A 55,680-nucleotide genomic window follows, 5' to 3' on the forward strand; every position below is an offset into this window, starting at 1 on the left:
AGACGCATGTATCAAATCATCTGGAACCAGCCGATCGAACTCGACCTCGTGACGGGCGATGTCCGCACCGTCAAGGGCCCTTCTGACGCGCTTGCCTGCCTTGCCGACCATTGGCCGCGCCGCGGACCGAGCTACGTCGCCGCCCGCAGCGCCTGCCGCGCCGCCATCGACGGCCGTCGGACTGTCGAGGAAGCGCGATCGCTGTTTATTTCGGCCGCGCGAGAAGCTGAATTGAAAGCGCACTGAGAGGCGTTTTCCGCTTGCCTTGAGTGCCCTGCACTCACCCTTTGTCGTTGGCATGCGAAGAGCATGCGGGATAACGATTTGTTTGGCGCCTGACGCCGTTTCTGAGAAATGACACGTGGCGGCGCGACCGCGCCCCGGAACCGAGCCTGCGCATGGGATGAGGTGATTGCGGTTGCGTGCCGATTTGGCGCACCATCTTCAAAACGCACACAAATATCCCGGAAATGGCCCGATTTCTGTCGTGAAGCGTTCATTTCTCTCCGGTATATCATGAGGTGCCTCACAAAAACCAATTTCGAAGCGCCTCAGTCCCATTCAAGGGAAAAGCATAATGTCCCGGCAAAGGGACAACGAAAACGGGAGAGATATCATGACTGAACAGAATCTCTATCGCATCGTTGAAGTCACGGTAACACGCGGCGGTGACCGTCGCGATGTTGGCATCATGACCGTGCGCCAGGCCCTGGAACTGCAAGTCCCGAGCCTTGAATACAGCCATCCGGAGCTGAATTCTCGCTCCGACGGCCGGTTTCTCACACGCGACCAATTGCAAGCTTACGCCGGCTGCGCCTGAGATAAACCCTTGCAGCACCCGGAGAGGGTGCTAACGTCCGGCTGGGATTCTAAACAGCCGGACAATCATGCAAACAGTCATTCCACTTTCGCCACCCGTCCTGTTGCCGATCACCGGCAGCCTCGTGGGTTTTCCGGTGCGCCGGGTCTATTGCGTCGGTCGCAACTATGCGGCCCACGCGATCGAGATGGGGCACGACCCGGATCGCGAGCCGCCGTTCTTCTTCCAGAAAAACCCGGACAATCTGCTGGTGGCTGACAAAGCCTTCCCCTACCCGCAGCGCACGAGCGATGTGCACCATGAGGTCGAACTGGTTGTCGCCCTGAAAAGCGGTGGTGCCGACATCCCGGTCGAACAGGCGCTCGACTGCGTCTATGGCTATGGCGTCGGCATCGACTTTACCCGCCGCGACCTGCAGGCGGAGGCCAAGAAGGCCGGCAAGCCCTGGGCCGCGGCGAAGGCCTTCGAGCATTCTGCGCCGGTTTCGGAAATCGTACCGGTCGAGGCGATCGGCCACCCCGCCAACGGCAATATCTGGCTGAAGGTCAATGGCGAACTGCGCCAGCAGGGCGACCTCGACCAGATGATCTGGAAGATACCCGAGGTCATCTCGGAGCTTTCGCGGCTCTTCACGCTGGCGCCTGGCGACATCATCATGACCGGGACACCGTCGGGTGTCGGTCCTGTGGTGCGCGGCGACACGATAACCTGTGGGGTCGATGGCGTGGCCGCCCTCGCCGTCACCGTTCGCTAGGATCAGGGCGCTTCCGCAACCGTACTGGTCGGTGCGCGGAAGCGCTCGTTCGTTTCATGCCGTAACCACTTTGAGCATTTCCTGACGGAAAACCGCTACGCACTTTTCCTGGAAATGCTCCCGACCGCAAGGATCACGCGATGCCGCTCTATGCCCTTGGACCGCTGCGCCCGCAAACGCCTGCCCAGGGCAGCTACTGGGTGGCGCCGGATGCCAACATCATCGGCCAGGTGGAAATTGGCGAGGATGTCGGGATCTGGTTCGGCGCGACGCTACGCGCCGACAACGAGCCGATCCGACTCGGCGCCGGCACCAATATCCAGGAAAACACCGTGATCCATGTCGACCCTGGCTTTCCCGTGACGATCGGCGAAGGCTGCACCATCGGCCACGGCGCGATCATCCACGGCTGCACCATTGGCGACAATTCGTTGATCGGCATGGGCGCGACGGTGCTGAACGGCGCCAAGATCGGCCGCAACTGCCTGGTCGGCGCCAATGCGCTGGTCACCGAAGGCAAGGAGTTTCCGGACAATTCGCTGATCGTCGGATCACCGGCCAAGGCGATCCGCGTGCTGGACGATGAGACAGTCGAGGGGCTGAAGCGCTCGGCGAGCCACTACGTCAAGAACTGGCAACGCTACGCGATGCAGCTGACCAGGCTCGACTGAACGCTACGCTGGAAACAGCGATGCACGCGCCGTCAGGCGCAGCTCTGGCAATGGCCGCGGATCTCGATCGTGGTCTTTTCCGTCTTGAAGTTCTGCGCCCGCGTCAGTGCCGACAGCCGCTGCTCGATCGCGATGTCGTGGAACTCGGTTACCTGCCCGCATCCCTCGCAGATCGTGAACGCCGTTACGCCATGGTCGTGCTCATGCTCGTGCGGGCATGTGCAGGCAACAAAGGCATTGAGGCTTTCGAGCCGATGCACCAGGCCGTATTCGAGCAGCTTGTCGAGCGCGCGATAGACCTGCAGCGGCGCACGAAACCCCTGGTCGCGCAGCTTGTCGAGAATGGTATAGGCGCTCAAGGGGCCTTCGGAATGGCTGAGCGCATCCATCACCATTGTCTGGTTCTTGGTCAGTTGCGGGGTCGCCATCAATGATGCCCTCCAGGCGTGGAATGAGACGCTGTCTCCAACCGGCGCCGCCCGATCGGCAGCAGACTCAGTACGAAAAGCGCAAGTGCGGCAACGACGATAGACGGTCCCGAAGGCGTATCCCAGTGCAGCGAGCCGAAAAGTCCGCCGGTCACGGCAAGCGCGCCGATGACCGAGGCGAGAACAGCCATGATTTCAGGCGATGTCGCAAAGCGTCGTGCCGTCGCCGCCGGGATGATCAGCAGCGACGTGATCAGGAGGATGCCGACGATCTTCATGGCAATGGCGATCACCAATGCCATCAGTAGCATGAAGAACAGCCGCGCCCGCTCCGGCTTCATGCCTTCCGCTTCCGCAAGTTCCGGATTGACTGTGGAGGCCAGCAGCGGCCGCCAGAGATAGACGATGGCGAAGATCACCAGGATGCCGCCGCCCCAGATGATGTCGATGTCGGATTCCGACACCGCCAGGATGTCGCCGAAGAGAAAGCCGACGAGATCGATGCGCACCCAGGTCATGAAGGCGACGATAACGAGCCCGATCGACAGTGCCGAATGCGAGAGGATGCCGAGCAGCGCGTCGGTCGACAGCGCCCCGCGCCGCTGCAGGAAGAGCAACAGTATGGAGACGGCAGCCGCGACGATGAACACCGCCACCATCAGGTTGAGATCGAGGAGCAAGGACAAGGCCACACCCAGCAGCGCCGAATGCGCCATGGTGTCGCCGAAATAGGCCATGCGCCGCCAGATAACGAAGCAGCCGAGCGGGCCCGCCATGACGGCGATGCCGATGCCGGCGATCAGCGCCCGGACGAAGAAATCGTCAAGCATCGCGCTTCTCCTTCAATTCGAAGCCATGCAGGCGGCTATGGTGACCGCAGCCGCAATCGTCGCCATGGTCATGCACGTTGTCGTCCTCGTCGTGGTGATGGCCGTCGCCGGGATAACAGTGCTCGGTGATCGAACCATCCGCATGCAGCACGCGCCCGTCGGGCAGATGGGTGTGGTCGTGGTTGTGGCTATAAACCGCAAGCGTGCTGGCGGCACGGCGGCCGAAGAGCTTCTGGTATTCAGGACTCTGGCTGACGGCCTGCGGCGTGCCGGTGCAGCAGACATGGCCGTTGAGGCAGACGACCGTGTCGGTCTCGGCCATGACGATATGCAGGTCGTGCGAGATCAGGAGGATGCCGCAGCCGGTGCGGTTGCGGATCTGCTTGATCAGTTCATAGAGCGCAATCTCGCCGCTGAAATCGACCCCCTGCACCGGTTCGTCAAGCACCAGCAGGTCCGGCTTGCGGGCAATCGCGCGCGCGAGCAGCGCCCGCTGGAATTCGCCGCCTGACAGATGTTGCACCTCGGCCTTCGCCAGGTGCAGCACGCCGGTCGCCGACAGCGCCTCCTCGATTTCCCGGCCTTTCAGCGGCCCGGTCAAGGTCATCAGCCGCTCGACCGTCAAGGGCAGCGTCCAGTCGACGGAAAGCTTCTGCGGGACATAGCCCACCTTCAGACCCGGCTTGCGCTCGACGTAGCCTTCGTCGGCCTTCAGCACGCCGATCGCGGTCTTTGCCGTCGTCGACTTGCCGGAGCCATTGGGCCCGATCAAGGTGACGATCTCACCGGGGCTGATCGAAAACTCGACGCCGCGCACCAGCCAGCGGCCGTTGCGGCGAACACCGGCATTGTTCAACCGCACCAGCGGTGTCGTTTCTGGGGATCGGAAATTCAGCATCAAAAAAATTCCGGATTGGCGGTTGCCACTGGCTATCGCACACGTTATAGCATAACGCAATTGATGTAATAACATTACATTGAAACATCGACACGTTCAACCTGATGTGTGCGTGGTGTTTCAAGTGTCCGAACTGCGCCTGCCTCTGACAGAAAACTGAACAAGTTCAGGGACTTGCGTGACATTCAAGCCCGGAGAAACCGATGAAATCGTCTTCCGCCCTGCTGTTTGCCTCCACCATCCTGTTGTCGTCGCCCGTTGCGGCTGCGGGACCTAATGTGGTGGCTTCGATCAAGCCTGTCCACTCGCTCGTCGCATCGATCATGCAGGGCGTTGGTGAACCCGCGCTGATCGTCGAGGGTGCCGCCTCTCCCCACACCTACAACATGAAGCCATCGAACGCTGCGGCACTTCAGGCGGCCAAGGTGGTGTTCTGGGTCGGACCCGGCCTTGAGGCCTTTCTCGACAAGCCGCTCGATGCCTTGAGCGGCGGCGCCAAGGTGGTGGAACTCAGCGAGGTGCCCGGGCTTGAGAAGCTGAAATTCCGCGAAGGCGGCGCCTTCGAGGCACATGATCATGGCCATGAGGGCCACGAAGGCGAAGCCGGTCACGGCGAAGAAGGCCATAAACACACCGAGGGTGAGGCGGAACACGACCACGCCGCAGCGCCCGAAGCTGCTGCAGCCCATGATCACGACCACGCGCATGAGGGTCATGATCACGATCACGATGGTTTCGACATGCACCTGTGGCTCGACCCGCAGAACGCCAAGGCGATGGCGGCGGCGATCGAAAAGACCCTCGCCGAAGCCGATCCGGACAATGCGGCCACCTACAAGGCCAACCTCGACAAGCTCGGCGAGCGGCTAGACGCGCTCGACAAGTCCCTCGTTGAAACCGTCGCACCGGTGAAGGACAAGCCCTTCATCGTCTTCCATGATGCCTACCAGTATTTCGAGCACCGCTACCAGGTGCGGGTGGCCGGCTCGATCACCGTCAGCCCGGAGGTTCTGCCCGGTGCCGAGCGGCTGTCGCAGATCCATGCCAAGATCAAGGAACTCGGCGCGACCTGCGTTTTCGCCGAGCCGCAATTCGAGCCGAAGCTGATCAATGTGGTGATCGAGGGCACGCCGGCGAAATCCGGAACGCTAGACCCGGAAGCGGCCACGCTTGATGCCGGCCCGGATCTCTATTTCCAGCTGATGGAAGGCATCGGCACGTCGCTGAAGACCTGCCTCACGTCGGCAAGCTGAACCGTCCTCCCAAGGCGGCAAGCCCGTCTGTCAAGGCGGAGAAATCCGCCTTTGAGGCGGCAGGGGTGGGCGTCCGCGCCCGCCCTTTTCTTTCCTCAATTTACGTAATGGTATAACATATAGGAATTGATATGGAAAAGCTTCCTGTGACCGTGCTGTCCGGCTTTCTCGGCGCCGGCAAGACGACGTTGCTCAACCATGTGCTGACCAACCGCGACGGCTTGCGTGTTGCCGTGATCGTCAACGACATGAGCGAGATCAACATCGACGCCGCACTGATCCGCGAAGGCGGCGCCAACCTGTCGCGCACCGAGGAGCAACTGGTCGAAATGACCAATGGCTGCATCTGTTGCACGCTGCGCGACGATCTCCTGCGTGAGGTCCGCCAGCTCGCCGAACAGAACCGGTTCGACTACCTGCTGATCGAATCGAGCGGCATTTCGGAGCCCCTGCCCGTCGCCACAACCTTCGACTTTCGTGATGAGAACGGCGAGAGCCTTGCCGACGTCGCCCGCCTCGACACGATGGTGACCGTCGTCGACGCCGCCAATCTGCTGGCGGATTATTCCTCGCTCGATTTCCTCGCCGATCGTGGCGAGACCGCAGGCGAAGGCGATACCCGCACCCTGGTCGATCTGCTGGTGGAGCAGATCGAATTTGCCGATGTCGTCGTCCTCAATAAGATCGGCACGGCCACGCCTGAGCAGCGCGATGCCGCCCGCAAGATCATCGTCGGACTGAACCCGGACGCGCGGCTGGTCGAAGTGGATTTCGGCAAGGTGGAACTGCGCGACGTGCTCGGCACCGGCCGCTTCGACCTTGCCAGGGCCGAGCAGCACCCGCTCTGGTACAAGGAATTGCACGGCTTCAAGGATCATATCCCGGAAACCGAGGAATACGGTATCCGCTCCTTCGTCTACAAGGCGCGCCGTCCGTTCGATCCCACGCGCTTTCAGGCGTTTCTCGACCGCTCCTGGCCGGGCGTGGTGCGCGCCAAGGGCTTCTTCTGGCTGGCAACGCGGCCCTATCATGTCGGCGAGTTGAGCCAGGCTGGCGCGCTGGTCAGAACGTCGAAGATGGGCCTGTGGTGGGCAGCCGTGCCGAGGGAGCAATGGCCGCGCGACCCCGGCTTCCTCAGGGCTGTCGGCCCCTATATCGACCCCGTCTGGGGAGACCGTCGCCAGGAGATCGTCTTCATCGGCGCCGACCCGATGGACCAGGCCGCGCTGAGCGCCGAACTCGATGCGTGCCTCGTCAAAGACACCAGCTTTCAGCCGGACCGCTGGCGGGATCTGCCGGATCCCTTCGCAAGCTGGTCGCAGCGGGCGGCCTGATGCAGGCAACGGGACAGAGGCCGCGCCGGCTGCGCTTCACCTGCATGGGGCTCAATGCGGCCGGCAGGCCGGTGCCGATGTTCGATCCGTTCTTCGACGGGCGAGATGAGGTAGAGGAAGGTCCTGTGCCGGTGGGACCGCTGGAGCTTCTGCTGTTCGGAAAGCGGGAACGGACCGAGCCTGAAGATCTCCCGCCGATGCGTCGAACGACAACGTAGCCCCCGGGAGGAGGAGGAAGGGGTCGGCGTTTCGTCAGACAGGCATTTGGGGATCTGCCAAAAGTCGAAGGGGCAGCCCGAAGGCTGCCCCGATCGCTTGGCTTAACGCGTCGATGCCAGGCCGACGATGACGCCGGTCGCCAGGCTGATCAGCAGGAAGTCGTTGTCGACGCGCACCCACTGCTGGCCACGCGGCGGCTGGCGCAGCTTGTAGCGGCGGTAGTCACGCACCTGCGCCATATGGCGGCGCTCGGCCGGGCTCAGGCGATGGCCGCGGGACCAGCGTTCCCTCTTTTCGATGGTGACCCGCTTTTCGATGGTCACGTGCCTGTCACCACGGCGCTCCACGTTGCGGTCCATGTGGCGATCAACCTGATGGCGCTGGTAGCGGTCATGGTTCTGGGCGACTTCGAAGGAACCTGCCGGCTGCGCAAAGGCGGCGACCGGCGTGATCAGGAAGGAGCTGGCGACCAGGGCGGTCAGGAGACGTTTCATCGGGGTATTCCTTTCGTTATTTGCACCCCGAAAATAGGCCCGACTTCCTGAACCGAATATGAAACACTACATTACAAATACGTAATGATATTCTATGCTTATGAGCGTTTCCTTACAAACGTGCACTTCACTCGGACAAGCTGACGTAACGGAAACGATCGAAATCCGCCGGCAGTCCCGCGCCCGATGTGTCGAACGCGAACATGCCAGCGAAGGCCCCGGTGAAGGATCCGTGCTCGCCGCGGCCACCCTCGTCCGACACCACACCGGCATCGAGAACCGGGCCGATCGCCTGCCACTCCATCTCGCCGTCGGCGCGCCAGAAAAACTGCAGGTCATTGTCACGCACCTCCATGGCAAGCTCGATCGGTCCCGTCGGAACGGCGATGCCGCTTCCGATGGGAAACTGCAGCCGGCCATGCGGGAAGTCGCCCGGACAGGACAGGATCGTCAACGCCCGCCCGAGTGTCTCATGCCAGGTCAGGCCGAGCGCATGGAACTTGTGGCGGTTGTAGTAGTGCGCGAGCCCGGCCACCTGCTGGTAGGTCCCGGGCGCGAATTCGACGGTGGTTTCGGCGCGGAAGGAGTGATGCTCCTGCCGGCGGGCAACGAGCGCCTGCTCGAACCAGCTGCCGATGCTCTCGCGGCCAAAGAGCCGCAAATGCCCTGCCCGTCTTTCCAGCGAAAAGATCCGCTCGGGCAGCGGCGTTCGCAGCCATTGGAATTCGGACGGCAGCGCCGTTTCATCGAAATCGGTCTCGACCACACGCGGCGACGACGGGGCCCGGGCGCCGGCCGGGGCTGCCACTGTGATCTCGGGAACCGGCCCGCCGTTTTCCAGATAGAGCCAGCCATCGTCGCGCCAGACGCATTTCTGCAGCGCCGTCTCGCGGCCAAGCGTGCAGCGGCGCTGGGGCGGCAACGGTCGGCCGCAGAGATGCGTGTGATAGGCCTGCCCATCGGGCGTCTCGACATATTGCCCGTGCCCGGCGCGCTGCAGCGGCGCGTCGGGATGGTCCTTCGAGGTGATCAGGTAAGTATCCGGATGCATCTCGTAAGGACCGTCGATCGTGCGCGAACGCGCCATGGTCACGGCATGATCGTATCCGGTGCCGCCCTCCGCCGTCGTCAGATAGTACCAGCCATTGCGCTTGAAGAGATGCGGCCCCTCGACCAGACCCAGCGACGAGCCGGCAAAGATGTTCTTCACCGGCCCGGTAAGCCTGCGCTTTCGCTCGTCCCATTGCTGCAGCAGGATGCCGTCGAAGGCCGGATGTTTGGGCGAGCCGCCGAAGCTCTCGCTGCGGTGGTTCCACTGCATGTTCAGAAACCACTTGCGGCCGTCATCGTCATGGAACAGCGACGGGTCGAAGCCGGAGGAATTCACGTAAACCGGATCGGACCAGACCGCCTCGATCGCCTCCGCCGTGACGATGTAATTGTGCGCGTCCTTGAAGTTGCCGTCGAAGCGCTTGACGTCGGTATAGACGAGAAAGAACAGCCCATCGTCATAGGAAAGGCACGGCGCCCAGACGCCGCAGCTATCGGGATTGCCGCGCATGTCGAGCTGGCTTGCCCGCTCCAGCGGCCGGCGCACCAGCCGCCAATTTACCAGATCGCGCGAATGATGGATCTGGACACCCGGATACCACTCGAACGTGGACGTGGCGATGTAGTAGTCCTCGCCGACGCGGCAGATCGACGGATCCGGGTTGAAGCCGGGCAGGATCGGGTTGCGAATCAGGGCAGTCATACCGGGCACTTCCTCCGTTTATCGACCACATCCAGCCCCAAACCATCACGATTTTCAAGACTGCAACGTTGCAGTTAGCTATGCGACATAGGGCGACGCCCATGGGAATCCGGCAGTATCGTCATTCCCCGCCTTCAGATTTCCAAGTGGAACCCCCTGACGATACTGGGTCATGCCCTGTTGTGCCCAATGATTGGGCAATCGCCTGATAGCTCTATTCGACTTTAGTCTGGGGTGGCGGAACTAACAGGGAAAATCGAGCCTCGGACTTGAACGCGGGCTTGAAATCGGCACTCTGCCTGTGCTTGGCACAAAAACCAAAACAGCCACTGCGGGGAGGAAATCGATGAAAGCGTTACTCGGCTTCAGCCGACTCATAGACACGATTACCGAGTTCATCGGCAAATCGGTCTCCTGGCTCATTCTGGTTGCTGTGCTCGTCAGCGCCGGCAATGCCGTCATCCGGAAAATCTTCAACATGTCGTCGAACGCCTGGCTAGAGGCGCAGTGGTATCTGTTCGGTGCCGCCTTCATGTTTGCAGCCGCCTACACGCTGAGCCAGAACGAGCATATCCGCATCGACGTGGTCTACGGCCAGTTCTCGCGCCGCGTGCAGCACTGGATCGACCTGTTCGGCCATGTCTTCTTCCTGATGCCTTTCGTGCTCCTGGTGCTGTATTACCTCTTTCCCTATGTGAAGATGTCCTTCGTCTCGGGCGAAGTGTCGTCCAGTGCGGGCGGCCTGATCATCTGGCCGGCAAAGGCTATCTTGCTCTTCGGCTTCCTTTTGCTCGCCTTCCAGGGCGTGTCGGAAATCATCAAGAAGGTCGCGATCATGACCGGCAACATGGACGACCCGACACCTTACGTGCCGACCCATGCGCCGCTTGACGACGTCGTCGCCCCGGAGGCCCGTCCATGATCGAATTCATTGCTGAAAACCTGGCACCGATCATGTTCGTTTCGCTGATCGTGTTCCTGCTGCTGGGCTATCCTGTCGCCTTCTCGCTTGCCGCCAACGGTCTCCTGTTCTTCATCATCGGCGTGGAGCTCGCTCCCATGTCGGATTCGATCAACCTCTCATGGCCATTGCTCAACGCTTTGCCCGACCGGTTCTGGGGGGTGATGTCGAACGATACATTGCTCGCCATCCCCTTCTTTACCTTCATGGGGATCGTGCTCGAGAAATCGGGCATGGCGGAAGACCTGCTTGATACCATTGGCCAGCTCTTCGGCCCGATCCGCGGCGGTCTTGCCTATGCGGTCATCTTCGTCGGCGCGCTGCTTGCAGCCACCACCGGCGTGGTTGCCGCGTCCGTCATCGCGATGGGCCTGATCTCGCTGCCGATCATGCTGCGCTACGGCTATGACCGGAAGGTTGCCTCGGGCGTCATTGCCGCTTCCGGCACGCTCGCGCAGATCATTCCGCCGTCGTTGGTGCTGATCGTCCTTGCCGACCAGCTCGGCCGCTCGGTCGGTGACATGTATGCCGGCGCCCTCATTCCGGGCCTGGTTCTGACCGGCCTCTACATGGTCTACATCCTGATCATGACCTTCGTCCGGCGCGACTCGATGCCGGCACTGCCACTGGCAGCCCGCACCCTCGGCTCCGGCGTCACGTCGCTGATCATCGCCCTCCTCGTCGCCGGCGCCTTTGCCTATGCGGCGCACATCTATCTCTATCCGACCCATGGCGAAAACGCCGACATTCTCGGCGCAACCGTCGGCGTCGGCTTCATCTACGTCGTCGCACTGCTCGATCGCGGCCTGAAGTTTAACGCGATGTCGCGGCTTGCCCAGCAGGTCATCATCGTGCTGATCCCGCCGCTGGCGCTGATCTTCCTGGTGCTCGGCACCATCTTCCTCGGCATCGCCACGCCGACCGAAGGTGGCGCCATGGGTGCCGTCGGTGCCCTGATCATGGCCGCGGCCAAGGGGCGCCTCACCATGGACGTGGTGCGCGGCGCGTTGACGGCAACGACAAGGCTTTCGGCCTTCGTGCTGTTCATCCTGATCGGTGCCCGCGTATTCTCGCTGACCTTCTACGGGGTCAACGGGCACATCTGGGTCGAACATCTGCTGACGGCAATGCCGGGTGGCGAAACGGGCTTCCTGATCGCGGTCAACCTGCTCGTCTTCTTCCTGGCGTTCTTCCTCGACTTCTTCGAGCTTGCCTTCATCATCGTGCCGCTCCTGGCTCCGGCTGCCGACAAGCTCGGCATCGACCTGATCTGGTTCGGCGTGCTGCTCGGCATCAACATGCAGACCAGCTTCATGCATCCACCCTTCGGCTTCGCGCTCTTCTATCTGCGCTCGGTCGCGGCCAAGGTGCCCTATCTCGACAAGATCACCGGCAAGACGATCCAGCCGGTGACGACAGGCCAGATCTACTGGGGTGCAGTGCCCTTTGTCGGCATCCAGCTCTTGATGGTGGCGCTGACGATCATGTTCCCGCAGATGGTCATGCACTACAAGGGAACAGGGACTGTCGTCGATCCGAACACGATCAAGATCGAGGTGCCTGGTTTCGGCGCCGGCGGTGGCGGCCTCGGTCTTCCCGGCGGCCTGCAGCTTCCAGGCGGCAGCCCGCTCGACCAGAAGCCGGCCGACCAGGGCGGCGCCCAGCCGCAGACAGCACCATCGAACGACCTCAGCCAGCCGCCTTCGTTTGGCAGCCCAGGTGCTCAGCCGCAGACGGCACCGTCAAACGACCTCAGCCAGCCGCCGTCGTTCAAGTAGAACGGACTGGCAGATGGAAATACGAAGGGCGGCCCATCGGCCGCCCTTTTCATTTCGGCAAGGATGTATCCAGTCACTGGAAGCTTGCAGCAAGGCGTTTGCGCCGACCACCCCACCCTCATTCCTGTGCTCGTCACAGGAATCCAGTCAGCCCAAGTTATTGGGCTAAAACAGTCTTTTGACCCCACGGACGTGGGGTCGCTGGATCTCCGCCACAAGGGCGAAGATGAGGGGAAGAGGCATACGCCTCTCGCCAGGAGACCATCTTCCGGCCTTGACCTCAGCCAATGGGCAGGACGATTGCGGCATGCGGCGAGCGACCCCGCTCAGTCCAGTCGTTTTGCCGGATTGTCGCGGTACCAGTCGACGATCATGGGCATCATCTCCTCGAACGGCCCACCCACAAACACGTTGAGAAGCCCCATGCGCGCGGTGCTCTCGTTGCGGAAGTCGTGCAGGGTGCCGCGTGGGATGACGCAGATCGATCCCTTCTCCATCCGGTACCAGGTGTCGCCGACGAGGATGCTGGCCGTTCCCTCGATCACGTAGAAGATTTCGTCATTGTCGTCATGGCTGTGCGCGCCCGGCCCTTCGTGCCGCGCCTCCACCCACCATTCGGAAATTGAGAACCGGCCTTGCGTTTCCGGGCCGTCGGCTTTGAACACCGCCTGTATCGCGCCCATGTCGTAGCGCCGGCCGCCATCCGGTCCGTGCACGATCGATTGGCTTTCGCTCGGCATGACACCCTCCTCGTCAGGAATTGACGCCGCAACCCTACCACGAAATCAGGCGGCGATGCCGATCGTGAGAAGGAATGAAAAAGCCACCCGCAACCGAAGTTGCGGGTGGCCTCTGGCAATCGGGTGCAGGGGAAAGCTTAGAGCTTGCCGCCGCGCTGCTGGATCATCATGAAGGTATCGTAGTTGTATTCGGCGATCTGGGCATTCAGGTAGTATTCGCCGCGGAATGCCTTGATCGAGTCCCAGATCTTCTTGAAGGTCGGGTTCGTGGCTTCCATTTCGGCATAGACTTCGTTTGCCTTGTCGAAGCAGGCCGACAGGATTTCCGCGCTGAACGGGCTGAGCTTGGCGCCGGCGGCAACCAGGCGCTTGATCGCCGAAGGGTTCAGGTAGTCGTACTTCTGCAGCATGTTCGCGTCGGTTGCCTGGCAAGCGGTGCGAAGCAGCGACTGGTAGTTCTTCGGCAGGCCGTCGAAGGCCGCCTTGTTGAACATGGCGTGAACCGTCGGGCCACCTTCCCACCAGCCGGGATAGTAGTAGTAAGGCGCGACCTTGTAGAAGCCGAGCTTCTCGTCGTCATAGGGGCCGACCCATTCGGCAGCGTCGATGGTGCCCTTTTCGAGCGCGGGATAGATGTCGCCGCCGGCGATCTGCTGCGGCACGACGCCGAGCTTTTCGACCACCTTGCCGGCAAAGCCGCCGATGCGCATCTTCAGGCCTTGCATGTCGGCAACGGTCTTGATTTCCTTGCGGAACCAGCCGCCCATCTGCACGCCGGTGTTGCCGCCGGGGTAACCGACGAGGCCTTGGGTCGCCAGGAATTCGTTGAAGAGGTCAATGCCGCCGCCATGGTAGTGCCAGGCGTTCATGCCGCGCGCGTTGAGAGCGAAAGGAACGGCCGCGCCGAGCGCCCAGGTCGGGTCCTTGCCCCAGTAATAGTATGCGACCGTGTGGCAGGCTTCGACCGTACCGGCAGCAGCCGCGTCAGCCGCCTGCAGACCGGGCACGATTTCACCGGCTGCGAACACCTGGATCTGGAAATTGCCGTCAGTGGCTTCGGAGACGTATTTGGACAGGACTTCGCCGCCGCCATAAATCGTGTCCAGCGACTTGGGGAACGACGAGGCAAGGCGCCAGTTGATCTTGGGGTTTGCCTGCGCGATGGCCGGCGATGCGAGCGCAGATGCGCCGGCCGCGGCCAAGCCACCGAGGCTTGCGTTTTTAATGAATGAACGGCGATCCATGGTTCCTCCCTATTTCCGCCAAGGCAGAATCCGGCGCGACCTTAGCCGCGCCTCCGCCCAATGGAACCTCACCGCCCTTGCGGCACGTGCGAGGCCCCGCTCCTCCTCCTCAAGCGCATCGCGATCTCTGACGATCGCTCCCTGCGCTTTCCCTTTTTTATTGCTGCGCATGCCGTCATCACAAAACCGCTTCGCACTCTCGCGCGACATGCCTCAGAGCCATCCGTATCGCAACGCGAACCGGCGGCATCGACGCACCTTACACGCTCACTTATGCATGTCCAGCGGACGCTTTCCGGCGCATATTCGACTTTTGTCTAATGCGCCGGAAGGCAGCGTTCATTGCCCAAAATCGAGGCAAATCAATATTTTCGGCTAACTAGAGCTCCGCCGAAGTCGCCCAGAGATTGACGTCCGCTTCGCGGGCGTAAAGATCGATCTCGGCCAGTTCTTCCGCCGTGAACGTGTCGTTTTCGAGCGCCTTGACGCAATCGACGATCTGCTCGGAACGGCTGGCGCCGATCAGCGCCGAGGTGATGCGTCCGCCGCGCAGCACCCAGGCAAGCGCCATCTGCGCCAGCGTCTGCCCGCGCTTTTCGGCAATGCCGTTGAGCTTGCGGATGTTGTCGATGATCTCGGGCCGGATGAAGTCCTTCTTGAGGAAGTGGTTCTGTGCGGCACGGCTGTCCTGCGGAATGCCGCCGAGATACTTCGTTGTCAGCATGCCCTGGGCGAGCGGCGAAAAGACGATCGAGCCGATGCCGAGATCTTCCAACGTGTGCACGAGACCGTCATCCTCGATCCAGCGGTTGAGCATGGAATAGCTCGGCTGGTGGATCAGGCAGGGCGTACCAAGCTCCTTCAGGATCGCGGCCGCCTCGCGGGTGCGCTGCGAGTTGTAGGAGGAGATGCCGACGTAGAGCGCACGGCCCGAGCGCACAATGTGGTCGAGCGCGCCGCAGGTTTCTTCCAGCGGCGTGTCCGGATCGAAGCGGTGCGAATAGAAGATGTCGACATAGTCGAGACCCATGCGCTTCAGGCTCTGGTCGCAAGACGCGATCAGATACTTGCGGCTGCCCCACTCGCCATAGGGACCCGCCCACATGTCGTAGCCGGCCTTGGACGAGATGATCAGCTCGTCGCGCAGATGCGCGAAATCGGTGCGCATGATTTCGCCGAAGGCAGTTTCAGCCGAGCCCGGAGGCGGGCCATAATTGTTGGCGAGGTCGAAATGGGTGATGCCGAGGTCGAAGGCGGTGCGGCACATGTCGACCTTGCGATCGTGCGGGGTGTCGCCGCCGAAATTGTGCCAGAGCCCCAGCGAGATCGCCGGCAGCTTCAGGCCGGAGCGGCCGACGCGGTTGTACTTCATGGTGTCGTAGCGGTTTTCCGCCGGTAGCCAGGTCATCGCAATTCCTCCGCGATATCGATGGCGGCAAACACCCGCCATCCTGCAAACGAGAAGGGTTTCCGCGATTGCGGAAACCCCTGTTCAGCAACGTCTAGACTGGTCCGGTGCGGCTATGAAGCGGCAGCGGCACGATTTCCCGATATTTCTTCTTCCGTCTCGATCAGCAGCGCCTGCGCCTCCTCGATCCCAAGTGCGGCCGGCTGGGTGCAGGTGGTCGTCAGTTCGATGAACCGCCCTTCCTCGCCGGATTTCAGGATCGACACCATCACATCGACGCCGTGCAGCGCGCGCTCGAGCGAGCAGCGGGCATCACGCCCCTCGAGAATGGCGATCGCCATGTCGGCGAGACCGGCGGTGCGGTAGTTCGCCATCGGCCCCTGCGGATGCTCCTGGTTTTCGACCGCAAAGGGATGATCCCACATTTCGAGCGGCTGGATGTTCTTGTCGCGGCCGCTTGCTTCCACCTTGCCGCCGAAGAAATTGGGATCGGGCACGAAGATGGAGCCTTCCGTGCCGTAGAGTTCCATGTTGGCGTGGCGGTGCGACCAGACATCCCAGCTCGCCGACAGCGTGATCGTCGCGCCGTTCACAAATTCCAGCAGCGCGTGGATGTTGGTCGGCGTCTTCACCGGGATTTCTTCGCCGTTGCGCGGTTCGCTGGTGATCGTGCGCGTCGGATTGGCCATCGACGACAGGGCCGCCACGCGCTTCACCGGACCGATCAGGTTGATCAGGTTGGCAATGTAGTAAGGCCCGAGATCGAGGATCGGCCCGCCGCCTGGCAGGAAGAAGAAGTCGGGGTTCGGATGCCACATCTCCATGCCCGGGCTGAGCACGTGGCACGTGCCCGACGTGACGCGACCGATCTTGCCGGCGTCGATAAAGCTGCGGGCAAGTTGATGCGCACCGCCGAGGAAGGTATCGGGCGCGCAGCCGACCGTCAGGCCCTTCGCCTTGGCAAGAGCGCGCAGTTCCTCGCCCTGCTCCAGCGACAGCACCAGCGGCTTTTCCGAGTAGACGTGCTTGCCTGCTTCCAGAATGCTCTTCGACACCGGGAAATGCGCGTCAGGGATCGTCAGGTTGACGACGATGTCGACATCCGGGTTGGCAAGCAGCGCCTCGATGCTCTCAGCCTTGACGCCGTATTCGGCGGCGCGCGCTTCGGCTGCCGCCGGGTTGATATCCGCGCAGGCAACGACCTTGATGCCCCTGAAAAGCGGCGCAAGCTTGAAATAGGTGGTGGAGATGTTGCCGCATCCGATGATGCCGACGCCAAGTTCCTTGGTCATGGAATGAACCTGTTTCTCAATAGGATTGGATGGAGGCGAGCGAGCACTTGGCAAAACGCTGGAAGTCGCTCGGATTGTCGTGCTCGGCGATGAAGTAGCGCGCCTTGGTGCCGGAAAGCGCCTGGAACAGACCCTTCCAGTCGACCGTACCTTCGCCGACGTCGGCCCAACCGTCCTCGTCCTTCTTCTCACCCGTCGGCGCGATGTCCTTCACGTGCACGGCCGTGATCCGGTCTGCGTATTTCTTGATCCAGGCGATCGGATCGGCGCCGCCGCGGATGATCCAGGCGATGTCCGCCTCCCAGGAGAGATCCGGCCCGCCCGCAAAGATCAGGTCCTGCGGAATGCTGCCATCGGGCAAGGCGAAGAATTCGAAGTCATGGTTGTGCCAGCCGAAGATCAGGCCGGCATCGCGGTAAGGCTTGCCGGCCGCCTGCAGGCGCTCGCCGAATGCGCGCCAGCCGGCGGCATCCGTCGGGCGGTGCTCCGGCGGGAGATAGGGGCAGTAGATTGCGCGGATCCCGAGTGCCTTTGCGATTTCGAGCACCCGCGCCGGATCACTCTCCAGCATGTCCAGGCCGAAATGCGCGGTCGGCATTTCAAGGCCATTCTCGTCGAGACCGTCCTTGAAACTGGCGATCTCGGCATCACTGAGCGCCGCATAGAGCGCACCGTAGCCTTCGACCTGGCTGTAGCCTGCTTCGCCAACCGCCTTCAGCACGTTGGCAAAGGGCGGGAAGTTGCGGGCGCTATAGAGCTGGAAACTGACGTCTTTCATCAAAGATCCTCCTCGGGAAATCATCGTGATCGGTCTGATCGGTGGGAGCGGGACAGGGACTTCCCGCCCTTGTTGTCATCTCGCCCTGAGCCAGGCGTCATAGTCAGACACCAGCAGATGGACGGGGGATGCGTCTTCCTCGATCGCCGAGAAGCGACCGACGGGTTCGCGGAAGTAATTGTCCGTGAGGTCGTCGTTGACGGTCGAAACCTCGCCCATCAACACGTCTCCGTCCTCCGCCCAGAAGGCGTGCCAGTTGCCGGGCAGAAGCGTCACGCTCTCGCCGGGAAGCAGCTTCAGGAGATCGCCGGCTTTCAGCCGCCGCAGCCGCGCATCGGTCGCGACCTCGACATCGCTTTCCTCGTCGACGGTGCCGTCAGGGCGCGAATTGTACATCTGCAGCACCAGCGTGCCGCCGCCGCGGTTGATGATGTCCTCGGTCTTGATGGCGTGGCGATGCAGCGGATTGACCTGGCCGTTCAGGGTGATCATCAGCTTTTCGGCATAGACCATGCCCTGCCCCGTTCTCAGGTTCGAGGCATCGCCATTGCGCAGTGTGAAGAGCACGAGGCCGAACTCGTCGAAACGGCCCTTGCCGTAGTCGGTAATGTCCCAGCCAAGACGGGCATCGTAGATGGCAGGGCAATCGGACGCGACGCGCGCCTTCAACTCCTCCGGCTTCCAGTAGGCAAAGGGTGGAAGCGTGAAGCCGAAGCTGCGCATGAAGGCATCGCTGCGGGCGATAATGTCGTTGACGTGGCTGCGTTTCATAACGGCTCACCCCTTTCCCTGGCAGGATTCGAGATCGAAGACGGCAAAGTGCGGCAGAGTGCCGGCGCCAAGCGATGTCTTCGGCGTGAAGCGGATGACCTTCGTCTCACCGGCGATGAGATCGAAGGCATTGTCGGAATAGCGCCCGGCGACATCGGCCTCTATCATCACATGCAGCGCCAAGCCGGCGGCCGTGACTGAAACGTCGAAAGCACCGCCATCCGCCGGCACAACGGCGAGCGTCAGCCTGGAAGGCTGAAGATCAAGCGCCTTGTAGGTGCCGAGCACGTGATGCCCCTCGCCGCGCATGCCGTTCGACGCCTCGAAGGACCAGAACAACAGTGCGTTTGCGGGAATGTCGCGCGCCGCAATGCTCACCAGGGTCGCCGCCCGGTCCGGTGGGCAGGTGCCGGCCGCCGCCATCAGCGGCTCGCGCTTGCCGTCAAGCGTGACGACGAAGGCCTGCAGTTCCACAGTCACCGGCTCGGCCGTATCGTTGACCATCGAGAAGGCGATTTCCTTGCCGTCCTTGGAAGGAATGGCGGCGACGGCTACCGGCTGGAAGAAGCGGCGCACCATATAGTGCATCGCCTTCCAGCTGCCGCCGTAGTCGAGGCTTGACCAGGAGGCGACCGGCCAGGTGTCGTTGAGCTGCCAGTAAAGCGTGCCCATGCAATGGGGCTTCAGCGAGCGCCAGTAATCGACGGCCGTGCGGATCGCCAGGCCCTGCTGGATCTGGCTCAAATAGACGAAAGCCGGGAAATCCTTGGGGAAGCGAAAATAGCGGAACATCGTGCCGGCGATGCGTTCGTTGCCGCCCACATTCTTCTGGTGGCTTTCGATGACCGGCGACGCGATGTTGAGATCCTTCTCGGCCGCGAACTGGCGAATGACCGGCATCGACGTATAGGACTGGAATCCGAACTCCGAGCAGAAGCGCGGCCGCACCGAGCGGTAATTGTCGAACGACTTGTTCTCGTGCCAGACCGACCAGTAGTGCATGTCGCCGGAGCCGTCCGAGTGCCAGGCATCGCCGAAATCGAGATAGCCCGAGGCAGGGCTTGAGGGCCACCAGATCGCCTCCGGCAGCGCGCCCTTCAACGCCACTTCCACCGTGCGGTTCAGGCGGTCATAGGAGACCAGATAACGGTCGCGATCCTTTCGCGGCTCGTCGAACCAGGTGAGCGCGCCGACCAACTCGTTGTCGCCGCACCAGAGTGCGATCGACGGATGGGACGACAGTCGTTTGACCTGGTAGTCGACTTCGGCGGCGACATTGTCGAGAAAATCTGGCGTCGAGGGATAGAGGTTGCAGGCGAACATGAAGTCCTGCCAGACCATCAGGCCGAGCCGATCGCAAAGGTCGTAGAACCAATCCGGTTCGTAGAAGCCGCCCCCCCACACACGGATCATGTTCATGTTGGCGTCGACCGCCGAGGTCAGCAGATCCTCGACACCATCAGGTGTCACCCGCGACATCAGCGCATCGGCGGGGATCCAGTTAGCACCACGGCAGAAGATCTCGCGGCCGTTGACTCGGAAGGCAAAGCGACTGCCCGCCTCGTCCTTGTCGGTCAGGAGCTCGATGGTGCGGAAACCGATCTGACGGCTCACCTGCTCCTGCGGCACCTCGACAGTCAGCAGCGAAAGGGCCTGCTCGCCGCTGCCGGCCGGCCACCAGCGCTTCGGCTCTGTGACGGTGAAGACATGGGTGACGCGGGTCTCACCAGTGCCGACGGCACAGTCGAGCCGCTCCCTCTGGTCGTCGAGCGAGAAATGAACGGGCAGGATTCCCGGGCCGTCGGCAAAAAGCGTGACGGTCACGAGCAGATCGACCGAACCGTCGTCGAGCCAGATCTGTTTTGTCGTCACATGCTCGATGCGGGCGATCTCCAGACGCCGCAGCGCCAGCGTGCCGTAGATGCCGAGCGGCGCGATCGCGATGTTCCAGTCCCAGCCGAAGTGGCACTGGGGCTTGCGCAGCATGTTGCCGTTGGCGATCGGCGAGTTGCCAGGGTGATAGGGAACATAAAAAGGTTGGGCCGCCTGCCGTCTCGCCCCCTCAGCTATCGAGGACGGAAGCACGATGCGGATACGATTTTCGCCAGCTACCAGCGCGCGCGACACATCCGGTCGATGGCGGCGGAAGCAATTGTCGGCTTCGAGCACCATCAGGTCGTTGACGAAGACGGAGGCAACCGTGTCGATGCAGTCGAGGTCGAGATACCAGTAGCCGCCGAGATCGCCGGCATCGATCGACACCGATCGCTCGATCACCCAGTCCTTGTGCGCCACCCACTGCACGTCGTCTTCGTTGCGGCCGACATAGGGGTCATTGATGATGCCGGCCTTCTGCAGCGCCGTGTGCACGTCGCCCGGCAGCACCATCGGGACGACATGGCTTCGGTCGCTGGCAGTGAGCTGCCAGTCGCCTGAAAGGTCGAGGTGGACGGCGGTTCGGTTCAGGTCCTCTGAGAGCATTTCCATATTCCGTTGATCCCCGGCGACGGTGCCGGCATGCCAGTGTGTCGAAACGCGCCGGGTGATGGAAGCCGGCGCGCTTCCTCGTTGTTTACAAACGGTTTTCGTTGCCCGCGTCGAAGAGCGAGGCGACCGCCATGTCGAAGGACAGCGTGACCGCCGTTCGCGGCTTGTAGCGCCGCTGGCCGGCGATGCGCACCGACATCGACTGGCCGGCAAGCTTCAGCCAGAGCAGATTGTCGGCGCCCATCGGCTCCTCGATATCGACGACAGCCTGATGCGACGGCTCACCGCTCGACGCCTCGTCGACGCGCACATGCTCGGGCCTGACGCCGAGAACGACCTTCTGCCCTGCCTTGAAGGGCCCACGCGACGGATAGGCAGAGACGTCGAAATCGACGCCATTGGCATGCACGAATGCCCGCCCATCCCTCAACTGAAGTTCGCCGCGGAAGAAGTTCATCGAAGGCGAACCGATGAAGCCGGCGACGAACAGGTTTTCCGGCGCGTTGTAGATCGTCATCGGATCTGCGAGCTGCTGGATGACACCGCTTTTCATGACGGCGATGCGGTCGGCAAGCGTCAGCGCCTCGATCTGGTCGTGGGTGACGTAGATCATCGTGTTCTTCAGCGACTGGTGCAGCCGCTTGATTTCCACACGCAGTTCCGAACGCAGCTTGGCGTCGAGGTTGGAGAGCGGCTCGTCGAACAGGAACACGTCGACATCGCGCACCAGCGCCCGGCCGATCGCCACGCGCTGGCGCTGGCCGCCGGAAAGTTCCGCGGGCTTGCGCTTCAACAGCGGCTGGATCTGCAGGATCTCCGCGGCGCGGCTGATGCGCCGGTCGATCTCGGTCTTTTCCACCTTGGCGACCTGGAGGCCGAAGGAGAGGTTCTTCTCCACCGACATCTGCGGATAGAGCGCATAGGACTGGAACACCATGCCGATGCCGCGGTCCTTCGGCTCCTCCCAGGTGACGTTCTTGTTCTTGATGAAGATCTGGCCGTCGCTGACATCGAGCAGGCCGGCGATGCAGTTGAGCAAGGTCGACTTGCCGCAGCCCGACGAACCGAGCAGCACCAGGAATTCGCCGTCCTTGATGTCGAGGTTGAGCGTGTCGAGCACAGTGACGGCACCGAAGCTCAACGACAGATCCTTGACCGATACGCTGACGTTTTCCATGCCCTTACCCTTTCACTGCGCCGGCGGCGATGCCGCGGACAAAAAGCCGCCCGGAGACGAAGTAGACGAAAAGCGGAACGGCGCCGGTCAGGATCGTTGCCGCCATGTTGACGTTGTATTCCTTCACGCCCTGCACCGAGTTGACGATGTTGTTGAGCTGCACGGTCATCGGGTAGTATTCCGGCCGCGTGAACACGACGCCGAACAGGAAGTCGTTCCAGATACCGGTCACTTGCAGGATCATGGCGACGACGAAGATCGGCATCGACATCGGCAGCATGATGCGGAAATAGATGGTCCAGAAGCCCGCACCGTCGACGCGCGCCGCCTTGAACAGTTCCTCGGGCAGCCCGGCGAAATAGTTGCGGAACAGAAGCGTCAGGATCGGCATGCCGAAGATCGTGTGCACGATGATCAACCCGGTCAGGGAACCGTAAACGCCAAGCTCGCGCAGCACGATGACGATCGGATAGATCATCACCTGATAGGGGATGAAGGCACCGACGATCAGGATGGTGAAGAACAGGTCGGCACCCTTGAAGCGCCAGTTGGCCAGCGCATAACCGTTGATCGAGGCGATCGCGATAGACACGATGGTCGAGGGAACGGTGATGCGGACGGAATTCCAGAAGCCGCGCGAGAGCCCGTCGCAGTTAAGCCCGGTGCAGGCGCTCGACCAGGCTTTGACCCAGGGCTCGAAGGTGATCTCGAGCGGCGGGGCAAAGATGTTGCCAAGGCGGATTTCCGGCATGCCCTTAAGCGACGTCATGACCATGACGTAGAGCGGCAGCAGATAGTAGAGCGCCATGACGATCAGGGTGCCGTAGATCATGATGTTGCGGCCCGAAAGCGCCCGGCGCGGCTTTTTGCCCCGAGGACCGGCCTGGGTCGCACGTGCCTGGACTTTTTCCGCTTCGGGCTCGATGCCCGCGTCGATGGTGTTGAAAGCGACGATCTCAGGCACGCTTGCGCCCTCCCCCAAATTCGAGATAGGCCCAGGGCACGATGATGATGGCGACAGTCACGAGCATCATGGTCGAGGCGGCAAAGCCCTGGCCGAGATTCTGCGCCTGGAACATGTAGTCGTAGACGTATTTGGCCGGCACTTCCGAGGCGATGCCCGGGCCGCCGCTCGTCTGCGCCACCACGAGATCGTAGACCTTGACGATCCCGCTCGCGATGATCACCAGCGTGGTGATGAAGACGCCGCGCATCATCGGGATGATCACCAGCAGATAGGTCTTCCACATCGGGATTCCGTCGACGCGGGTCGCCTTCCAGATATCCTCGTCGATACCACGCAAGCCGGCGAGCATCAGGCACATGACGAGCCCGGTACCCTGCCAGAGTGCAGCAATCAGGATGCCGTAGATGACGATGTTGGAATTGTAGAGCGGATCGAAGGCAAAGCTCGTCCAGCCGAGCGAACGCACCACCGACTGGATGCCGAATTCCGGGTTGAGCAGCCACTGCCACACGAGGCCCGTCACGATGAAGGACAGCGCGAAGGGATAGAGCATGATCGTGCGGAAGGTGTTTTCGAAACGGATCTTCTGATCCATCAGCGCCGCAAGCACGAAGCCAATGACGAGGCTGAAAACCAGCGAGAAGAACCCGTAGATAACCAGGTTCTGGACCGACATGAGCCAGCGCGGTGCCGCCCAGAGCCGCTCGTACTGATCGAGGCCGACGAACGAGAGCCGCGGCAAGAGCTTGGAATTGGTGAAGGAATAGACGACCGTCCAGATCGTGCCGCCGAGGAAGATGACCACGGCCGTCAGGATCATGGGGACGGAGGCAAATTTCGCATTCAGGTTCCGCAACCACTGGTTCGGTCGCCCCGAACCGCGTGTGTGACCCGCCATGTTTCGTTCCTCCGGAACTGCAATCTGCATCGGATGACGGGCAGCCGGTAGCGCGAGGGCAAAGCCCCCTCGGATAGCCGCCTCATCACGTTGACAGCCCTTCCCGGTCCGTGTCGAAAACGGTCGACACGGACCGACGGCACGGCTTGCGCCACGCCGAACGGGAGACCTCCGCCGGCCCGCATCTGCGCGGGACCGGGAGGTCAGGGCTGATCCGTCACTCCGCCGAGGCGATGATGTCGGTGAAGCGCTTCTGCGCGTCTTCCGGCGTCATCGACGCATTGGCGAAGAACTCCGAGAACAGGTCTTCCTTCTGTTTCTGGCTGTCGGCCGACAGAAGCTGGTCCGTGCCCTGGATCACGTTGCCCTTGGCAAGAATGTCCAGGCCCTTCTTCATGCAGTCGTTGGCAGCAGTGAGGTCGACGTCGCCGCGCACCGGCAACGAGCCCTTCTTCAGGTTGAACGCAACCTGCGTCGCCGGGTTCAGAAGCGTCGATGCCAGCACTTCCTGGGCCTTCGACTTTTCCTCGTCCTTCAGGAGCGGGAAGTAGAAGGCATCGCCACCGGTCGAGATGACTTCGTTGACGCCGAGACCCGGCAGGCAGGTGTAGTCCGTCCCGGCCTTCTGGCCGGCAAGCTGGAATTCGCCCTGCGCCCAGTCGCCCATGATCTGGCCGCCGGCCTTGCCGGTGATGACCATGTTCGTCGCCTGGTTCCAATCCTGGACATTGGTGCCCTTCGACATCCGGCGCGCATCGTCAGCAGCCTTGAAGACCTTGGCGATTTCGGGACCGGCGGCCACTTCCTCGTCCTTGTCGCCAAAGACCTTCTGGAACGTATCCTTGCCGGCGATCGCCACCATCAGCACGTCGAAGGCACCGGCTGCCTGCCACGCCTGTCCGCCAACGGCGAGTGGCACGATGCCGGCCTTTTCGAGTGCCGGTGCTGCTGCGACGAACTCGTCCCAGTTCTTCGGCACATCGACACCAGCCTGCTTGAATGCGGCGTTCGACAACCAGAGCCACTGCCAGGAGTGGATGTTGACCGGAGCGCAATAGATCTTGCCATCGATGGTGCAGGAATCGAGCAGGCTTGCCGGCTTGATGATGTCCTTCCATTTCTCCCTGGTCGCGACATCGGTAAGGTCGCGCATCAGCCCGGCCTCGACAAGCTCCTCGGCCTGGCGACCATGGTTGAACTGCGTGGCTGCCATCGGGTCGCCACCGGTAATGCGGCTGACCATGATCGGCCGCGCCGTGCTGCCGGCGCCGGCAATCGCACCATCAACCCAATGATTGCCGGTCGCGTCGAAAGCCTTTGCGAGCTCGGCTACCGCAGCCGCCTCGCCGCCCGATGTCCACCAATGGGTTACTTCAAGATCGGCAGCACTTGCCGCACCGAGCGGCAGCGCCACCGTCACCGCCAAAGCGGCCGCGAAAGAACGTAAATTCATGAGTCTCCTCCCTCACTGTAACGTTACCGTAAAAAACTTAGAGGAAACGTTCCCGGTCCGCAACTCCCACCCCAATGAATTTAAACAGAAACTTTATATGCAACCCAAAGAGGCAATTCGAGAGGCCCGACGATGGTGAGATTCGGCACTCAGGCGAGCGAATAACCGATAAAATCGACCGCTATCCGGCTGATATTCTTGATATTTGCGTTGATCTTCAGTCATCATGCTACAAGCAACGTCTCGCAAGCGCGAAATGCTCGATCTCGCAGACGCAACTCAACCAGAGTGTTTCATCTGCCGCAGCGCAGCAACAAAATTGCTCGACAGATCTACTGTATCGTTACAGATTTATGAGAAGGTCGCCTTCCCGAAGCAGGATAGCTCCGCGTCACAATTCGTATATAAGGCGATGAAGTGACGCGGAACGGGACGGCGGGAGCAAACTGGCCGAACGGGTTTCGCACCGGCTGGGTGGAAGCCGACGGCAACGGCAAGGGCGGGCGTGGGTACGGCGATGGACAGCAAGACGAAGAACAGACCGCTGACGCCGCCGGATGGCAGCAGGCCGACGTTGAAGACGATCGCCTTCATGACCGGGCTCGGCATCACCACCGTTTCTCGCGCCCTGAAGGATGCACCCGATATCGGCGCGGAAACCAAGGAGCGTGTACGCCTCGTCGCCAAGCAGATCGGCTACCAGCCGAACCGCGCCGGCGTGAGGCTCAGAACCGGCAAGACGAATGTCATCAGCCTGGTGCTGACACTGGAAGAAGAGATCATGGGCATTACCAGCCCCATGGTCGTCGGCATCACCGAGGTGCTTGCCGGCACGCCCTATCATCTCGTCGTGACGCCCTATAGCGCCACCAAGGATGCGCTGGCGCCAATCCGCTATATCCTCGACACCGGGGCTGCCGATGGCGTCATCATCTCGCGCACGGAACCGCACGATCCGCGCGTCGCCCTTCTGACGGAACGCGGCCTGCCCTTCGTCACCCATGGCCGCACCGAGATGGGCGTCGTCCACCCCTATCACGACTTTGACAATGAGCGTTTTGCCTATGAGGCGGTGCGTGAGCTGGTAGAGCGCGGCAGAAAGCGCCTGGTGCTGCTGGAGCCGCCGCCGCACCTGACCTTCTATTCCCATATGCGTGCCGGCTTCGAGCGCGGACTTCGCGACTTCCATGCGGATGCGGTCAGTTTCCACCACATCAACATCGACCACACGCTGGTCGAGATCCGCGACGCCTTCGAAACGCTGATGCGCTCGGACGATGCGCCCGACGGTATCGTGTCGGGCAGTGGCTCGGGCGCGATCGCGCTGATCGCTGGGCTGGAAGCCGCCCAAAAGACGCTCGGCAAGGATGCCGACATGGTCTCCAAGGTGCCGAGCGACTTTCTGCGCTGGCTCCGGCCGGAAGTGGTGACCATGTACGAGGACATCCGCGTTGCCGGGCGCGAACTCGCCAAGGCGGTGATCGGCCATATCGACGGCCAGCCCTCCGAAACACTGCAGAGCCTCAGCCAGCCGGAGGTCCAATCCGCCGTTCCCGTATCGATCAAGCGGTAGCAGCTCGGTACCGGGCTTCGCGCCTGTGACATTTGCGGCACCATCGCCGGGCGGTTTCCGTCCGCAAACGGCAACCTGTAGACGCACCGACTTCCGGGCGCTAGACGACCCCTTGCTTGAAAATGAGGGTCCGCAAATATGAACATCGTCGTGAGAAAAGCCAGAGCCGAGGACGTGGAGCCGATCTTCGACATCCGCACCAGCGTCGTCCAGAACCACCTCTCGCGCGAACAACTGTCCGACATGGGCATCACGCCCGAGACACTGATCGAGATGCTGGCGGCCGATGCCGGCATCTGGATCGCCGAGGTTGACGGCATCCCCGCCGCATTCTCCTCGATCGACGACGAGGACGGCTCCGTCTTCGCGCTCTTCGTCAGCCCGGACTTCGAAGGGCTTGGACTTGCACGGTTGCTGTTGCAGGAGGCGGAAACCGCTCTCTTCCGCACTCATGAGACAATCTGGCTCGAGACCGACGGCCACGACGGTATCCGAGCCAACGGGTTCTACCAGAAGCACGGCTGGATCCACGTCGACACGATGGCGAACGGCGACGTGCGATACGAGAAGCGGCGCCCGGCCGAATAAGGTCTCGGCCCTAGAGGCCGGCCAAAAACCGCTCGACACGGCTCCAGGTCAGACGAGTTGCCTCGGCATCGTAATCCGGCAGCGATGCATCCGTGTAGAGATGTCCGGCCCCGGGATAGGTGAAATCTTCCAACGCGATCGCCGAACGCCCGGCCAGCGCCAGCCATTCGGCGACATCCTCGGCCGGCTCGTAGATATCCGGATCGGCCAGGTGCAACTGCACCGGCACACCGTCACGGGCGTTCTCGGGGATCCCGACGATGCTGTGCAGCAGCAGAACGCCCGATGTTTGCGGCCGCCTTTCCCAGAGATGCGAGGCAATGGCAGCGCCGAAGGAGAAACCGCCAAGCACCGCCGATACCGGCTGCCCGGCGACCGCCGCTTCTGCCCGCTCGCATAGTCCGCGCCAACCGATCGCATCCTTGAGCGCGAAGCCCTCGTCGACCGAGCCGACCACCTGGCCGCCGAAGAGATCGGGCGTGATGACAGAGTGGCCCAAGGCCCTTAGCCGCGCGGCAGCATCGCGCTCGAGCGCACGCAGCCCGCGGATGGAATGAAACAGGATCACTGTGGCCATCGATATGCTCCTCGTGCCCGTAGGGCTGCATGTCACCGGCACCCCGCACTTCGGCGCTGTGGGCAGCACCAGCCGAGCTCCACCACGGGCCCCTGCCCCCACTTGGAGTATTTCCTGACGGAAAAGTGCGAAGCGGTTTTCCGTCAGGAAATGTGTAAAAGCAAGCCGCTGGAGCGTTCTGCGTCTAAGTCCAAAGCGGCAACGCTCTAGAAGCTGACTGACAGATCGAGCTTGCAATCCCACACGTCGAGATTGGCCTGGCCAAAGCTCAGGTAACCGGCGCTCGCTTCCAGTTGCAGCGCATTGGTAATCAACATTCGAACGCCCGACCGCAGAGAGAAGGACCAGGGCGATGGCGTGGCAAGCGACAGGTCGCCGGTGAGAATCTGCCCATCATTCGGTCGCTCGTACTCGTATTTTGCGCCGACTTCGGCAAACGCCAGAAATGGCGTGCCGCCCGGCGCTTCGAAGAAACGACTGACCTCGGTCGTTGCTTCGATATAGCCGTAGTTGAAGCTTTCGCCCGGCAGCGCGACGTCGATCGGCAAGCTGAAGATATCGCCGGTCAGGCTATAGGCGTCATTGGCGATATGCGAGAAGGAAGCCGTCACCTTCGGGCGTACGAAGTATTCGTCCCATTTGTACTGACCGTGAAGGTTCAACTCGGCGGAATAACGTTCCGACGTGAAACTGCCATCCAGTATGCTCAGCTCCAGATCATTGTCGTAGCGGCCATAGGTGAGAGAGCTGTCCAGGGCCCACTGTGGCGAAAGCCGTGTCGCGATATATGGCCCGACGCTGAAGCCGTTCGTATTCACCTGCAGGTCATCGCCAAAGCCGTCGCTTTCGCTTGCCTCGATTGTGAACGTCATACCGACCACGACATCGTCATTCAGGCGCCGATCGAGTGCGAACGTCGCATTGCGAAGGGTCGTATCGATATCGAGGCCGAAACGCTCGTCGGAAATGCCCATGACACGGCCGCCCATACGGAAATTCCACAGCGTCTGCTGGCCAAAATCGCGGCCTTCGGTCAACGGCACCTGATTGAGGCGGGCCTCCTGTTGGCGCGCGGCTTCCGCCAGGACCTCCCGTGAGCAGATTGGCAATTGCATCCGCTCGTCGTCTCTCGTTTGCGGCTGAGATCGCGGATCAATGCAGTAATAGGCCGATTGCTGGGCCGACACCCGCGTGTCGGTCGCAATCTTCAGATTTCCGCCGTCGGACCGGACGATGACGATGGGCGGTTGCACGCCGCCGGGCAGCGTGCCACCGGGTGGCGCCACGCCGCCCGGCAGGGTTCCGATAGGGGGCTGGACACCGCCAGGGACCGAACCGATCGGTGGGCTGACTCCGCCCGGAAGCGATCCTATCGGCGGCGTCGCACCACCTGGGAGCGAACCAATCGGCGGTGCTACGCCGCCGGGCACCCTGCCGATCGGTGGCGTCACGCCACCGGGAAGTGAGCCGATCGGAGGCGCAACCACCCCCGGAAGCGACGCGATGGGTGGCGCCACCCCACCGGGAAGCGAGCCTATGGGTGGCGTCACTCCGCCTGGGAGTGAACCGATAGGCGGCGTCACGCCACCGGGAAGCGAGCCGATCGGTGGCGTCACCCCACCAGGGAGCGAGCCGATAGGCGGCGTCACCCCGCCGGGAAGCGAGCCGATCGGTGGCGTCACCCCACCGGGAAGCGAGCCGATCGGCGGCGTCACCCCACCGGGAAGCGAGCCGATCGGCGGCGTTACCCCGCTGGGCAGATTGCCGATCGGTGGCGTGATGCTCGCCGGCGGTGCGAAATCAGGAAAGATGTTGCCGATTGGTGGCACGACGCGCCCAGGCATGACGATGGACGGCATGTTGATATTCGGCGGGAGGGTAAAATCGCGCTTCTGGTTCTGGGTGTCGATGAGACACGGCTTGCCATCGCTGACATCATAAAGCTTGTGTGTACCGCCGTTTCCCTGGGAAACGAAGGGCGAGACGGAAAGGTGAAGACCACGCCGGGACTTTGACCACGTATCAACCGTCTGGTTGCCCTGAGCAGACTCCAGGCTGAACGAACCCGCCGGCGTACCCGAGAGCCATACCGAGTTCGACCCGTCCCGAATATTGCCGAGATAACTCAAACCGCCGCCGTTGCAGTTCTGTGCGGCCGCCGATAACGGACTGCCAAGGACGCATAACAGGGTGAAAGCACCGCATTTCAACCTGGACAGCAGATGCATAGCGGTCGCTCCCCCGCACATGACAATCGCCGCAGAGTGCCCGCGCGTTTTAGCTTATGTCAATCTTCAAAAATACCGGGTTAATTCTGACATAGACGACAAAATGACCGTAAATCCCAATGCGATACGCCGGGATGTACTGAAATGAGGCGACAAATACGGGAGTAGGCACGAACAGCCTCGAGAAAAGACTAACCAACCTTTAGAACGATGCGTGCTGCAAGGCCGCTCTGCGGATCAAAACGAAACGGGGCGGCCAAGGCCGCCCCGTTCGAAACGCAAGATCAAGACCTCGCTCGCCGATCAGGCGTTGAGGCCGCTGCCCCACGGACCATGATGGGCGTCGGCACCGTCGACGCGGTCGAAGCCGTGGGCGCCGAAGAAGTCGCGCTGGGCCTGGATCACGTTGGCCGTGCCGCGGCCGCGGCGGTAGCTGTCGAAATAGCCGAGAGCCGAAGCGAGCGCCGGTGCCGGCAGGCCGCCAAGCACTGCAGCCGAAACGACGCGACGAAGCGCTCCATCTGTTTCCTTGACCATTGCGGCAAAGGCGGGCGTGACGATCAGATTGGCCGCATCCGGCGCCTTGGTGAAGGCGGTGGTGATTTCATCCAGGAACTGCGAGCGGATGATGCAGCCGGCGCGCCAGATCTTGGCAATCGTCGGCATCGGCAGCGACCAGTTGAACTCCTTCGAGGCCGCGGACATAACAGCGAAGCCCTGCGCATAGGCGCCGATCTTGGCGGCCAGCAGCGCGTTCTCCAGGTCCTTGATGAAGGCGGCCTTGTCGGCAACCTTGAACTCGCCAACCGGCGGCAGGCCGAGGATCTTCTCGGCGGCTTCGCGCTCTTCCTTGGCGGACGAGATGCTGCGCGCGGCAACGGCCGCTTCGATCGCGGTCGCCGGAACGCCCATGTTCTGCGCTTCGATCACCGACCACTTGCCGGTGCCCTTCTGGCCGGCCTTGTCGAGGATCAGGTCGACGATCGGCTTGCCGGTCAAGGGATCGGCTGCCTTCAGCACCTTCTCGGTGATCTCGATCAGGTAGGAATTCAGGCGGCCCTTGTTCCAGGCGCCGAAGACGTCGCCGATTTCGCCGGCCGTCATCTTCAGGCCATCACGCAGGATGCCGTAGATTTCGGCGATCATCTGCATGTCGGCATATTCGATACCGTTATGGATGGTCTTGACGAAGTGGCCGGCGCCGTTTTCGCCGAGCCAGGCGACACACGGGTCGTTGTCGTACTTGGCGGCAATCGAGGTCAACACCGTCTCGACGCGCTTGTAGGAGTCTTCCGTGCCGCCGACCATAATCGACGGGCCGTGACGCGCACCCTCTTCACCGCCGGAAACACCCATGCCGATGAAGGTGAGGCCCGAATCCTTGAGCGCGTCGAAGCGGCGCATCGTGTCGCGGAAGTTGGCGTTGCCGGCATCGATCATGATGTCGCCCTTGGCCAGGTACGGCTCAAGGATCTTCATCTGCTGGTCGACCGGCTCGCCGGCCTTGATCATGATGATGATCGGGCGCGGCGGGCGGATAGCGGCAACGAACTCTTCGATGGTGTCGCAGGGCACGATCTGGCCCTGAAGTTCGCCGGCTTCCGCGTAGAATTTATGCGTCGCCTCGACGGTGCGGTTGAAGACCGCGATCTTGTTGCCTTTTTCAGCGATGTTGAGCGCCAGGTTCGAGCCCATGACGCCGAGACCGATAAGGCCGATTTCCGCCTTTGACACGTGATTGCCTCCATTGGACAGCAGAGCCGGACGCGATCGGGATAAACGCGTGGGAGCCGGCTCCTCGAATTGAACTTCGCGCGCTCGCATTGCCCCTCGGGAAAGGGGCGGACGCGAGATGCGACGGCGGAGGCTGTTTTGGCATTCAAATCGATTAACGACAAGCGATTCTTGAGAAAATCACTCCTTTTCGGGCTTTCCGTCGCCATCGTCGAGCACGCGCCAGGAGGCGCCTTCAAGGTCTTCGTACTGGCCGCTCTTCAACGCCCAGAGGAAGGCGACGAGACCGAGGCCCCCTAAGAACAATGCGATCGGAATGAGATAGATCAGCGTGTTCATGAGGTGGTCCCAATCGCGTCCAGCGGTGTCGGCGCCGACCTTTCGGCGGCCTCGGTCTTCTTGACGCTGGCTGCACGCAGCCGCAGCGCATTGGCAACCACGATCACCGACGAGGTCGACATAGCAACGGCGGCAATCAGCGGCGTCGCATAACCCATGATGGCGATCGGAACGGCGATGATGTTGTAACCGATCGCCAGCGCGAAGTTCTGCCGGATCAGTCGGCCGGCGCGGCGCGACGTGTCGATCGCCATCGGCACGGCGTCGAGACCCTGGTGCAGGAAGACGAAATCCGCGGCCTGACGGCCGACATCGGCAGCCGTTGCCGGCGCCATCGACACATGCGCGGCGCGCAGCGCCGGTGCATCGTTGATGCCGTCGCCGACCATCAGCACCCGGTGGCCGCCCTCGGCTGCAGCCGCGCATTCCTCGACCTTGCCGCGCGGCGACAGTTCCGAACGCCAGCTGATAATACCCAGCCTGCGGGCAAGTGCCGCGACAACAGGTTCACGGTCACCGGAGAGAACGCCGGTCGCAAACCCCAGGCGGGTCAGCTTGTCGACGCTTTCACGCGCCAGTGGCCGCAGCCGGTCTTCGAAGCGGAAGCAGGCAAGCTCGCGTCCGTCGAGCGACAGGATCACCTCCGACTGGCCGCTCGCCTCGCCGGCGTCGCCGCAGGCAAAGGCGCGACTGCCGAGGCGATAGAGGCCTTCGGCCGTCTGCGCCTCGATGCCTGCACCCGGGATCTCGCGGATATCGCCGGAAAGAACCGGCGCGATCGGCGCCGCGTCATGGATGGCCATGGCCAGCGGGTGGCGCGAATGCACGGCAAGGCCGGCGGCAGTCGCAAGCACCGTCGGCTTGATCTCGGCGCCATTGGTCAGGCGCGGTTCGCCCGCCGTCAGCGTACCGGTCTTGTCGAACAGTATCGTGTCGATCTCCGCAAGCCGCTCCATGGCGGAGCCATCCTTGACCATGACGCCGTTCTGGAAGAGCCGGCCTGCGGCAATCACCTGCACCACCGGCACCGCCAGCCCGAGGGCGCAGGGGCAGGTGATGATCAGGACGGCGACGGCCACCAGCATGGCATGATGGAAATCGCCATCGATGAACATCCAGCCGGTAAAACTTAGGAACGCCAGCAGATGCACCGCCGGCGAATAGTATTGCGCAGCGCGATCGGCGATACGGCGGTAACGCGCCCTTCCCCCTTCGGCGGCCTCCATCAACCCCATGATCTCGGCCAGCAGCGAATCGCGGGCAGCGGCCGTCGCCTCAATCGTCAATGGCCCGGTCAGGTTCAGCGTACCGGCCTCGACGGTGTCGCCGATATGGACAGGCGCCGGCGCGCTTTCGCCGTTGACGATCGACCGGTCGAGGTCGCTCGAGCCGACGAGGATCCTTCCATCAACAGGGATGCGTTCGCCGGCCGCAATCGCCAGCCGTTCGCCCGGCTTGATCTCGTCGACCGGCCGATACTCGCGAGAGCCATCGGCATCGACAACCATCGCGCCACGGGGCGACAGGCGCGCCAGGCTGCTGATCGCCGAGCGGGCGCGGCCGCGCATCATGTGGTCGAGCGTGCGGCCGATGAGCAGGAAGAACAGGAGCATCACCGTGCCGTCGAACCAGGCATGGGTGCCGTGGGTGATCGTCTCGTAGAGCGAGATGCCGTAGGACAGCGTGATCGCCAGCGCGATCGGCACGTCCATGTTGGTGCGGCCGTGCTTCAGCGCGTTCCAGGCGGAGGAATAGAAGAACCGGCCGGCATAGATCAGGGTCGGCGCGGCGATCAGCGCCGAAATCCAATGAAAGAGATCGCGTGTTGCAGCCTCGGCACCGGACCAGACCGAGACCGAGAGCAGCATGATGTTGGTCGAGGCGAAACCGGCGACGGCCACGGCCCGCACCAGCTGTTTCAGATGCGTGTCGCCGTCTTCCTCACCGGGGGCAAACAGATGCGTCTCGTAACCGCGCTCGCGGATCGCGCGCGCCAGTTCGCGCGGATCGGTACGCGTGCCGGCAACGTCTTCCTTCCAGACGACCGATACCCGGCGCGAGGAAAGGTTGACGCGAGCGCGCTCAACCTCCGGCCGGATCTTCAGCGCGGATTCGATCGTGGTGATGCAGGCGCCGCAGTGGATGCCGGGCACGCTGAGGTCCGTCTGGCGCAGGCCACCGCCAAGCGCCCGGCTGGTCAGCCACAGCTCTTCGGAGCTGGGCAGTCCCTCCCCTGATCTGTCGATCTCCAGCGCGGTCTCGGCGCCGGCAGCACAGCAGCTCATGGGCGCTCTCCCGGCGCGATGAAGCGAATGGCCTGGCGGTAGACGACTTTGTCGCCTGACGTCGCGGTGATATCGGCGATCCACTGGCCGCGTTTCAGATCGGTCGCGGCGACGAAGATGCCCTCGCCCTGATGCGCCATCTCGACCCGCACGTCCTCGTGCTCCTCGACCGGACGCTTGAACACGGCGACCACTTTGTCAGCCGAGGTTTCGGCCTTGCCCTGGCGCGTCAGCGTGTAACGCACGGCGCCCGGCTCAAGGCTCAGCTTGCCGTCCAGGCCGCTTGCCGCAAAGGCGCGCGCCTCCTTGACCTTGCCGTTGAACTGCTGGCTGGCGACATAGGTGTTCTGCACCACCAGCCCGCTCCAGCTATGGCTGGCGTTCCAGGCCATGATCAGGTTGACGGTGATGATGGTGCCGAAGAACAGCACCATCACGCCGAGCATGTGCCATCCGGTGAAGACGCGGGGTTGCCTGCCTTGGTCAGCGGTCATTTCGCGGCTCCCGGTGTGTTGAAGTTGGCCTTGTAGACGTCGCGTTCATGGCTCGACGGATCCTCCACGATCAGGCTGAAGCCGTCTTCCGCTTCGCCGAGTTTTTCTTTCGGCACGGTTACGAACACCTTCAGCGCCGTCACCTTGTCCGGATCGACGCCGACGGCAAAGCTGCGGCCGTCGCCCGGAGCGTGGCCGGCGATGCGCATCATCGCCGAAGGCATGCCGTCGATGGTGAGCGTGATCGTGCGCTGTTCGGGGATCATGTTCAAGAGCTTGACCATGTAGCCATTGCGAACCGATCCATCCGATTCGAGCACGAATTGCGGGTTGCGATCGTGCAGGACGTTGAGTTCGAGTCGGTCACGCGCAAGCAGCGCATAGAGCAGGCCGATGCCGACAAGCGTCCACACACCGAGATAGACCAGCACGCGTGGCCGGAAGACGATCTTCCAGTTGAAATGCTTGACCTTGTCGACGAACGTGCCGTCGGCATCGCGCACCCGGGCAGGCTCGATTGCCGTCGTGCCGCCATTGGTGGCAAGCGCCATGTTGGAGGCATAGTCGCTGAGCGTCGCATAAGCGATCAGCCCGCGCTCGCGACCGAGCTTGTCCATGACGTTGTCGCAGGCGTCGATGCAGAGCGCGCAGGTGATGCATTCGAGCTGCTGGCCGTCGCGGATGTCGATGCCCATCGGACAGACGACCACACAGGCATTGCAATCGACGCAATCGCCGACGCTCTCGCCTGCGGCTGCCGCCTTCTTCTGGTGGCGCGAGCGCGGTTCGCCGCGCCAGTCGTTATAGGTGACGACGAGCGAGTTTTCATCGAGCATGGCCGCCTGGATACGCGGCCACGGGCACATATAGGTGCAGACCTGCTCGCGCATCAGCCCGCCGAAGACATAGGTCGTGGCCGTCAGGATAGCGACGGTCATATAGGCGACGGCAGGCGCTTCCAGCGAGACGAAGCTCTTCAGCAATGCAGGCGCATCGGCAAAGTAGAAGATCCACGCGCCGCCGGTGGCGATACCGATCAGGATCCAGATCGAATGTTTCGTCACCCGCTTGGTGATCTTGGCCATTGTCCACGGCCCGGCGTCGAGCTTCATGCGGGCGTTGCGGTCGCCCTCGATATAGCGCTCGACAACGAGGAACAGATCGACCCAGACCGTTTGCGGACAGGTATAGCCGCACCAGGCGCGCCCGACGGCCGATGTCACCAGGAAGAGGCCGAAGCCCGCCATGACAAGAAGTCCGGCGACGAAGAAGAATTCCTGCGGCCAGATCTCGATGAAGAAGAAGTAGAACCGGCGGGCAGCGATATCGACGAGCACCGCCTGGTCGGGGGCATGTTCGCCGCGGTCCCAGCGGATCCAGGGCGTCAGATAGTAGATACCGAGCGTCACCAGCATCACCAGCCATTTGAACTGGCGGAATCGTCCCTCGGCGCGCTTCGGGAAGATCTTCTTGCGCTTTTCGTAGAGTGGCTTGCGCACATGCGCCGCGTTGACCGCCTCGGCCTCGTGGCGTTCGACGATGGGGGCGTTTGTGGCGGATTGAGGCTGCATGGTGTGGGAAATCCCCGAATATATCGCGTATTGAACGCTGTTTTGCCCGATTTGCCCGCCCGAAACGTTGATCTGTGTCAAGTTTGCGGGCTAAAGCGACCGCATGCGTCGAAACGTCCGGCCCCGATGCCGCACGACCTGATGGCACTTGCCACACCACGACATCCAGCCAAACCAACGAGGACCGCATGGACACGATCATCGGCTTTCTGAACACGATCTTTTGGGGCTATGTCCTGATTTATGGCCTTCTCGCCGTCGGTATCTATTTCACCATCCGGCTCGGCTTTCCCCAGATCGTGCATTTCGGCGAGATGTTCCGTGTGCTCAGCAGCGGCGGCTCGAAGGATGCGGCCGGCATCAGCCCGTTCCAGGCGCTGACCGTCAGCCTCGCTTCGCGCGTCGGTACCGGCAATCTCGCCGGCGTTGCCGTCGCGCTCTATCTCGGCGGACCGGGCGCCACGTTCTGGATGTGGATGGTCGCCCTCGTCGGCATGGCGACCGCCTATGCCGAAAGTGCGCTTGCCCAGCTCTACAAGGTCAAGAACGAAAACGGCCAGTATCGCGGTGGTCCTGCCTTCTATATCGCCCGTGGTCTCAATGCGCCGTGGGCTGCGACGATCTTCTCCGTCTGCCTCATCCTGTCCTTCGGTCTCGTCTTCAATGCGGTCCAGGCGAATTCGATCGCCGATGCGGTCCAGGGCGCCTTCGGCATTCCGAAGATCGTGGTCGGCATCGCCGTTGCCGCACTCTCGGGCATCGTCATCTTCGGCGGCATCCGCCAAATTGCCCGCGTCGCCGAAATCGTCGTGCCGTTCATGGCCGGCGCCTATCTGCTGACAGCGGTCTATGTGCTGATCGTCAACGCCTCGCTGGTCCCGACAGTGCTGTGGACGATCGTCTCCAGCGCCTTCGGCCTGCAGGAAGCGGCAGGCGGCGTCGCCGGCGGGGTGACCGCCGCGATGATGAACGGCGTCAAGCGTGGCCTTTTCTCCAACGAAGCCGGCATGGGCTCGGCGCCGAACATCGCAGCCGTCGCCACGCCTGTTCCGCATCACCCCGCCTCGCAAGGCTTCGTGCAGTCGCTCGGCGTCTTCATCGATACCATCCTGATCTGCACCGCGACATCGGTGATGATCCTGCTCTCCGGCACGCTTGAGCCCGGCTCCGGCATCACCGGTACGCAACTCACCCAGGCGGCGATGAACGCCCATATCGGCTGGGCGGGCAGCTATTTCATTGCGATCGCGATCTTCTTCTTCGCCTTCACCTCGATCATCGGCAACTATTCCTACGCGGAGAACGCGCTGACCTATCTCGGCGGCGCCAACCGGCTCGGCGTGACGCTGATGCGCTGCGCCGTTCTCGCAATGGTCGTCTGGGGCGCGTATGAGAGCATCGCCACAGTGTTCGACGCTGCCGACGCCTCCATGGGCCTGATGGCAACGATCAACCTCATTGCCATTCTGCTCCTGTCCGGTACCATTGCCAAGCTGACGAAGGACTATTTCGCCCAGCGCAGACAGGGTGTCGAACCGGTGTTCCACGCCGCAGACTACCCGGAACTGCAGGGGCAGATCGACAGCGAGATCTGGTCGCGCGACTAGGGCGGAACGAGACCGGCAACGGGACTTCGACGCTGACGGAGAGCAAGGCATGCACGGTACGCTTCAGCCCATGACGCTTGCCAAGCGCTGCGGCGTCTACCGCGAGCGCGCCGCACCTGCCTCGCTTGCCATCCATGTCGAATGCCTCTGGAGCCACGCCATACCGGAGGGGCCGCGCCAACCCATGGCTGTCGTTCCCGACGGTTGCGCCGATATCATCTGGTCGAGCCGGGGTCTCGTCGTCGCCGGGCCAGACCGGATTGCGGCCTTTCCGGCCATCGACCCAGGCGAGACCGTGGTGGGCCTGCGCTTTCGCACCGGCATTGCAGCCGCCTTTCTGCGTGCGCCGCTCTCCGGGCTGACCGGCACTGTCGTACCGCTCGAAGCTTTCTGGGGTGCCGCGGCCCGTGAACTCCATCTGCGGATGGCCGAAGCCGAAAGCGTGAACGCGCGGACCATCATCCTTGCACAAGCGGCAGAACAAAGGCTGCCGATGATTGCTGCCCCGCCTGGTGACATCGCCGCCTGCCTCGCGCAACTGCGAAAGGGGCACCCTACGTCGTCGGATAACCCGATCCGGTTTCTGGCGCAGGCAACGGGAACCAGCGAGCGCACACTGCGTCGCCGTTGTCACGAACACTTCGGCTACGGCGCCAAGACGCTCGACCGCATCCTCCGCCTTCAACGCTTTCTCTCGGCGTGCCGAAGCAATACGCAGGCGAGCCTGTCCACACTTGCGCTTGATACCGGCTATGCCGACCAGGCCCACCTGACCCGCGAGAGCCGGGAGCTGACCTCGCTGTCGCCGCGAGAAATCCGGCATCAACTCTCAAGCTGACTGGCCGTTTCGTTCAAGACGGCAACGCCGTGCAGTGCTATCCCCTTGATTGCAGCAGCAAACGCAAGGTGAGCGAGCGCATGACGACACTGGCAGCGAACATCATCCACATCTCCATCGAGCGCGACTGGCGCGACGTCTACGCTTTCATGGCAAAGCCGGAAAAGATGCCGCTCTGGGCATCGGGCCTGTCGTCAGGCCTCACGCGCGACGGTGACGACTGGATCGCTCCAGGACCGCTCGGCAATGCGCGCGTGCGCTTTGCGCCAGACAACGCCTTCGGCGTCGTCGACCATCTGGTAATGCTTGAAAACGGCCTGAAGGTGCAGAACGCCCTGCGCGTCGTGCCGAACGGCGATGGTGCCGAGGTGATGTTCACGCTGCTGAGGCAGGCCGATATGAGCGATGAACAATTCGCCGGCGATGCCGAATGGGTGGCAAAGGATCTGGCCGCGCTGAAGTCAATTCTGGAATCTGAAAACGACAGGACACATCATGGGTAACAAGGGCAATGACCGCCGCATCGACTATGTCGAGTTCAACGTCTCCGACATCGCCGCAAGCAAGGCGTTCTATGGCAGCGCCTTCGGCTGGACCTTCACCGATTACGGCCCGCAATATTGCGAGTTCCAGGATGGCCGGTTAACCGGCGGCTTTACCACGACAGGCCCGGTCAGATCAGGCGGACCGCTGATCATCATCTATGCCGACAAGTTGGAAGATGCCTTGACGAACATCGAGGCCGCCGGCGGAAAAATCCTGCAGCCGATCTTCCCCTTCCCCGGTGGCCGGCGCTTCCACTTCGCCGACCCTGACGGCTACGAGCTGGCGGTGTGGTCGGCACAATAGCCGGCAAACGCGCCGGCTTCCTTCCACTGTGGACAGCCGGCGCTCACGTCTTGAGATTTTACGCCGACTTAATCTTTGCAGCCCAAGATTGCGCGCGAAAACGAAAAACGGCAAAGGGCGCTGGGCAATGTCAGACGAGCACGACTTTCTGCGCAATTCCGTCATCATCGGCGCCCATCCCGACGACGAGCTTTTGTGGTTCACCTCGATCCTGAAGAAGGTCGACGAGGTCATCATCCTCTACCGCGACATCTGGTCCGAGCCGCAGATGGGCGACGCGCGCGTTGCCGCGATCAAGGCCTATCCGCGCGGCAATATCCGTTTCCTCGAGATGGAAGAGACCGGCTCGTTCGACTGCGCCGACTGGACGAACCCGAAGCCCGGCCCCTATGGCATGGAATTCGGCACCGAAGGGACACGCCGCGAGGCCAAGCGGGTGGTCAAAAAGTCGCTGTCGCAATTCATGCCCGGCAGCTTCCGCCACTCGACGCGACCGATCGCCCAGGCCTATCGCGACAACTACGAAACGCTCTACCGCACGCTGCTGCCGCTGTTGAAATCCGACATGAACGTCTTCACCCACAATCCCTGGGGCGAATATGGCCACGAGGATCATGTGCAGGTGTTTCGCGTGCTCGACCGGCTGCGCGACGAGATCGGGTTCAAGCTCTGGATGTCGAACTATTGCACCGAGCGGTCGATGCCGATGGCGATGCAGTATTTCAGCCGCAAGCCGGTCAACTATATCAGGCTGCCGGCCGACAAGGCCTTTGCCGAGGAGGTCGCTGCCGTCTATCGCGACAACGGCTGCTGGACCTGGCGCGACGACTGGATCTGGTTCGATGATGAATGCTTCATGGAAGCGCCGCGCAGCAAGCCCGAGGGCGGCGGCTTTCACCTGCTGCCGATGAACCTGTTCAATTTCGGCACCGTCGTGCGCCGGCCGGTCAGCGCGCCGCTCATTCTGGGTGCTGCCCTTTCCAGCGTCGTCGTCGGCGCCACCATCGCTGCAGCGCTGGAATGACAAAGGCCGCGTCTTTCGACGCGGCCACTTCCTGTAACTCAAAGATGGGCGCCGCCCCTCATCCGCCTGCCAGCACCTTCTCCCCGCACGCGGGGCGAAGGCAGCCAGCCTCACCGGCCGCGCCAATCATCAACGTTGAAGTTGGGCGAAAGTATCGGCTCTCTCCCCGCTGGCGGGGAGAGATGTCCGGCAGGACAGTGAGGCGCAAAACCTCACGCCAACCGCCGGCGTTCCCTTACTCGCCCCCACCCAGCGAATGCACGAACACCGCAAGCTGCTTGACCGTGGTGTCGCCGAGGCGCGGCAACCAGGCGGGCATGACGCCGTGCTTGGGTGCCTTCATCTGCGCGACGATTGCCTGCTCGCTCGAACCGTTGAGCCAGAGCGCATCGGCAAGATCGGGCGCGCCGAACTCGCGGTTGCCCTTGGCGTCGGCGCCGTGGCAGGAGGCGCAATTGGCCTCGAACAACGCCTTGCCCGGCTCAACCATTGCCGCATCCGAAGGCGTACCCGTGAGGCTGACGACATAGGCTGCCGTCTGCTTGATTTCCTCCGGCTTGAGGATCTCGGTAAAGGACGGCATTTCGGAGACGCGCGTGTCGTCGTCGCCTGTATAGCGAATGCCATGCGCCACCGTCTGGTAGATCTCCTCCGGCTTGCCGCCCCACAACCAATCGTCATCGTTGAGGTTGGGGAACCCGGCCGAACCGGCAGCACCCGAACCGTGGCACTGCGCGCAATTGACCTTGAAGGCCGAGGCGCCGGCTGCCACCGCGAACTGGTGAAGCTGCGGGTCGGCGATGATCTGATCGAGCGAACTTGCCGCGATCTTTTCCAGGTTGCCGGCCTGAGCCGCCTTGGCATCAGAAAGCTCGACGCTGAGCTCCGCGCGGCTGGAGTAGCCGATGACGCCCTTGGTCGCATCGGTCAGCAGCGGCACCGCCGGATAGACGACCATATAGCCGATTGCCCAGACGATGGTGGCGTAGAAGGTGTAGACCCACCAGCGCGGCATCGGGTTGTTGAGTTCGCGGATACCGTCCCATTCGTGGCCGGTTGTTTCGACGCCGCTGATCTCGTCGACATGTTTGTCCGCCATGGATCAATCCTCCTTCAGAGGTATGGCTGCGGCCCGTTCGGCGGCCTGCTTGGCGCCTGGCCGGAAGATGAAGGCGACGACGCCCAGGAAGAAGATCACCATGCCGAGCAGTGCCCAACTGTCGGCGAATTGGCGCATGGCCGTGTAGGTTTCCATGTGCGTATCTCCCTTAGCGATAGCCGGTGGTGTCGTCATAGGTCGAGAAGTCGACGAGCGTGCCGAGCATCTGGAGATAGGCGACAAGCGCATCCATCTCCGTCAGCCTCTGCGGATCGCCGTCGAAATCCCCGAGCTTGGCCTTGGGGTAGCGCGCCTCGATGCCTGACGTATCCGCATTCGGGTCGGCCTGCGCCTTGATGTCGGCGGCGGCGTTCGCCACCATTTCGTCCGAATACGGCACGCCGACGGCCCTGTTGGCCTTCAGCTGGCCGGCGACGTTGCGCACATCGAGCGGCGTCGCCTTGAGGAAGGCGTAGCTCGGCATCACCGATTCCGGTACCACCGAGCGCGGCTCGATCAAGTGCTGCACGTGCCACTCGTTGGAGTAGCGGTCGCCGACGCGGGCCAGATCCGGCCCGGTGCGCTTCGATCCCCACTGGAACGGATGGTCGTACATGGATTCCGCCGCCAGCGAATAGTGGCCGTAGCGCTCCACCTCGTCGCGGAACGGACGGATCATCTGGCTGTGACAGACGTAGCAGCCTTCGCGAATGTAGATGTCGCGTCCTGCGAGCTCCAGCGGCGAATAGGGCCGCATGCCTTCGACCTTCTCGATGGTGTTTTCGAGATAGAACAGCGGCGCGATTTCAACGATGCCGCCGATCGAGACGACGAGCAGCGAACCAACGAGCAACAGCGTTCCGTTGCGTTCCAGGGTGGCGTGTTTGTCGAGAATGGACATGGTCTATGCCCTCCTATTCCGCAGCCTTGAGCACGGGCGTCGAACCGAAGATCGGAGCTTCGTCGCGCACGCGGCCGAGGATGGTCATTGTTACGTTGAAGGCCATGAGCAGAGCGCCGGCGAGGAACAGGGCACCGCCCAGTGCACGCAGCACGTAATAGGGCAGCATGGCCGCGACCGATTCCGCGAAGGAATAGACGAGGAAGCCCTGGTCGTCGTATTCGCGCCACATCAGGCCCTGCTGGATACCGGCAACCCACATGACGGCGGCGTAGACGACGATGCCGAGCGTGGCGAGCCAGAAGTGCCAGTTGACCATGCGCACGCTATAGAGCCGCTCGCGGTTCCACAGCTTCGGTGTGAGATAGTAGATCGCGCCGAAGGTGATCAGACCGTTCCAGCCGAGCGCACCCGAATGCACGTGGCCGATGGTCCAGTCGGTGTAGTGGCTGAGCGAGTTGACGGTCTTGATCGACATCATCGGACCTTCGAAGGTCGCCATGCCGTAGAACGCGACGGCCATGACCATCATGCGGATGATCGGGTCGGTGCGGATCTTGTCCCAGGCGCCCGAAAGCGTCATCAGGCCGTTGATCATGCCGCCCCAGGAGGGCATCCACAGCATGATGGAGAACACCATGCCCAGCGTCTGCGCCCAGTCCGGCAGAGCCGTATAGTGCAAGTGGTGCGGGCCGGCCCAGATGTACATGAAGATCAGCGACCAGAAGTGGATGATCGACAGGCGGTAGGAATAGACGGGGCGGTTGGCCTGCTTCGGGATGAAGTAATACATCATGCCGAGGAAGCCGGCCGTCAGGAAGAAGCCGACGGCGTTATGGCCGTACCACCATTGCGTCAGCGCGTCCTGCACGCCGGCAAAGGCCGAGTAGCTCTTGGAGCCGAGGAAGGACACCGGAACCGCCAGGTTGTTGACGATGTGCAGCATCGCGATGGTGACGATGAAGGCGAGGTAGAACCAGTTCGCCACGTAGATATGTGGCTCCTTGCGCCTGAGCAGCGTGCCCATGAACACCGCGAGATAGGCAACCCAGACGATCGTCAGCCACAGGTCGACATACCATTCCGGCTCGGCATATTCCTTCGACTGGGTGATGCCCAGCAGATAGCCGGTGGCAGCCATGACGATGAACAACTGATAGCCCCAGAACACGAACCAGGCGAGATTGCCGCCGAACAGACGGGCGCGGCTGGTGCGCTGGACAATGTAGAACGAGGTCGCGATCAGCGCGTTGCCGCCGAAGGCGAAGATCACCGCCGAGGTGTGCAGCGGCCGCATGCGGCCGAAGTTGAACCACGGCTCGATGTTGAGGTCCGGAAAGGCCAGTTGGAGCGCAACCACAACGCCCACGAGGAAGCCAACGACGCCCCAGAAGACGGTGGCGATGACGCCATACTTCACCACGTCGTCGGAATATTCCGACAGCGGCGCGGCCGCCTTGCCTGCGGATGCCGTGCTGAAATCGAGGCGTCGCAGCATGACGATGGTGCCACCGAGCAGCACGAAGAACAGCACCCACATATGGGCTTCAAACTGCCGGTCCTGGGCAAACCCGGCGCCTAGCAGCGCCAGGAATGCACCGATCCCGAGCAGGATCGTCTCGAAAGTGTATTTCATGGTTGGGTCCCCAACTTTATCCGATGCAGACGCGTGCGCACACCGAGAGATGGCATGGCAGCGCAGCTTGCCGGAACCTGTCAGAATCGGGGCGCCTGCACCTTGATTCAGATCAAGGCCAGCCACGCCGACTTGCATCACCCTCAGGAAACAATGAGGGAGCGCCATAGGAGTTGGCGTCAGAACAGCATGAAGAGAACGAATGACAACGGCCGGATCAGGCCATGGACCGGTTTGCCGCCACGCCCTGCCCTTTCGGGCGAACCGCGGGCCTGGCTGGCGCGCGCGCATCAGGAGCAGCTCGCGCTCTGCAACAGCCTGGAGGAAATCGCCGACAGCCTGCCGGCCGAAATCGACCGGCAAAAATGCGCCTACGCCGCCAAGATGCTGGAACCGCTGATCCGCGAACTGCATTCCGGCGAAGAAAGTGCGGTGTTCCGCTGGGTCGAGCAGAACTGCGGCGACGACCCTTCGATATCAGCCACGCTCGCGCGGCTGAAATACGAGCACTGCGAGGATGAGTGCTTTGCCGAGGAACTGACGGAGATGTTGGTGAAGCTCGGCGCAGCCGATGACAGCGTGAATGCGGAGACTGCAGGCTACATGCTGCGTGGTTTCTTCACAAATCTGCGCAGGCACATCGGTTTCGAGCAGGAATGTCTTCGCACGCTGCTTCCGGCCAGTTCGGACGTCGTCCACGCCGACATCAACTGAAGGCGCCGCAGCCCCGCTGCCTGATTCCCTGGGTCGAACACGATCCGGGGATGAATTGATTCTGCCCGTTCAAGGCGTCGCACTGGCCGTGCGCCAAGTTCGGTGCGGGGCGCCTGGGGCGGCGCCGCGGTTTCGCAACCGAGCCGACGATGCCCTCAGGCGGCGATCGCGCGGCGGCGGTCCGCATGTTCCTGGATCACCAGGATCGCGCCGATGAGCCTGCCGGTGCTCGACATGCATGGCGTCAGCTTGCATCGCACGACGACCGTTCGCGCATCGACGGTCTTGGCGAAGGTGTAGTCGACCACCTCGCCGGCAAAACAGCGATCCAGATAGTTCTTCACCCGCAACTCGAAGCGCTGGATGCCGATGAACTCGACGATGTGCCGTCCGATGAGATCCATCGGGCGGCTCTCGAGATGGTTGGCATTGAGCGGATTGGTATAGAGATACCGATAGTCCGGCGTGATGACCGCAATGCGGTCCGGAAAGCTGTCGAGGATCGCTTCGTTGAGGAGCCCCTCGTCGGCCCGCCCCTTATGCGGCGCAGGCGCGCGCTCCAGGCGCAACTCGGCGGCGTTGACCGCGCCGGTAGCCGCGAAATAGCGATTGATCAGCGATTGCAGCAGTTGCGAATGGCGCAGCACGCAAGAAATGTCGTCGGCCTCGACACGCAGAATATCGATCAGAAACTGGAACTGAAGGCGGGCATCCTCGACGCTCACTGCCTTCTCATCATAGACCGACTTCAAAATCGGATCGAGTTCGCGATCCAGAAGTCCGATCAGATGCTCGTCTGCCGTACGTACGGCATACTGCAGCTGTGAATACTTGAACCAGAACAGCTCAATCAGTGCGTTCAATTCGAAACCCCAATTCCCCCACGGCCGAGGCCGCGCCGATGCACTAAAACGACAGGCTTTGATGGTGTAGACGCTGATCCGGGTTTTGACGCCTCCCTCACACCTGTCGCGAAAACCGCGCGTCTTTGGCTACCCAAAGCGCTTGCAGTCTGTCCCCCGCGACACAACGGTGAGTTTACACTCATTGCTGCGCCGTTCAACATCTGAAAGGAAAGCTTGCCGCCTGCAAACGTTTTCACAACCGCAAAGGCGACGTTTTCCGGCGTCAGAGGTAAAAAGCCAACTTGGAATCCAGCGTTGCAACCGCGCGAGCGCAACACTTCTTCGCCTTCAAGGAGAATCAGTCCTTGAGATGGCGCTTGATGTGCCAGCGGTCGTGGTACCAGAGCCACTGCCCAGGATACTCGCGAACCCAGCTCTCGACCTTGTCGTTGAGCACCTGCGCCGTGGCGTTGACGTCGACGGCGCCATCGGCCTTGCGCGGGATGTCGATCGCCGGTTCCAGCTCCAGTCGGAAACGGTTGCCGGGCAGCCGGATGCAGCGGGCCGGATAGACCTCGCAGTTGAACTGGCGCACGAGCTTGGCCAGCAGCGGGTTGGTCTGCACATCCTGCCCGAAGAACTTGGTCTTCAGGCCCTTGCGGAACTTCTGGTCGACGAGCACGCCGACGCCGTTGCCGCGCTCAAGCTGACGCGCCAGTGCAAAGGATGAGCCCGCATGCGACGGCACGAGATTGCCCATGCGCTGCTTGCGGAACTCGAAGACCTTTTCGGCGACGTAAGGGTTGTTTGGCGGGCGGAAAAGAACCGTCACTTCAAGCCCGAAGGCGGAGCCCGCGACGGGCAGCATCTCGAAGTTGCCGCTGTGAGCGGTAAAGACGATAAAGGGGCGCGGATTGTCGCGCAGTTCAAGGAACAGCGGAACGCCCGACACTTCGACACGGCCGGGCGTGGTCGCCTCGGGGTCGAAATCGAACAGCCGATCGAGGAAGACATATTCGGCCGCCATGCGGCCCATATTGCCCCAGCTCTCCATGGCTATCGCTTCGATCTCGGCTTCGCTCTTTTCGGGAAAGGCGTTGCGCAGATTGGTCAGCGTCAGCTTGTGCCGGCCGGTCTTCGGGCCGATGAAGCGCGCGACGCGATCCATGAAGCGGATCGCGCCATCAGCCGGAAACAATTTCAGGATCGTCAGAAGTAGAAAGACGAATTGCGCAATCAGCCACTGCCGGAAATGATCCGCCGCCAGAACCAGCCGTGTGATCAGCATGCGCACGTGGATCAATCCATCTTCAGGATGATCTTGCCGAAGATCTGGCGCGATTCCATGCGCTCCAGAGCCCGGTCGATCTCGTCGAAGCCGACCTCGGTGTCGATGACCGGATGCACCAGCCCGCGCGCCATCTTCTGCATGGCGTTGGCCATGTTTTCCATGCGGCAGCCGAAGGAGCCGAGCAGCTTCAACTGCTGCTGGAACAGCATCATCAGGTTCATGTCGGTCGACACGCCGGACGTCGAGCCGCAGGTGACCAGGCGGCCTCCCCGCTTCATGCAGAGCATGGAGCCGGCCCAGGTGTCCTTGCCGACGTGTTCGAACACGACGTCGACGCCCTTCTTCTTGGTGAGCTTGCGCACCACACCTTCGAAGCGGTCGGTGCGGTAGTTGATGACGTGATCGGCGCCGAGCGCCTTGGCCTTCTCGATCTTGTCGTCGGAGCCGACGGTAGTGATGACGGTGCAGCCGATCTTCTTGGCAAGCTGGATCGCCGCCGAGCCGATGCCGGAACCGCCGGCATGGACGAGAATGGTTTCGCCCGGCTCAAGCTTGGCATTGTCGAACAGCATGTGCTCGACCGTGCCGAAGGTCACCGGTGCAAGTGCTGCCGCAACGGCGTCGATACCCGGAGGTGCCGGCACCAGCAGGCGGGCAGGAAGATTGATCTTCTCCTGCGCGAAGCCGTCGAGGTGGAAGCCGTGCACGCCGCCGACATGTTCGCAGAGGTTGTCGCGGCCTTCGCGGCACGGGCGGCAGAGGCCGCAGGTGCGCGCGCCATAGATCGACACCAGCTGGCCGGGAAGCACGCTCGAAACACCCGGGCCGATGGCGTCGACGACCCCGGCTGCCTCGGCGCCGATGACGAGCGGCATCTTGCGCTTGGCAAACGCCATGCCGCGCCAGCCCCACACGTCGATGTGGTTGAGCGCAACGGCCTTGACCCGGAGCGTGACTTCGCCAGGGCCTGGCGCTTCTGGCTCGGGAACGTCGGTGATTTCGAGCTTGCGGTCATCGAGCAGTTGCAGGGCGCGCATGATCTTTCCTCTGCCTTGGCGGCATCATTTCGTCGTGAAGGTTCCGCTGCCTGTTCCCTCAAACCGGGTCCGGTTGAGGGGAAAACCGTGCAGCAGGTCTAATGCATTACAGCGTCCGCTGCGCACCAAACCCGGCACGCAGCGCTGTCGCCGTCGGCTTAGGCCGGCTCGGCGGTCATGACAAGGCTGGCGTTCTGTCCGCCAAAGCCGAACGAGTTCGACAGCACGGCAGAAACCTGCTGGCTGCGCTTCACGTTCGGCACGACGTCGAGCACGATGGCCGGGTCGGGATTCTGGTAGTTGATCGTCGGCGGCAAGGTGCCGGTCAGCATCGTCTGGATCGAGAACACCGCCTCGACAGCACCTGCAGCCGTCAAGGTGTGGCCGATCATCGACTTGTTCGACGAGACCGGGATCGAGGGCAGATGCTCGCCGAAGACGGCCGACATCGACAGATATTCCATCTTGTCGTTTTCCGGCGTCGAGGTGCCGTGGGCGTTGATGTAGCCGATGCCGCCTTCGTCGATGCCGGCGTCGGCAAGAGCCGCGCGGATCGTCGCGATCGCTGGGCCACCATCGGGCGAGGAGCGCGTGCGGTGGAAGAGATCGGCCTTTTCGCCGCAGCCCTTCAGGATACCGTAGACGCGGGCGCCGCGGGCGACGGCCGCTTCCAGCGATTCCAGCACCAGGGTTGCAGCACCCTCGGCAATGACGAAGCCGTCACGATCCTTGGTGAAGGGCTTGGACGCCTTTTCCGGCGGGTCGTTCTGGGTCGACAGCGCCGACAGAAGAGCAAAGCGGATGAGCGCCTCGGCGCTGACGGATCCGTCGGTCGCGACCGTCAGCGCGCGATCGGTGCGGCCCTGGCGAATGGCTTCGACGCCGAGCTGGATCGCCGTTGCACCAGAAGCACAGGCCGTCGACAGCGTCACCGGCAGGCCGCGGGTGCCGAACCGATCGGCAAGACGCTCCGAAATCGCGCCGAACAGCACGGCTTCATGGAACGCGGGATCGGCCTTTTCGCGCATCGCCGTCAGGAAACGGTTATAGGCATCGCCCGGCTGGGTCGACGGCGGCGAACGGTCGGCGAGTTCGAAACGCGCGCTCCATTCCGGCTCGATTGGCGGAGCGGCGAGAAACAGCGGGCCGTTGAAATCGCCGGACAGGCCGGCCTGCGCCAGCGCCTCGAGCGTGGTCTCGCGGGCCATGGCATAGGAGCGCTCGACCGAATTGGCCACCGGCACCTCGATGAAGTCGACCATGCCGGAGATGCGGGTATTGAGACCCTCCGTCGGGAAACGGGTTATCTTGCGGATGCCGGAGGCGCCGCCGGTCAGCGCCGCCCAGTTGTCCTCGAGCCCCTGGCCGAGCGAGGTGATGACGCCCATGCCGGTGACGGCGACGATCGGACGACCGAGATGATCCTTGTAAGCATTGCTCATCAATCGTTCCTCTTATTCGGCCGAAAGGACCGCGACGCCTTCGCCGCGGGAGTGACCGATGGTGGTCACGACCGCCGACCGGGCGGCAGCCGTCATCGGCTTTTCGAAGCTTGCGTCGAAGGCCGGAACCTTGGCGCCGTGGCCGAGCGTGAGTGCCGCAAGCGCAAGGCCTGCCGGAAACTGTGCTTCGATGCTGTGGCCGACAAGACCGCCATAGGCGCGCACCGGCGCGTCGGCGAGCTTGCCTTCCAGAAACGCCTTTTCGCTGGCGACGAGGTCATGGAAACCGGATGTGCCGGAGAAGACGACCGTCTGCGCCGGATCGAGCTTTTCGACCGGCTTTGCAAGGTCCGCAAGGCGCGCTTCCAGCTTGCCGTCGACGCGGCTGCCGCGGTCGCTGCCGATCGCGTCGATTGTCGCATAGATGCGCGCGCCACGGGATTCGGCGTATTCGCGCGATTCCAGTACCAGGAAGGCGCCGACCGATCCGGGGATCATGCCGCCGCCGTTCTCACGGCTGCGCGACCAGATCGGATGCCAGTCGCCCGTTGCCTGCCCCTGGATAGCTTCGATCATCAGCATGATGTCGAGACGCTCGGCCGAAAACGCACCGCCGACCAGCGTATGTGTCGACTGTCCCGCCTTGATGCGGAAGAAGGCCGTCTCGATCGCCGAAATGCCGGCTGCCTCTTCGCCCATGAAGGTGCGCGACGATCCCGTCACCTTGTGCACGATGGAGATGTTGCCGGCGAGAAGGTTGGAAAGCTGGGCCAGGAACAGCGTCGGGCGCAGTTCGGTCGTCAGCTTCTCGTTCAAGAGCTGTTCGCGGTCGTTGCGCTTCAGCGCCTCGTCGACGATCAGCGAATCGACGTTGATGTCGCGCTCGCCGCCACCGGCAGCCACGATCATGTCCATGCTGCCGCAAGCGTCGAGATTGTCCTTGAGGCCGGCATCGTCAAGCGCCAGACCGGCGGCAAAGACGCCGAGGCGCTGCCAGTTTTCCATCTGTCGCTGGTCGCCGCGCTTGGCGATCTGCTGGGACCAGTCGATCTCCGGCAGCGGATGCACCGGATAGGGCTTGAACTTTTCCGTCTCGACGCGTGCAGCCGGCGTCTCGGTTGCGCTCAAAAGCGCAATATGCGGCTCGACGCCGACACCCAGGCTCGTGACGATACCGACACCGGTGATCACCACGTCGTTTGCGGATTTGCTCATCTTCACTTCTCCGAAGCGGCGTCTGCCGCAATCGCCGCCATCAGGCCCACCTCGACGGCGCGCTTGCGCACGATATCGCCGAGCGGCACCTGATCGAACGGCATCGTTCTGAGTTTCAACTGTGCGTCACAGACCTTCTTGCCCGCAGACGTGATCTTCGCCTTGGTGACGGCAAAGCCGGAGCCGTCGTGCTCGAGGAAGGCTTCGATATCGAGTTCGGCCGAAGGCTCGACGAAGGTCCGCATCTTGGCGCCGTCGACCGACATCAGAAACGGCATTGCCGCGAAATTGGTCGAGGCCAGAACGAGAAATCCCGAAGCCTGCGCCATCGTCTCGATCAGAAGCACACCCGGCACCAGCGGATAGCCTGGGAAGTGGCCTTCGAATACCGGGCTCTTTTCGGGAACGACGGATCGCGCCGTCAGCCGGCCAGCCGAAAGATCGACCGTTTCGACACGGTCGATCATCTGGAAGTATTCAAGGAGCATGGAGGCTCACCCCGCTTGGTTTCGGGCTCAAGTAAAAACGCCAATGCCGCCTGTCAAGCGCGAGGCGCGACCGGCGGCATTGGAAATCGAGTGGAAAGGCTTGAACCTTGGCCCAATCAGGCCTTGGCAGCCCGCAGCTCGTCGATCTTGGAGCAGAGGTTCTTGAGAACGAAGTATTCTTCGGTCGAAACCTTGCCTTCGTTGACTTCCTGCGTCCACTGTTCCAGCGGAATCTTGATGCCGAATTCCTTGTCGATCGCAAAGACGATGTCGAGGAAGTCCAGGCTGTCGATGCCCAGATCGTCGATCGTGTGGCTTTCCGGCGTGATCGTCTCGCGATCGATCTCGCTCGTTTCCGCGATGATGTCGGCAACCTTGTCGAATGTAGCAGTCACGCGCATACCTCTTTATTATTTTATTCCGAGTCTCGGCGATCCTATAGGTAAATGCGCCGCAAAAGCCAATGGCCTTGATAACAAGCACTGCGATTTGAAATGCGGTGTTGCTAAACGGCGACCGAATGGCGCCCGCGCCCTGACTGAAGATGAGCGTCGAAAACCGCCGCCACTGAGCGGGCAAATGGCCGGCCGCGCTCGGTCAGTCGGAAGATGCCATCCTCGATCGCCGTCAGCCCGTCCACATCCCTTGCGCGAAACAGCTTCGCCTCTTCGACGACGACACCGGCAAGGCCGGGGAACTCCGCTTTGAGCTGTGCAAAGGAAAAGAAAAAGTCGCACATGATCGCGGCGATCACCCGCGCTCGCAGTCGGTCGTCCGGCGTCAGCAGGTAGCCGCGCACCGCCGCCAGACCCGATTGCTCGACCTGGCGCAGATATTCGCCGGTTGCCGGCATGTTCTGGACATAACCTTGACGGAATTGACCGATCGAAGAGGCACCGAGACCGATCAGGGTTTCGGCGCTGTCGGTGGTGTAGCCCTGGAAATTCCGGCGCAGACGCCCTTCCCGGCTGGCGACCGCCAGACTGTCACCGGGCTTGGCGAAATGATCGATGCCAACAGTCTCGTATCCGGCGGCGACAAGCATTTCGGCTGCCCGGCGCATCTGGGCAAAGCGCTCGACGATACCGGGCAGGCTTTCGTCCGGGATCATCGACTGGTGCTTCTTCATCCACGGCACATGGGCATAGCCGAAGAGCGCGACACGGTCGGGCGACAGCGACAGCACGGCGTCGATCGTGGCTTCGAGCGACGACAGGCTCTGATAGGGCAAGCCGTAGAGCACATCGCAATTGACCGAACGCACGCCCCGCGCCCGCGATGCCTCGATCGCGTCCCGCGTCTGCTCATAGGTCTGGATGCGATTGATCGCCTTCTGCACCACGGGGTCGAAGTCCTGGACGCCGAAGCTCGCCCTGGTCATGCCGATCGTCGCCAGCGCATCATGGCGCGCCTCGTCGAGGTCGTTCGGGTCCATCTCGACGCTGATCTCGCAATCGCTGGAAAACTGAAAGTGACGGCTGAAAACCTGCTTGAGCGCGATCAGATCGTCCGGCCGCAGCAACGTCGGCGATCCACCGCCCAGATGCAGCGCCGTGACCTTCGCTTGGCCACTCACCCGCCCGCCGATTGCCGCAATCTCACGGTGCAGACCGTTCAGATAGGTCGTCACCGGGTCGTAACGCAGCGTCTGTTTGGTGTGGCAGGCACAGAACCAGCACAGCCGGTCGCAATAGGGCACATGGGCATAAAGCGACAGCGCCTCACCCGGTTCAATCGCCTCGAGCCAGGATTGGTACTCAACCTGACCGACCGCTTCGGAAAAATGTGGCGCGGTGGGGTAGCTGGTATAGCGGGGCACGGGGCTCGCATGTTTCAGGATCAGAGCGTCGTCCATCGGTCTCTCCGTCAAGTTGACAAAGGCATAGGACGGATGAGAAGGCACACCTTTGATTTTGATCAAGTTGCCGAATTAACACGTTAAATTTGACAATTCGCAATTTCGCATGAGACATTGTTTCGCGCTTCCGGAATTAGCACCTGTCAACTCTTGATTTAACCGCCCGCATCCTCTTTGGTCCCCAGAACAAACCCGATGCAGGGAAGAAAGATTTGCAGACCGTGACCGAACATCGCCGCAAGGATATCCACAATTCGGACATTCCAGCCGTCTGCTCTGCCTGCGAGGCACGCCACGGCGGAGTCTGCGGCACGCTGACCCCAGACCAGCTTCTCGACCTGAGCCGGCATTCGACCCGCAGGCGTGTCGAGCCCGGTCGCGAGGTCGTCGGCCAGGGCGAGATGACCGACAGCTACGCCAACATCATCAGCGGCGTCGTCAAGCTCAGCAAGGTTCTGTCCGATGGCCGCCAGCAGATCGTCGGCCTGCAGTTCGCACCCGATTTCATGGGGCGCCCCTTCACGCGCGAAAGCGCGTTGACCGCAGAGGCGGCGATCGACACGGACATCTGTTCCTTCCCGCGCAATGTCATCGAGCGGCTCGTCTCCGAAGCGCCGGGGCTTGAACACCGCCTGCACGAACAAGCGCTGAAGGAGTTGGACGAGGCGCGCGACTGGATGCTGACGCTCGGTCGCAAGACCGCGCAGGAGAAGGTGGCAAGCTTCCTCTACATCATCGCCACCCACATCGATCCGGAAAATGGCACGGCAACGGAGTTCGACCTGCCATTGTCGCGCGCCGATATCGCCGACTATCTCGGCCTGACGATCGAGACCGTCAGCCGGCAAGTCACCAAGCTGCGCAAGGACAATGTCATTCGCATCGAAAACAGCCGCCGCGTCACCGTGCCCAGCATGGACAGGCTGATGCACGTCGCCGGCATCGACTGAGCCCCGCCATCCCGCACGTCAGCGGGTGATGACGATCCGCGTGTTGCCAAGCCCGTGTTCACGCGCCAGAGCGAAGAATTCCGCCGCATTGTCGGGGTGCAGCCGCACGCAACCGTGTGAGGCGGGGCGGCCGAGCCGCTTCAGGTCATAGGTCGCGTGCACGGCATAGCCGCCGTTAAAGAATACCGCGTAAGGCATTGGCGCATTGTCATATTTCCGCGACCTATGATTTCGTGAGAGCCACTTTGCCTTCCAGCTCCCCTTGGGGGTGACATAGCCTTTGCGTGCCGTGGAAACTTTCCAGCGGTACATCACGACGCCGTCCTGCTTCACGACCATCGTCTGGGAGGAAAGGCTAATCTTGGCAACGAGATTGGCAGCGCTCAGCGGCTGAGCGGGAAACTGCATCAAGGCGGCAATCAGCACAGTCAGGAATGTGTGTCGCATGCTTCGCTCTCCGCGTGCGAAACCTCAACTGCAAGATCCCAAGCTATCGGCAAGATCATGCAGCAGGCCTCAGGCGCTGCAGCGTCTCCCACGCGTCACCGGGCGCGTGTGCGCTGCAATCGGTGGAACCAAACGTTCGCAGAGAATAACTGGCTCGTCATGATACGAGTTTAATACATATGGAAAGTAAAGTCTTAACTCCAAGATCGACTTGGGGTGAATACAGGGCGATCACCAATCAAATCATGGCGATCAGAAGAACAGCCAAGGTCATCACCGAACAGGCGCCGTAGAATACGGCAATGCCTGCGTCGATATCTTCGCTTTCGGCAATCGCGCGGCCTGGACCATTGATCATCGGCTCGCTGACCCTGACACCACCATAGATCCTCGGCCCGGCAAGCTGCAGGTCCAGCGCGCCGGCCATCGCCGCCTCCGGCCAGCCGGAGTTGGGAGAGCGGTGCAGGCCGTGGTCACGCAGCGCCACGCCGATCGCATCGGCCGCGGCGACGCGACCACGGCGCAACAAGGCGCCAGCGGCAATCAAAAGGATGGACAGCCTTGCGGCCGGCAGGTTGGCGACGTCGTCGAGCCGGGCGGACGCCCAGCCGAAATGGAGATACTTGGGCGACTTGTGGCCGA

Annotated in this window: 55 protein-coding genes (1 of these 55 running past the window's edge); 18 read left to right on the forward strand and 37 right to left on the reverse strand. The window is 62.3% G+C overall.

The annotated features are described in order from the left end of the window. The first annotated feature begins 6 nt into the window (after window positions 1-6). The 4 genes from LPJGGPFB_RS12620 (at window position 7) to LPJGGPFB_RS12635 (ending at window position 2,245) form a co-directional block, all read left to right on the forward strand. A complete protein-coding gene (locus LPJGGPFB_RS12620; RefSeq protein WP_173420219.1) occupies window positions 7-246 on the forward strand; it encodes a DUF982 domain-containing protein in 240 nt (79 codons plus the stop codon). A gap of 370 nt (window positions 247-616) precedes the next feature. Continuing rightward, the gene (locus tag LPJGGPFB_RS12625; protein WP_210264383.1) at window positions 617-820 is read left to right on the forward strand and encodes a hypothetical protein; all 204 of its coding nucleotides are present in this window, start codon (window positions 617-619) and stop codon (window positions 818-820) included. 67 nt (window positions 821-887) lie between these two features. Further along, window positions 888-1,574 (forward strand): fumarylacetoacetate hydrolase family protein, encoded by a 687-nt coding sequence (locus LPJGGPFB_RS12630; protein ID WP_173420220.1) that lies wholly within the window; start codon window positions 888-890, stop codon window positions 1,572-1,574. Between the two features lie 140 nt (window positions 1,575-1,714). Beyond that, complete coding sequence (locus tag LPJGGPFB_RS12635) at window positions 1,715-2,245, forward strand: gamma carbonic anhydrase family protein (RefSeq protein WP_173420221.1); 531 nt, start codon at window positions 1,715-1,717, stop codon at window positions 2,243-2,245. 32 nt (window positions 2,246-2,277) lie between these two features. On the opposite strand, the gene LPJGGPFB_RS12640 is transcribed toward LPJGGPFB_RS12635, so the two are convergent. Genes LPJGGPFB_RS12640 through LPJGGPFB_RS12650 form a run of 3 tightly spaced genes read right to left on the reverse strand, consistent with a single transcriptional unit; the run spans window position 2,278 to window position 4,401 of the window. Beyond that, a complete protein-coding gene (locus LPJGGPFB_RS12640) occupies window positions 2,278-2,673 on the reverse strand; it encodes a Fur family transcriptional regulator (RefSeq protein WP_077503781.1) in 396 nt (131 codons plus the stop codon). After that, window positions 2,673-3,503: a zinc ABC transporter permease subunit ZnuB gene (znuB, locus tag LPJGGPFB_RS12645; protein ID WP_025427319.1), complete on the reverse strand. Its 831-nt coding sequence runs from the start codon at window positions 3,501-3,503 to the stop codon at window positions 2,673-2,675. Before znuB ends, LPJGGPFB_RS12640 begins: the two co-directional genes overlap by 1 nt. After that, window positions 3,496-4,401, reverse strand: coding sequence for an ATP-binding cassette domain-containing protein (locus LPJGGPFB_RS12650; RefSeq protein WP_173420222.1), 906 nt, complete (start codon window positions 4,399-4,401; stop codon window positions 3,496-3,498). Before LPJGGPFB_RS12650 ends, znuB begins: the two co-directional genes overlap by 8 nt. 203 nt (window positions 4,402-4,604) lie before the next feature. Between LPJGGPFB_RS12650 and znuA the strand changes: the two genes are divergently transcribed. The 3 genes from znuA to LPJGGPFB_RS12665 all read left to right on the forward strand — a co-directional run bounded on the left by znuA (window position 4,605) and on the right by LPJGGPFB_RS12665 (window position 7,206). Then, window positions 4,605-5,654 (forward strand): zinc ABC transporter substrate-binding protein ZnuA, encoded by a 1,050-nt coding sequence (gene znuA, locus LPJGGPFB_RS12655; protein WP_173420223.1) that lies wholly within the window; start codon window positions 4,605-4,607, stop codon window positions 5,652-5,654. Between the two features lie 131 nt (window positions 5,655-5,785). Then, a complete protein-coding gene (gene zigA, locus LPJGGPFB_RS12660) occupies window positions 5,786-6,988 on the forward strand; it encodes a zinc metallochaperone GTPase ZigA (RefSeq protein ID WP_210264384.1) in 1,203 nt (400 codons plus the stop codon). Further along, window positions 6,988-7,206 (forward strand): hypothetical protein, encoded by a 219-nt coding sequence (locus tag LPJGGPFB_RS12665; RefSeq protein ID WP_173420224.1) that lies wholly within the window; start codon window positions 6,988-6,990, stop codon window positions 7,204-7,206. Before zigA ends, LPJGGPFB_RS12665 begins: the two co-directional genes overlap by 1 nt. Before the next feature lie 102 nt (window positions 7,207-7,308). On the opposite strand, the gene LPJGGPFB_RS12670 is transcribed toward LPJGGPFB_RS12665, so the two are convergent. After that, a complete protein-coding gene (locus LPJGGPFB_RS12670) occupies window positions 7,309-7,701 on the reverse strand; it encodes an RcnB family protein (protein WP_173420225.1) in 393 nt (130 codons plus the stop codon). A gap of 127 nt (window positions 7,702-7,828) precedes the next feature. Next, the gene (locus LPJGGPFB_RS12675) at window positions 7,829-9,445 is read right to left on the reverse strand and encodes a glycoside hydrolase family 43 protein (protein ID WP_486599034.1); all 1,617 of its coding nucleotides are present in this window, start codon (window positions 9,443-9,445) and stop codon (window positions 7,829-7,831) included. Window positions 9,446-9,800: 355 nt separating this feature from the next. On the opposite strand from LPJGGPFB_RS12675, the gene LPJGGPFB_RS12680 reads away from it, so the two are divergent. Both LPJGGPFB_RS12680 and LPJGGPFB_RS12685 read left to right on the forward strand, forming a co-directional pair. After that, window positions 9,801-10,376, forward strand: coding sequence for a TRAP transporter small permease subunit (locus tag LPJGGPFB_RS12680; RefSeq protein WP_173420227.1), 576 nt, complete (start codon window positions 9,801-9,803; stop codon window positions 10,374-10,376). Beyond that, window positions 10,373-12,193 (forward strand): TRAP transporter large permease, encoded by a 1,821-nt coding sequence (locus LPJGGPFB_RS12685; protein WP_173420228.1) that lies wholly within the window; start codon window positions 10,373-10,375, stop codon window positions 12,191-12,193. The genes LPJGGPFB_RS12680 and LPJGGPFB_RS12685 overlap by 4 nt, the downstream gene beginning before the upstream one ends. A 326-nt stretch (window positions 12,194-12,519) precedes the next feature. Here LPJGGPFB_RS12685 and LPJGGPFB_RS12690 read toward each other — a convergent pair whose 3' ends face one another. The 11 genes from LPJGGPFB_RS12690 to LPJGGPFB_RS12740 all read right to left on the reverse strand — a co-directional run bounded on the left by LPJGGPFB_RS12690 (window position 12,520) and on the right by LPJGGPFB_RS12740 (window position 25,408). Continuing rightward, complete coding sequence (locus tag LPJGGPFB_RS12690) at window positions 12,520-12,933, reverse strand: cupin domain-containing protein (protein ID WP_173420229.1); 414 nt, start codon at window positions 12,931-12,933, stop codon at window positions 12,520-12,522. 137 nt (window positions 12,934-13,070) lie between these two features. Continuing rightward, complete coding sequence (locus tag LPJGGPFB_RS12695; RefSeq protein ID WP_173420230.1) at window positions 13,071-14,177, reverse strand: TRAP transporter substrate-binding protein; 1,107 nt, start codon at window positions 14,175-14,177, stop codon at window positions 13,071-13,073. Between the two features lie 379 nt (window positions 14,178-14,556). Next, window positions 14,557-15,585, reverse strand: a complete 1,029-nt coding sequence (mgrA, locus tag LPJGGPFB_RS12700; RefSeq protein ID WP_173420231.1) for an L-glyceraldehyde 3-phosphate reductase — start codon at window positions 15,583-15,585, stop codon at window positions 14,557-14,559. Window positions 15,586-15,698: 113 nt separating this feature from the next. Beyond that, on the reverse strand, window positions 15,699-16,877 hold the full coding sequence (locus LPJGGPFB_RS12705; RefSeq protein ID WP_173420232.1) for a Gfo/Idh/MocA family protein: 1,179 nt from the start codon (window positions 16,875-16,877) through the stop codon (window positions 15,699-15,701). A gap of 16 nt (window positions 16,878-16,893) precedes the next feature. Further along, window positions 16,894-17,655 carry a sugar phosphate isomerase/epimerase family protein gene (locus LPJGGPFB_RS12710; RefSeq protein WP_173420233.1) on the reverse strand — a complete coding sequence of 254 codons (762 nt, stop codon included), beginning with the start codon at window positions 17,653-17,655 and terminating at the stop codon, window positions 16,894-16,896. Between the two features lie 75 nt (window positions 17,656-17,730). After that, a complete protein-coding gene (locus tag LPJGGPFB_RS12715; RefSeq protein ID WP_173420234.1) occupies window positions 17,731-18,426 on the reverse strand; it encodes a D-lyxose/D-mannose family sugar isomerase in 696 nt (231 codons plus the stop codon). A gap of 6 nt (window positions 18,427-18,432) precedes the next feature. Further along, the gene (locus tag LPJGGPFB_RS12720) at window positions 18,433-20,907 is read right to left on the reverse strand and encodes a beta-mannosidase (RefSeq protein WP_173420235.1); all 2,475 of its coding nucleotides are present in this window, start codon (window positions 20,905-20,907) and stop codon (window positions 18,433-18,435) included. A gap of 91 nt (window positions 20,908-20,998) precedes the next feature. Then, on the reverse strand, window positions 20,999-22,090 hold the full coding sequence (locus tag LPJGGPFB_RS12725) for an ABC transporter ATP-binding protein (protein WP_173420236.1): 1,092 nt from the start codon (window positions 22,088-22,090) through the stop codon (window positions 20,999-21,001). A gap of 4 nt (window positions 22,091-22,094) precedes the next feature. After that, a complete protein-coding gene (locus LPJGGPFB_RS12730; RefSeq protein ID WP_234902892.1) occupies window positions 22,095-22,922 on the reverse strand; it encodes a carbohydrate ABC transporter permease in 828 nt (275 codons plus the stop codon). Window positions 22,923-23,046: 124 nt separating this feature from the next. After that, complete coding sequence (locus LPJGGPFB_RS12735) at window positions 23,047-23,955, reverse strand: carbohydrate ABC transporter permease (RefSeq protein WP_173420237.1); 909 nt, start codon at window positions 23,953-23,955, stop codon at window positions 23,047-23,049. Window positions 23,956-24,172: 217 nt separating this feature from the next. Beyond that, window positions 24,173-25,408, reverse strand: coding sequence for an ABC transporter substrate-binding protein (locus LPJGGPFB_RS12740; protein WP_173420238.1), 1,236 nt, complete (start codon window positions 25,406-25,408; stop codon window positions 24,173-24,175). Window positions 25,409-25,925: 517 nt separating this feature from the next. On the opposite strand from LPJGGPFB_RS12740, the gene LPJGGPFB_RS12745 reads away from it, so the two are divergent. Next, window positions 25,926-26,981 (forward strand): LacI family transcriptional regulator, encoded by a 1,056-nt coding sequence (locus tag LPJGGPFB_RS12745; RefSeq protein ID WP_173420239.1) that lies wholly within the window; start codon window positions 25,926-25,928, stop codon window positions 26,979-26,981. 150 nt (window positions 26,982-27,131) lie between these two features. Beyond that, on the forward strand, window positions 27,132-27,569 hold the full coding sequence (locus tag LPJGGPFB_RS12750) for a GNAT family N-acetyltransferase (protein ID WP_345791012.1): 438 nt from the start codon (window positions 27,132-27,134) through the stop codon (window positions 27,567-27,569). Between the two features lie 10 nt (window positions 27,570-27,579). Here the strand turns inward: LPJGGPFB_RS12750 and LPJGGPFB_RS12755 are convergent, their stop codons facing one another. From LPJGGPFB_RS12755 to ccoG, 7 genes are all read right to left on the reverse strand, one after another. After that, a complete protein-coding gene (locus LPJGGPFB_RS12755) occupies window positions 27,580-28,146 on the reverse strand; it encodes a dienelactone hydrolase family protein (RefSeq protein WP_173420241.1) in 567 nt (188 codons plus the stop codon). Window positions 28,147-28,352: 206 nt separating this feature from the next. After that, the gene (locus LPJGGPFB_RS12760) at window positions 28,353-30,275 is read right to left on the reverse strand and encodes an autotransporter outer membrane beta-barrel domain-containing protein (protein ID WP_173420242.1); all 1,923 of its coding nucleotides are present in this window, start codon (window positions 30,273-30,275) and stop codon (window positions 28,353-28,355) included. Window positions 30,276-30,677: 402 nt separating this feature from the next. Continuing rightward, the gene (gene gndA, locus LPJGGPFB_RS12765; protein WP_173420243.1) at window positions 30,678-32,108 is read right to left on the reverse strand and encodes an NADP-dependent phosphogluconate dehydrogenase; all 1,431 of its coding nucleotides are present in this window, start codon (window positions 32,106-32,108) and stop codon (window positions 30,678-30,680) included. A gap of 180 nt (window positions 32,109-32,288) precedes the next feature. Beyond that, window positions 32,289-32,447, reverse strand: coding sequence for a cbb3-type cytochrome oxidase assembly protein CcoS (gene ccoS / locus LPJGGPFB_RS12770; protein ID WP_077503804.1), 159 nt, complete (start codon window positions 32,445-32,447; stop codon window positions 32,289-32,291). Beyond that, a complete protein-coding gene (locus LPJGGPFB_RS12775; protein ID WP_173420244.1) occupies window positions 32,444-34,732 on the reverse strand; it encodes a cation-translocating P-type ATPase in 2,289 nt (762 codons plus the stop codon). The genes ccoS and LPJGGPFB_RS12775 overlap by 4 nt, the downstream gene beginning before the upstream one ends. Continuing rightward, window positions 34,729-35,226, reverse strand: coding sequence for a FixH family protein (locus LPJGGPFB_RS12780; RefSeq protein ID WP_173420245.1), 498 nt, complete (start codon window positions 35,224-35,226; stop codon window positions 34,729-34,731). The genes LPJGGPFB_RS12775 and LPJGGPFB_RS12780 overlap by 4 nt, the downstream gene beginning before the upstream one ends. Then, window positions 35,223-36,797, reverse strand: coding sequence for a cytochrome c oxidase accessory protein CcoG (gene ccoG, locus LPJGGPFB_RS12785; protein WP_173420246.1), 1,575 nt, complete (start codon window positions 36,795-36,797; stop codon window positions 35,223-35,225). Before ccoG ends, LPJGGPFB_RS12780 begins: the two co-directional genes overlap by 4 nt. Window positions 36,798-36,985: 188 nt before the next feature. On the opposite strand from ccoG, the gene LPJGGPFB_RS12790 reads away from it, so the two are divergent. The 5 genes from LPJGGPFB_RS12790 to LPJGGPFB_RS12810 all read left to right on the forward strand — a co-directional run bounded on the left by LPJGGPFB_RS12790 (window position 36,986) and on the right by LPJGGPFB_RS12810 (window position 41,115). Further along, window positions 36,986-38,404 (forward strand): alanine/glycine:cation symporter family protein, encoded by a 1,419-nt coding sequence (locus LPJGGPFB_RS12790; protein WP_173420247.1) that lies wholly within the window; start codon window positions 36,986-36,988, stop codon window positions 38,402-38,404. A 49-nt stretch (window positions 38,405-38,453) separates the two neighbouring features. Further along, complete coding sequence (locus LPJGGPFB_RS12795) at window positions 38,454-39,242, forward strand: helix-turn-helix domain-containing protein (RefSeq protein WP_173420248.1); 789 nt, start codon at window positions 38,454-38,456, stop codon at window positions 39,240-39,242. 80 nt (window positions 39,243-39,322) lie between these two features. Then, the gene (locus LPJGGPFB_RS12800; RefSeq protein WP_173420249.1) at window positions 39,323-39,745 is read left to right on the forward strand and encodes an SRPBCC family protein; all 423 of its coding nucleotides are present in this window, start codon (window positions 39,323-39,325) and stop codon (window positions 39,743-39,745) included. Next, the gene (locus LPJGGPFB_RS12805) at window positions 39,738-40,091 is read left to right on the forward strand and encodes a VOC family protein (RefSeq protein ID WP_173420250.1); all 354 of its coding nucleotides are present in this window, start codon (window positions 39,738-39,740) and stop codon (window positions 40,089-40,091) included. Before LPJGGPFB_RS12800 ends, LPJGGPFB_RS12805 begins: the two co-directional genes overlap by 8 nt. A gap of 127 nt (window positions 40,092-40,218) precedes the next feature. After that, the gene (locus LPJGGPFB_RS12810; protein ID WP_173420251.1) at window positions 40,219-41,115 is read left to right on the forward strand and encodes a hypothetical protein; all 897 of its coding nucleotides are present in this window, start codon (window positions 40,219-40,221) and stop codon (window positions 41,113-41,115) included. Window positions 41,116-41,350: 235 nt separating this feature from the next. On the opposite strand, the gene ccoP is transcribed toward LPJGGPFB_RS12810, so the two are convergent. The 4 genes from ccoP to ccoN are packed head-to-tail and all read right to left on the reverse strand — an operon-like array spanning window position 41,351 to window position 44,751. After that, a complete protein-coding gene (ccoP, locus tag LPJGGPFB_RS12815; RefSeq protein ID WP_173420252.1) occupies window positions 41,351-42,214 on the reverse strand; it encodes a cytochrome-c oxidase, cbb3-type subunit III in 864 nt (287 codons plus the stop codon). 3 nt (window positions 42,215-42,217) lie between these two features. Next, window positions 42,218-42,370, reverse strand: coding sequence for a cbb3-type cytochrome c oxidase subunit 3 (locus LPJGGPFB_RS12820; protein ID WP_077503813.1), 153 nt, complete (start codon window positions 42,368-42,370; stop codon window positions 42,218-42,220). A 13-nt stretch (window positions 42,371-42,383) separates the two neighbouring features. Continuing rightward, entirely contained in the window at window positions 42,384-43,115 is a 732-nt protein-coding gene (ccoO, locus tag LPJGGPFB_RS12825) for a cytochrome-c oxidase, cbb3-type subunit II (RefSeq protein WP_173420253.1), read from the reverse strand. 13 nt (window positions 43,116-43,128) lie between these two features. Then, window positions 43,129-44,751, reverse strand: coding sequence for a cytochrome-c oxidase, cbb3-type subunit I (gene ccoN, locus LPJGGPFB_RS12830; protein WP_173420254.1), 1,623 nt, complete (start codon window positions 44,749-44,751; stop codon window positions 43,129-43,131). A 189-nt stretch (window positions 44,752-44,940) separates the two neighbouring features. Between ccoN and LPJGGPFB_RS12835 the strand changes: the two genes are divergently transcribed. Then, the gene (locus tag LPJGGPFB_RS12835; protein ID WP_173420255.1) at window positions 44,941-45,465 is read left to right on the forward strand and encodes a hemerythrin domain-containing protein; all 525 of its coding nucleotides are present in this window, start codon (window positions 44,941-44,943) and stop codon (window positions 45,463-45,465) included. 155 nt (window positions 45,466-45,620) lie between these two features. Here the strand turns inward: LPJGGPFB_RS12835 and LPJGGPFB_RS12840 are convergent, their stop codons facing one another. From LPJGGPFB_RS12840 to hemN, 8 genes are all read right to left on the reverse strand, one after another. After that, window positions 45,621-46,328 carry a PAS domain-containing protein gene (locus LPJGGPFB_RS12840; RefSeq protein WP_173420256.1) on the reverse strand — a complete coding sequence of 236 codons (708 nt, stop codon included), beginning with the start codon at window positions 46,326-46,328 and terminating at the stop codon, window positions 45,621-45,623. A gap of 340 nt (window positions 46,329-46,668) precedes the next feature. Next, complete coding sequence (locus LPJGGPFB_RS12845) at window positions 46,669-47,598, reverse strand: lipid A biosynthesis lauroyl acyltransferase (RefSeq protein WP_173421031.1); 930 nt, start codon at window positions 47,596-47,598, stop codon at window positions 46,669-46,671. An 11-nt stretch (window positions 47,599-47,609) separates the two neighbouring features. Beyond that, window positions 47,610-48,638 carry a zinc-binding dehydrogenase gene (locus tag LPJGGPFB_RS12850; RefSeq protein WP_173420257.1) on the reverse strand — a complete coding sequence of 343 codons (1,029 nt, stop codon included), beginning with the start codon at window positions 48,636-48,638 and terminating at the stop codon, window positions 47,610-47,612. A 158-nt stretch (window positions 48,639-48,796) separates the two neighbouring features. After that, window positions 48,797-50,080, reverse strand: a complete 1,284-nt coding sequence (locus LPJGGPFB_RS12855; RefSeq protein ID WP_173420258.1) for a beta-ketoacyl-ACP synthase — start codon at window positions 50,078-50,080, stop codon at window positions 48,797-48,799. Between the two features lie 12 nt (window positions 50,081-50,092). After that, window positions 50,093-51,295 carry a beta-ketoacyl-ACP synthase gene (locus LPJGGPFB_RS12860; RefSeq protein ID WP_173420259.1) on the reverse strand — a complete coding sequence of 401 codons (1,203 nt, stop codon included), beginning with the start codon at window positions 51,293-51,295 and terminating at the stop codon, window positions 50,093-50,095. A gap of 2 nt (window positions 51,296-51,297) precedes the next feature. Then, complete coding sequence (locus tag LPJGGPFB_RS12865) at window positions 51,298-51,783, reverse strand: 3-hydroxyacyl-ACP dehydratase FabZ family protein (protein WP_173420260.1); 486 nt, start codon at window positions 51,781-51,783, stop codon at window positions 51,298-51,300. A gap of 116 nt (window positions 51,784-51,899) precedes the next feature. Continuing rightward, window positions 51,900-52,184 carry an acyl carrier protein gene (locus LPJGGPFB_RS12870; protein ID WP_115420040.1) on the reverse strand — a complete coding sequence of 95 codons (285 nt, stop codon included), beginning with the start codon at window positions 52,182-52,184 and terminating at the stop codon, window positions 51,900-51,902. 104 nt (window positions 52,185-52,288) lie between these two features. Continuing rightward, window positions 52,289-53,638: an oxygen-independent coproporphyrinogen III oxidase gene (hemN, locus tag LPJGGPFB_RS12875; protein WP_173420261.1), complete on the reverse strand. Its 1,350-nt coding sequence runs from the start codon at window positions 53,636-53,638 to the stop codon at window positions 52,289-52,291. A 215-nt stretch (window positions 53,639-53,853) separates the two neighbouring features. On the opposite strand from hemN, the gene LPJGGPFB_RS12880 reads away from it, so the two are divergent. After that, window positions 53,854-54,591, forward strand: coding sequence for a Crp/Fnr family transcriptional regulator (locus LPJGGPFB_RS12880; protein WP_173420262.1), 738 nt, complete (start codon window positions 53,854-53,856; stop codon window positions 54,589-54,591). 18 nt (window positions 54,592-54,609) lie between these two features. Here the strand turns inward: LPJGGPFB_RS12880 and LPJGGPFB_RS12885 are convergent, their stop codons facing one another. Both LPJGGPFB_RS12885 and cbiB read right to left on the reverse strand, forming a co-directional pair. Beyond that, a complete protein-coding gene (locus LPJGGPFB_RS12885) occupies window positions 54,610-54,999 on the reverse strand; it encodes a L,D-transpeptidase (protein ID WP_234902894.1) in 390 nt (129 codons plus the stop codon). A 277-nt stretch (window positions 55,000-55,276) separates the two neighbouring features. Continuing rightward, window positions 55,277-55,680: the 3' end of an adenosylcobinamide-phosphate synthase CbiB gene (gene cbiB, locus LPJGGPFB_RS12890; protein WP_173420264.1), read on the reverse strand. It continues 571 nt past the right edge of the window; only the last 404 of its 975 coding nucleotides appear in the window; its start codon lies off the right edge, out of view — the gene reads right to left on this strand; its stop codon occupies window positions 55,277-55,279.

This window comes from Ensifer adhaerens (assembly GCF_013283195.1).
Taxonomy (GTDB): domain Bacteria; phylum Pseudomonadota; class Alphaproteobacteria; order Rhizobiales; family Rhizobiaceae; genus Ensifer; species Ensifer adhaerens_G.

Excerpts from the sequence above, each read along its gene's own strand:
- LPJGGPFB_RS12800 (WP_173420249.1), top strand. The coding sequence starts at position 39,323 with ATGACGACACTGGCAGCGAACATCATCCACATCTCCATCGAGCGCGAC.
- LPJGGPFB_RS12640 (WP_077503781.1), bottom strand. The coding sequence starts at position 2,673 with ATGGCGACCCCGCAACTGACCAAGAACCAGACAATGGTGATGGATGCG.
- ccoN (WP_173420254.1), bottom strand. The coding sequence starts at position 44,751 with ATGAAATACACTTTCGAGACGATCCTGCTCGGGATCGGTGCATTCCTG.
- LPJGGPFB_RS12790 (WP_173420247.1), top strand. The coding sequence starts at position 36,986 with ATGGACACGATCATCGGCTTTCTGAACACGATCTTTTGGGGCTATGTC.
- ccoS (WP_077503804.1), bottom strand. The coding sequence starts at position 32,447 with ATGAACACGCTGATCTATCTCATTCCGATCGCATTGTTCTTAGGGGGC.
- LPJGGPFB_RS12625 (WP_210264383.1), top strand. The coding sequence starts at position 617 with ATGACTGAACAGAATCTCTATCGCATCGTTGAAGTCACGGTAACACGC.
- mgrA (WP_173420231.1), bottom strand. The coding sequence starts at position 15,585 with ATGACCTGGCTACCGGCGGAAAACCGCTACGACACCATGAAGTACAAC.
- LPJGGPFB_RS12740 (WP_173420238.1), bottom strand. The coding sequence starts at position 25,408 with ATGAATTTACGTTCTTTCGCGGCCGCTTTGGCGGTGACGGTGGCGCTG.
- znuA (WP_173420223.1), top strand. The coding sequence starts at position 4,605 with ATGAAATCGTCTTCCGCCCTGCTGTTTGCCTCCACCATCCTGTTGTCG.
- LPJGGPFB_RS12720 (WP_173420235.1), bottom strand. The coding sequence starts at position 20,907 with ATGCTCTCAGAGGACCTGAACCGAACCGCCGTCCACCTCGACCTTTCA.
- LPJGGPFB_RS12690 (WP_173420229.1), bottom strand. The coding sequence starts at position 12,933 with ATGCCGAGCGAAAGCCAATCGATCGTGCACGGACCGGATGGCGGCCGG.
- LPJGGPFB_RS12725 (WP_173420236.1), bottom strand. The coding sequence starts at position 22,090 with ATGGAAAACGTCAGCGTATCGGTCAAGGATCTGTCGTTGAGCTTCGGT.
- LPJGGPFB_RS12715 (WP_173420234.1), bottom strand. The coding sequence starts at position 18,426 with ATGAAACGCAGCCACGTCAACGACATTATCGCCCGCAGCGATGCCTTC.
- LPJGGPFB_RS12635 (WP_173420221.1), top strand. The coding sequence starts at position 1,715 with ATGCCGCTCTATGCCCTTGGACCGCTGCGCCCGCAAACGCCTGCCCAG.
- LPJGGPFB_RS12620 (WP_173420219.1), top strand. The coding sequence starts at position 7 with ATGTATCAAATCATCTGGAACCAGCCGATCGAACTCGACCTCGTGACG.
- LPJGGPFB_RS12710 (WP_173420233.1), bottom strand. The coding sequence starts at position 17,655 with ATGAAAGACGTCAGTTTCCAGCTCTATAGCGCCCGCAACTTCCCGCCC.
- LPJGGPFB_RS12835 (WP_173420255.1), top strand. The coding sequence starts at position 44,941 with ATGAAGAGAACGAATGACAACGGCCGGATCAGGCCATGGACCGGTTTG.
- LPJGGPFB_RS12870 (WP_115420040.1), bottom strand. The coding sequence starts at position 52,184 with ATGCGCGTGACTGCTACATTCGACAAGGTTGCCGACATCATCGCGGAA.
- zigA (WP_210264384.1), top strand. The coding sequence starts at position 5,786 with ATGGAAAAGCTTCCTGTGACCGTGCTGTCCGGCTTTCTCGGCGCCGGC.
- LPJGGPFB_RS12775 (WP_173420244.1), bottom strand. The coding sequence starts at position 34,732 with ATGAGCTGCTGTGCTGCCGGCGCCGAGACCGCGCTGGAGATCGACAGA.
- LPJGGPFB_RS12670 (WP_173420225.1), bottom strand. The coding sequence starts at position 7,701 with ATGAAACGTCTCCTGACCGCCCTGGTCGCCAGCTCCTTCCTGATCACG.
- LPJGGPFB_RS12845 (WP_173421031.1), bottom strand. The coding sequence starts at position 47,598 with ATGCTGATCACACGGCTGGTTCTGGCGGCGGATCATTTCCGGCAGTGG.
- LPJGGPFB_RS12810 (WP_173420251.1), top strand. The coding sequence starts at position 40,219 with ATGTCAGACGAGCACGACTTTCTGCGCAATTCCGTCATCATCGGCGCC.
- LPJGGPFB_RS12885 (WP_234902894.1), bottom strand. The coding sequence starts at position 54,999 with ATGCAGTTTCCCGCTCAGCCGCTGAGCGCTGCCAATCTCGTTGCCAAG.
- LPJGGPFB_RS12795 (WP_173420248.1), top strand. The coding sequence starts at position 38,454 with ATGCACGGTACGCTTCAGCCCATGACGCTTGCCAAGCGCTGCGGCGTC.
- LPJGGPFB_RS12755 (WP_173420241.1), bottom strand. The coding sequence starts at position 28,146 with ATGGCCACAGTGATCCTGTTTCATTCCATCCGCGGGCTGCGTGCGCTC.
- LPJGGPFB_RS12850 (WP_173420257.1), bottom strand. The coding sequence starts at position 48,638 with ATGCGCGCCCTGCAACTGCTCGATGACCGCAAGCTCGAAATCACCGAC.
- LPJGGPFB_RS12865 (WP_173420260.1), bottom strand. The coding sequence starts at position 51,783 with ATGCTCCTTGAATACTTCCAGATGATCGACCGTGTCGAAACGGTCGAT.
- LPJGGPFB_RS12780 (WP_173420245.1), bottom strand. The coding sequence starts at position 35,226 with ATGACCGCTGACCAAGGCAGGCAACCCCGCGTCTTCACCGGATGGCAC.
- LPJGGPFB_RS12665 (WP_173420224.1), top strand. The coding sequence starts at position 6,988 with ATGCAGGCAACGGGACAGAGGCCGCGCCGGCTGCGCTTCACCTGCATG.
- znuB (WP_025427319.1), bottom strand. The coding sequence starts at position 3,503 with ATGCTTGACGATTTCTTCGTCCGGGCGCTGATCGCCGGCATCGGCATC.
- LPJGGPFB_RS12650 (WP_173420222.1), bottom strand. The coding sequence starts at position 4,401 with ATGCTGAATTTCCGATCCCCAGAAACGACACCGCTGGTGCGGTTGAAC.
- ccoG (WP_173420246.1), bottom strand. The coding sequence starts at position 36,797 with ATGCAGCCTCAATCCGCCACAAACGCCCCCATCGTCGAACGCCACGAG.
- LPJGGPFB_RS12735 (WP_173420237.1), bottom strand. The coding sequence starts at position 23,955 with ATGGCGGGTCACACACGCGGTTCGGGGCGACCGAACCAGTGGTTGCGG.
- LPJGGPFB_RS12705 (WP_173420232.1), bottom strand. The coding sequence starts at position 16,877 with ATGACCAAGGAACTTGGCGTCGGCATCATCGGATGCGGCAACATCTCC.
- LPJGGPFB_RS12630 (WP_173420220.1), top strand. The coding sequence starts at position 888 with ATGCAAACAGTCATTCCACTTTCGCCACCCGTCCTGTTGCCGATCACC.
- LPJGGPFB_RS12685 (WP_173420228.1), top strand. The coding sequence starts at position 10,373 with ATGATCGAATTCATTGCTGAAAACCTGGCACCGATCATGTTCGTTTCG.
- ccoP (WP_173420252.1), bottom strand. The coding sequence starts at position 42,214 with ATGGCGGACAAACATGTCGACGAGATCAGCGGCGTCGAAACAACCGGC.
- LPJGGPFB_RS12855 (WP_173420258.1), bottom strand. The coding sequence starts at position 50,080 with ATGAGCAATGCTTACAAGGATCATCTCGGTCGTCCGATCGTCGCCGTC.
- LPJGGPFB_RS12860 (WP_173420259.1), bottom strand. The coding sequence starts at position 51,295 with ATGAGCAAATCCGCAAACGACGTGGTGATCACCGGTGTCGGTATCGTC.
- LPJGGPFB_RS12730 (WP_234902892.1), bottom strand. The coding sequence starts at position 22,922 with ATGATCTACGGCACCCTGATCGTCATGGCGCTCTACTATCTGCTGCCG.
- LPJGGPFB_RS12680 (WP_173420227.1), top strand. The coding sequence starts at position 9,801 with ATGAAAGCGTTACTCGGCTTCAGCCGACTCATAGACACGATTACCGAG.
- LPJGGPFB_RS12820 (WP_077503813.1), bottom strand. The coding sequence starts at position 42,370 with ATGGAAACCTACACGGCCATGCGCCAATTCGCCGACAGTTGGGCACTG.
- ccoO (WP_173420253.1), bottom strand. The coding sequence starts at position 43,115 with ATGTCCATTCTCGACAAACACGCCACCCTGGAACGCAACGGAACGCTG.
- LPJGGPFB_RS12695 (WP_173420230.1), bottom strand. The coding sequence starts at position 14,177 with ATGGATCGCCGTTCATTCATTAAAAACGCAAGCCTCGGTGGCTTGGCC.
- LPJGGPFB_RS12805 (WP_173420250.1), top strand. The coding sequence starts at position 39,738 with ATGGGTAACAAGGGCAATGACCGCCGCATCGACTATGTCGAGTTCAAC.
- LPJGGPFB_RS12745 (WP_173420239.1), top strand. The coding sequence starts at position 25,926 with ATGGACAGCAAGACGAAGAACAGACCGCTGACGCCGCCGGATGGCAGC.
- hemN (WP_173420261.1), bottom strand. The coding sequence starts at position 53,638 with ATGGACGACGCTCTGATCCTGAAACATGCGAGCCCCGTGCCCCGCTAT.